Origin of the sequence: Agrobacterium sp. DSM 25558 (assembly GCF_900100825.1) — a bacterium.
Classification (GTDB): Bacteria; Pseudomonadota; Alphaproteobacteria; order Rhizobiales; family Rhizobiaceae; genus Agrobacterium.
The window spans coordinates 1-47687 of record NZ_FMUD01000038.1; the positions used below are offsets into that span (position 1 = coordinate 1).

General features: G+C 56.1%; 53 protein-coding genes and 2 tRNA genes. 34 read left to right on the forward strand and 21 right to left on the reverse strand.

What is annotated here, in order from left to right:
* Positions 1-1165: 1165 nt before the first annotated feature.
* From DSM25558_RS23235 to DSM25558_RS23255, 5 genes are all read right to left on the reverse strand, one after another.
* Positions 1166-1726, reverse strand: coding sequence for a hypothetical protein (locus DSM25558_RS23235; protein WP_077107043.1), 561 nt, complete (start codon positions 1724-1726; stop codon positions 1166-1168).
* A gap of 75 nt (positions 1727-1801) precedes the next feature.
* Positions 1802-2116, reverse strand: coding sequence for a hypothetical protein (locus DSM25558_RS23240; protein ID WP_077107044.1), 315 nt, complete (start codon positions 2114-2116; stop codon positions 1802-1804).
* Positions 2113-2571, reverse strand: a complete 459-nt coding sequence (locus DSM25558_RS23245) for a hypothetical protein (protein ID WP_077107045.1) — start codon at positions 2569-2571, stop codon at positions 2113-2115. Before DSM25558_RS23245 ends, DSM25558_RS23240 begins: the two co-directional genes overlap by 4 nt.
* Positions 2568-3050 carry a hypothetical protein gene (locus tag DSM25558_RS23250; RefSeq protein ID WP_077107046.1) on the reverse strand — a complete coding sequence of 161 codons (483 nt, stop codon included), beginning with the start codon at positions 3048-3050 and terminating at the stop codon, positions 2568-2570. The genes DSM25558_RS23245 and DSM25558_RS23250 overlap by 4 nt, the downstream gene beginning before the upstream one ends.
* Before the next feature lie 178 nt (positions 3051-3228).
* Positions 3229-3435, reverse strand: a complete 207-nt coding sequence (locus DSM25558_RS23255; RefSeq protein WP_077107047.1) for a helix-turn-helix transcriptional regulator — start codon at positions 3433-3435, stop codon at positions 3229-3231.
* A 463-nt stretch (positions 3436-3898) separates the two neighbouring features.
* Between DSM25558_RS23255 and xerC the strand changes: the two genes are divergently transcribed.
* A complete protein-coding gene (xerC, locus tag DSM25558_RS23260; RefSeq protein WP_077107048.1) occupies positions 3899-4906 on the forward strand; it encodes a site-specific integrase in 1008 nt (335 codons plus the stop codon).
* Positions 4907-5013: 107 nt separating this feature from the next.
* Here the strand turns inward: xerC and DSM25558_RS23265 are convergent, their stop codons facing one another.
* From DSM25558_RS23265 to DSM25558_RS23280, 4 genes are all read right to left on the reverse strand, one after another.
* A complete protein-coding gene (locus DSM25558_RS23265; RefSeq protein ID WP_077107049.1) occupies positions 5014-5322 on the reverse strand; it encodes a hypothetical protein in 309 nt (102 codons plus the stop codon).
* 168 nt (positions 5323-5490) lie between these two features.
* Positions 5491-5694, reverse strand: coding sequence for a helix-turn-helix transcriptional regulator (locus DSM25558_RS23270; RefSeq protein ID WP_077107050.1), 204 nt, complete (start codon positions 5692-5694; stop codon positions 5491-5493).
* A gap of 849 nt (positions 5695-6543) precedes the next feature.
* Positions 6544-6619 (reverse strand) — tRNA-Thr (locus DSM25558_RS23275).
* A gap of 99 nt (positions 6620-6718) precedes the next feature.
* Complete coding sequence (locus DSM25558_RS23280; RefSeq protein ID WP_077107051.1) at positions 6719-7072, reverse strand: nuclear transport factor 2 family protein; 354 nt, start codon at positions 7070-7072, stop codon at positions 6719-6721.
* Positions 7073-7419: 347 nt separating this feature from the next.
* Here DSM25558_RS23280 and DSM25558_RS23285 point away from each other — a divergent pair, with 347 nt between their 5' ends.
* Positions 7420-8022, forward strand: coding sequence for a J domain-containing protein (locus DSM25558_RS23285; RefSeq protein WP_077107052.1), 603 nt, complete (start codon positions 7420-7422; stop codon positions 8020-8022).
* Between the two features lie 10 nt (positions 8023-8032).
* Here the strand turns inward: DSM25558_RS23285 and DSM25558_RS23290 are convergent, their stop codons facing one another.
* From DSM25558_RS23290 to hemB, 4 genes are all read right to left on the reverse strand, one after another.
* Positions 8033-8620, reverse strand: coding sequence for a DUF922 domain-containing Zn-dependent protease (locus DSM25558_RS23290; protein ID WP_077107088.1), 588 nt, complete (start codon positions 8618-8620; stop codon positions 8033-8035).
* Positions 8621-8659: 39 nt separating this feature from the next.
* Positions 8660-9442: an arginyltransferase gene (locus DSM25558_RS23295; protein WP_077107053.1), complete on the reverse strand. Its 783-nt coding sequence runs from the start codon at positions 9440-9442 to the stop codon at positions 8660-8662.
* A 126-nt stretch (positions 9443-9568) separates the two neighbouring features.
* Positions 9569-10027 carry an RDD family protein gene (locus DSM25558_RS23300; protein WP_077107054.1) on the reverse strand — a complete coding sequence of 153 codons (459 nt, stop codon included), beginning with the start codon at positions 10025-10027 and terminating at the stop codon, positions 9569-9571.
* Between the two features lie 65 nt (positions 10028-10092).
* Entirely contained in the window at positions 10093-11106 is a 1014-nt protein-coding gene (gene hemB / locus DSM25558_RS23305; RefSeq protein WP_077107055.1) for a porphobilinogen synthase, read from the reverse strand.
* 366 nt (positions 11107-11472) lie between these two features.
* Between hemB and DSM25558_RS23315 the strand changes: the two genes are divergently transcribed.
* From DSM25558_RS23315 to DSM25558_RS23345, 7 genes are all read left to right on the forward strand, one after another.
* On the forward strand, positions 11473-11910 hold the full coding sequence (locus DSM25558_RS23315) for a DUF6163 family protein (protein ID WP_077107090.1): 438 nt from the start codon (positions 11473-11475) through the stop codon (positions 11908-11910).
* Positions 11911-12143: 233 nt separating this feature from the next.
* On the forward strand, positions 12144-12653 hold the full coding sequence (gene ldtR / locus DSM25558_RS23320; RefSeq protein ID WP_173645921.1) for a transcriptional regulator LdtR: 510 nt from the start codon (positions 12144-12146) through the stop codon (positions 12651-12653).
* A 312-nt stretch (positions 12654-12965) separates the two neighbouring features.
* Complete coding sequence (locus DSM25558_RS23325; RefSeq protein ID WP_077107056.1) at positions 12966-14297, forward strand: L,D-transpeptidase family protein; 1332 nt, start codon at positions 12966-12968, stop codon at positions 14295-14297.
* Between the two features lie 191 nt (positions 14298-14488).
* Positions 14489-15778 (forward strand): serine hydroxymethyltransferase, encoded by a 1290-nt coding sequence (glyA, locus tag DSM25558_RS23330; protein ID WP_077107057.1) that lies wholly within the window; start codon positions 14489-14491, stop codon positions 15776-15778.
* Between the two features lie 13 nt (positions 15779-15791).
* A complete protein-coding gene (gene nrdR / locus DSM25558_RS23335) occupies positions 15792-16271 on the forward strand; it encodes a transcriptional regulator NrdR (RefSeq protein ID WP_077107058.1) in 480 nt (159 codons plus the stop codon).
* 2 nt (positions 16272-16273) lie between these two features.
* A complete protein-coding gene (gene ribD, locus DSM25558_RS23340) occupies positions 16274-17596 on the forward strand; it encodes a bifunctional diaminohydroxyphosphoribosylaminopyrimidine deaminase/5-amino-6-(5-phosphoribosylamino)uracil reductase RibD (RefSeq protein WP_077107059.1) in 1323 nt (440 codons plus the stop codon).
* Positions 17596-18213 (forward strand): riboflavin synthase, encoded by a 618-nt coding sequence (locus tag DSM25558_RS23345; protein ID WP_077107060.1) that lies wholly within the window; start codon positions 17596-17598, stop codon positions 18211-18213. The genes ribD and DSM25558_RS23345 overlap by 1 nt, the downstream gene beginning before the upstream one ends.
* On the opposite strand, the gene DSM25558_RS23350 is transcribed toward DSM25558_RS23345, so the two are convergent.
* Positions 18179-18712: a GNAT family N-acetyltransferase gene (locus DSM25558_RS23350; RefSeq protein ID WP_077107061.1), complete on the reverse strand. Its 534-nt coding sequence runs from the start codon at positions 18710-18712 to the stop codon at positions 18179-18181. The two genes, DSM25558_RS23345 and DSM25558_RS23350, sit on opposite strands and share 35 nt — an antisense overlap.
* A 186-nt stretch (positions 18713-18898) precedes the next feature.
* Here DSM25558_RS23350 and ribH point away from each other — a divergent pair, with 186 nt between their 5' ends.
* From ribH to DSM25558_RS23365, 3 genes are all read left to right on the forward strand, one after another.
* Complete coding sequence (ribH, locus tag DSM25558_RS23355; protein ID WP_067645454.1) at positions 18899-19345, forward strand: 6,7-dimethyl-8-ribityllumazine synthase; 447 nt, start codon at positions 18899-18901, stop codon at positions 19343-19345.
* 4 nt (positions 19346-19349) lie between these two features.
* A complete protein-coding gene (gene nusB / locus DSM25558_RS23360) occupies positions 19350-19847 on the forward strand; it encodes a transcription antitermination factor NusB (protein WP_077107062.1) in 498 nt (165 codons plus the stop codon).
* 552 nt (positions 19848-20399) lie between these two features.
* Positions 20400-22538: a sodium-translocating pyrophosphatase gene (locus DSM25558_RS23365; protein WP_077107063.1), complete on the forward strand. Its 2139-nt coding sequence runs from the start codon at positions 20400-20402 to the stop codon at positions 22536-22538.
* A gap of 68 nt (positions 22539-22606) precedes the next feature.
* On the opposite strand, the gene DSM25558_RS23370 is transcribed toward DSM25558_RS23365, so the two are convergent.
* Positions 22607-23146, reverse strand: a complete 540-nt coding sequence (locus DSM25558_RS23370; RefSeq protein WP_077107064.1) for an outer membrane protein assembly factor BamE — start codon at positions 23144-23146, stop codon at positions 22607-22609.
* Positions 23147-23419: 273 nt separating this feature from the next.
* Here DSM25558_RS23370 and DSM25558_RS23375 point away from each other — a divergent pair, with 273 nt between their 5' ends.
* The 10 genes from DSM25558_RS23375 (at position 23420) to DSM25558_RS23420 (ending at position 29878) form a co-directional block, all read left to right on the forward strand.
* Positions 23420-23959, forward strand: a complete 540-nt coding sequence (locus tag DSM25558_RS23375; protein ID WP_077107065.1) for a ubiquinol-cytochrome C chaperone family protein — start codon at positions 23420-23422, stop codon at positions 23957-23959.
* A 7-nt stretch (positions 23960-23966) separates the two neighbouring features.
* On the forward strand, positions 23967-24530 hold the full coding sequence (locus DSM25558_RS23380; RefSeq protein ID WP_077107066.1) for a YceD family protein: 564 nt from the start codon (positions 23967-23969) through the stop codon (positions 24528-24530).
* 96 nt (positions 24531-24626) lie between these two features.
* Entirely contained in the window at positions 24627-25688 is a 1062-nt protein-coding gene (gene plsX, locus DSM25558_RS23385) for a phosphate acyltransferase PlsX (protein WP_077107067.1), read from the forward strand.
* Between the two features lie 3 nt (positions 25689-25691).
* Positions 25692-26663 (forward strand): beta-ketoacyl-ACP synthase III, encoded by a 972-nt coding sequence (locus DSM25558_RS23390; RefSeq protein WP_077107068.1) that lies wholly within the window; start codon positions 25692-25694, stop codon positions 26661-26663.
* 144 nt (positions 26664-26807) lie between these two features.
* A complete protein-coding gene (locus DSM25558_RS23395; protein WP_077107069.1) occupies positions 26808-27146 on the forward strand; it encodes an integration host factor subunit alpha in 339 nt (112 codons plus the stop codon).
* Positions 27147-27311: 165 nt separating this feature from the next.
* Positions 27312-27851, forward strand: coding sequence for a MerR family transcriptional regulator (locus DSM25558_RS23400; protein WP_077107070.1), 540 nt, complete (start codon positions 27312-27314; stop codon positions 27849-27851).
* 110 nt (positions 27852-27961) lie between these two features.
* Positions 27962-28669, forward strand: coding sequence for a nuclease (locus DSM25558_RS23405; RefSeq protein WP_077107071.1), 708 nt, complete (start codon positions 27962-27964; stop codon positions 28667-28669).
* Positions 28670-28735: 66 nt separating this feature from the next.
* Positions 28736-28821, forward strand: a tRNA-Leu gene (locus DSM25558_RS23410).
* Positions 28822-28948: 127 nt separating this feature from the next.
* Complete coding sequence (locus DSM25558_RS23415) at positions 28949-29464, forward strand: T6SS effector amidase Tae4 family protein (protein ID WP_077107072.1); 516 nt, start codon at positions 28949-28951, stop codon at positions 29462-29464.
* Positions 29465-29878 carry a hypothetical protein gene (locus DSM25558_RS23420; RefSeq protein WP_077107073.1) on the forward strand — a complete coding sequence of 138 codons (414 nt, stop codon included), beginning with the start codon at positions 29465-29467 and terminating at the stop codon, positions 29876-29878.
* Positions 29879-29900: 22 nt separating this feature from the next.
* Here DSM25558_RS23420 and DSM25558_RS23425 read toward each other — a convergent pair whose 3' ends face one another.
* Positions 29901-31361 (reverse strand): TrkH family potassium uptake protein, encoded by a 1461-nt coding sequence (locus tag DSM25558_RS23425; protein WP_077107074.1) that lies wholly within the window; start codon positions 31359-31361, stop codon positions 29901-29903.
* Between the two features lie 89 nt (positions 31362-31450).
* On the opposite strand from DSM25558_RS23425, the gene ilvA reads away from it, so the two are divergent.
* Entirely contained in the window at positions 31451-32725 is a 1275-nt protein-coding gene (ilvA, locus tag DSM25558_RS23430; protein ID WP_077107091.1) for a threonine ammonia-lyase, read from the forward strand.
* Positions 32726-32755: 30 nt separating this feature from the next.
* Positions 32756-33064 carry an HlyU family transcriptional regulator gene (locus DSM25558_RS23435; protein ID WP_077107075.1) on the forward strand — a complete coding sequence of 103 codons (309 nt, stop codon included), beginning with the start codon at positions 32756-32758 and terminating at the stop codon, positions 33062-33064.
* 75 nt (positions 33065-33139) lie between these two features.
* Here DSM25558_RS23435 and DSM25558_RS23440 read toward each other — a convergent pair whose 3' ends face one another.
* On the reverse strand, positions 33140-33754 hold the full coding sequence (locus tag DSM25558_RS23440; RefSeq protein ID WP_077107076.1) for an FMN-dependent NADH-azoreductase: 615 nt from the start codon (positions 33752-33754) through the stop codon (positions 33140-33142).
* 135 nt (positions 33755-33889) lie between these two features.
* Here DSM25558_RS23440 and DSM25558_RS23445 point away from each other — a divergent pair, with 135 nt between their 5' ends.
* Positions 33890-34858 carry a LysR family transcriptional regulator gene (locus tag DSM25558_RS23445; RefSeq protein ID WP_077107077.1) on the forward strand — a complete coding sequence of 323 codons (969 nt, stop codon included), beginning with the start codon at positions 33890-33892 and terminating at the stop codon, positions 34856-34858.
* 172 nt (positions 34859-35030) lie between these two features.
* A complete protein-coding gene (ilvD, locus tag DSM25558_RS23450) occupies positions 35031-36866 on the forward strand; it encodes a dihydroxy-acid dehydratase (RefSeq protein ID WP_077107078.1) in 1836 nt (611 codons plus the stop codon).
* A 65-nt stretch (positions 36867-36931) separates the two neighbouring features.
* Here ilvD and DSM25558_RS23455 read toward each other — a convergent pair whose 3' ends face one another.
* Positions 36932-37405, reverse strand: coding sequence for a GNAT family N-acetyltransferase (locus DSM25558_RS23455; RefSeq protein ID WP_077107079.1), 474 nt, complete (start codon positions 37403-37405; stop codon positions 36932-36934).
* Positions 37406-37741: 336 nt separating this feature from the next.
* On the opposite strand from DSM25558_RS23455, the gene DSM25558_RS23460 reads away from it, so the two are divergent.
* The 3 genes from DSM25558_RS23460 (at position 37742) to DSM25558_RS23470 (ending at position 40477) form a co-directional block, all read left to right on the forward strand.
* Entirely contained in the window at positions 37742-38533 is a 792-nt protein-coding gene (locus DSM25558_RS23460) for a glycosyltransferase family 2 protein (RefSeq protein ID WP_159442521.1), read from the forward strand.
* A 127-nt stretch (positions 38534-38660) separates the two neighbouring features.
* Positions 38661-39338, forward strand: coding sequence for an SDR family oxidoreductase (locus DSM25558_RS23465; protein ID WP_077107081.1), 678 nt, complete (start codon positions 38661-38663; stop codon positions 39336-39338).
* A gap of 146 nt (positions 39339-39484) precedes the next feature.
* Positions 39485-40477 carry a serine hydrolase domain-containing protein gene (locus DSM25558_RS23470; RefSeq protein ID WP_077107082.1) on the forward strand — a complete coding sequence of 331 codons (993 nt, stop codon included), beginning with the start codon at positions 39485-39487 and terminating at the stop codon, positions 40475-40477.
* On the opposite strand, the gene DSM25558_RS23475 is transcribed toward DSM25558_RS23470, so the two are convergent.
* Complete coding sequence (locus tag DSM25558_RS23475) at positions 40474-40827, reverse strand: lysozyme inhibitor LprI family protein (protein ID WP_077107083.1); 354 nt, start codon at positions 40825-40827, stop codon at positions 40474-40476. The genes DSM25558_RS23470 and DSM25558_RS23475 overlap by 4 nt on opposite strands.
* A 165-nt stretch (positions 40828-40992) precedes the next feature.
* Here DSM25558_RS23475 and DSM25558_RS23480 point away from each other — a divergent pair, with 165 nt between their 5' ends.
* Complete coding sequence (locus DSM25558_RS23480) at positions 40993-42399, forward strand: DegQ family serine endoprotease (RefSeq protein WP_077107084.1); 1407 nt, start codon at positions 40993-40995, stop codon at positions 42397-42399.
* The gene (locus tag DSM25558_RS23485; protein ID WP_077107085.1) at positions 42396-43712 is read left to right on the forward strand and encodes a replication-associated recombination protein A; all 1317 of its coding nucleotides are present in this window, start codon (positions 42396-42398) and stop codon (positions 43710-43712) included. Before DSM25558_RS23480 ends, DSM25558_RS23485 begins: the two co-directional genes overlap by 4 nt.
* A 17-nt stretch (positions 43713-43729) precedes the next feature.
* On the opposite strand, the gene DSM25558_RS23490 is transcribed toward DSM25558_RS23485, so the two are convergent.
* Positions 43730-44053, reverse strand: a complete 324-nt coding sequence (locus DSM25558_RS23490) for a DUF1883 domain-containing protein (RefSeq protein ID WP_077107092.1) — start codon at positions 44051-44053, stop codon at positions 43730-43732.
* A 243-nt stretch (positions 44054-44296) separates the two neighbouring features.
* On the opposite strand from DSM25558_RS23490, the gene DSM25558_RS23495 reads away from it, so the two are divergent.
* The 3 genes from DSM25558_RS23495 to DSM25558_RS23505 all read left to right on the forward strand — a co-directional run bounded on the left by DSM25558_RS23495 (position 44297) and on the right by DSM25558_RS23505 (position 47299).
* Complete coding sequence (locus DSM25558_RS23495; protein ID WP_077107086.1) at positions 44297-45490, forward strand: extensin-like domain-containing protein; 1194 nt, start codon at positions 44297-44299, stop codon at positions 45488-45490.
* Between the two features lie 124 nt (positions 45491-45614).
* The gene (locus DSM25558_RS23500) at positions 45615-46541 is read left to right on the forward strand and encodes an ABC transporter ATP-binding protein (protein WP_077107093.1); all 927 of its coding nucleotides are present in this window, start codon (positions 45615-45617) and stop codon (positions 46539-46541) included.
* Positions 46538-47299, forward strand: coding sequence for an ABC transporter permease (locus DSM25558_RS23505; RefSeq protein ID WP_077107087.1), 762 nt, complete (start codon positions 46538-46540; stop codon positions 47297-47299). The genes DSM25558_RS23500 and DSM25558_RS23505 overlap by 4 nt, the downstream gene beginning before the upstream one ends.
* A 120-nt stretch (positions 47300-47419) precedes the next feature.
* Here DSM25558_RS23505 and DSM25558_RS23510 read toward each other — a convergent pair.
* The coding region (locus tag DSM25558_RS23510) for a transposase (RefSeq protein WP_143240227.1) at positions 47420-47687 on the reverse strand (268 nt) is incomplete at its 5' end.

The following is a 47687-nucleotide window of genomic DNA, read 5'->3' on the forward strand; positions in this document are numbered from 1 at the left end:
GGGGAGGTCTCATATGTGGGGGTCCTTAGTCTCGGGAACCGGTGAAGGGGGCTTGTGCGCAGGTTTGCATATTCAGGCCTAGGGGCAAAAGCTCACTGCATGGGCAAATGCTCACTTCCATTATTATGGAATATAGTTCCATTATTTGGAACTCGATCATTGGGTTGCATCCCGTTCTTAATGCAACGCATGAAATCCTTAAGCGAAATAAATCTGGAAATCAATTTGACGCAAAATTAGCGGTCTGAAAATCGATGAAATGGGCCATGTCTTACATTAGCATCCTAGCAAATTGCCATATGTTGCCCGTGACGCGCGTTAGCCCCATGAAAGGAAGTGGAACCGCTCCAAATGGCCTAAATAACGCTCATGGGCTTGCCTGTCGATGGGACGCCCTATTCCGGCCCGGATGAAGCCCGTAAGTGCCAAGGATCGCGGGAAATGGCTTTGAATTGGTGAGCCGGTGCCGTGCCATCGTGTTGAAATCAGGCTCCACGGCCTCAACGGCCATGGCTGCGCGGCTGCGCCTTGCTAGCTGCCCGCATCCTTACTTGCCATGGGTCGGGATTTGTCGGGATTGGTTTCGCATTTCGATCATGGAAAGCCTTAGCCGGTTGGGATTGAGAGAGGGCGGGCAGCGACAAGCGCCAGCGCGTCAGCCATGGCCGCAAGGCCGTGGGCAGTCTCCACTCGGTAAACATCGATCCGATTTCCGATTTGCGATCCTGAAAAAAGCGACTTCCGAAAAATACTAGACCTTATTGTGAGGGGTAGGGCCAAAAACCGGCCTTCCTGCCACGTCAGGCGCGAAACAAGGGCAGAATGATAAACCATAGCCAAATTGCGCAAAACGCGCTGTGCGGGCCTCTGAGGTGCCTTTACGCCAATCCCTGTCTTGAGCGTCCGGGCCGATATGAGCCGGAATAAGCTCATTTCCAGAAACGGCCATACAAGCCCGGTAAAAGGCATTTGCAAAATTCGGCTAGGTCGGTTCGGGAAAGGTGCTGTTTTCAAGTCTTGCCCCTACAGGTGAGGCGCGCAGGCGGTATTTAAGACGATTATTAGGGCCTTCGTTCGTTTAGCGCCTATTCTCATCTTTCTATTTAGAGGTTGCCCGCCGCGATACTGGATCACGGCAGGCGGTTTTTAGTCGCTGGCCTGCGGATTACTTCGCGTGGGCCTTTGCAAGGGTTTGCATGTAAGCATTAATCGCGGCGTTGTCGTTGTCGGCAGCGGCTTTTGCAGCTTCAAAGCTCGGATAAACCTTATAGTCATCCGTTCCAAGCTTCGAAATTGAGAGCATTAAGCTTGGAATGTTTTCCCCGGCGAGCGTCTCACTTCGGTTATCAAGTGCGACTTTGTTACCGATAACATCGCCAATTTCGAAGACAATCGACATGTACTTGAACGGGATATCCGACGAGCTTTCAAACGGTGATCGCACTACAACGTGGCGCTTAGCCTGCGCGCCCGATTCCGCAAATGGCTCGACGGGGTTTGTGAAGGCATCCAAAGCTTTTTGACGTGCATGTGAAGCCGCGCTTTCCAACGCTTTGATTTCGCGCACAAGCGATTGAGATTTCGCACTAGCGGATTGCAAAGGTCTGGACTGCGAAGGCTTGGTCTTACCCTTTCGGCGTAAATCCCGAATGATTGACTCCTTTTTCATCTTCTGAAAACGGCTTTCCATGACGGCCAAGCGGAGTGGTGAAAGAAAATCCTGCATTTTTTTGTCTCCTTTTAATTCGCGCTGGCCGGGATTGGCTCTTGCGCTGGTAAATTGTAGTTGGTGGGTTGCCCGTTATGATTGCAAGGCTTGGACTTTGAATCCGTGCATCTTGGCGTATTCCCATGCCCCTTGCGGCGTTTCGCAAATCATGTGTTTGGGGGTGCCGCTTGCGTCGGTATAGCCATCCCAAACAGGCAGGTTTTCATGCGGGGCGTCGGGATCGTGAAAATCTGCGGTCGTGACGATCTGGCTAACCGGATCGATTGCGACGACTCTCACGAAACGGGCAGTCTTTCGCCCGAATTCGTTTTTCAGGACGGCTAGCGTCAACTCTGAATTACTGGATACTACCGCCTTCGTGTTGAACTGGATTTGATTATTGCTCATGCCGTTTGTTGCTCCTTGATCTGTTGCGCGTGGGCCAATTTATTGCCTTTGCGGTTTGGGGTTTGAGTCAGCTGCATTTCAGTGACCCGGCTTTCAATTTGCGGCCACTCCGCCATGTAACGGCGAGTGTGGTAATCCTTGTTTGTCAGTGTGTCTCCATGTGGTGACAAGGTGTTGCGCGCCACGGCGTAAAGGAACCTATGCCCCTTCATTCGGGAGCACTCCTTAACGGTTAGGTTGAACATTTTTTCATCCACAACCTTGCCCTGCCACATCATCAATTCTCGCCAAGCATTGATAAATTCCACATCGCTTTCGTCGCCCATGAATAAGCTGCATACCTCTTTAATCGCGGCGTACCGGCCCTTCTTGACTTTCGTGCATCTAGCGTTGTCAATTTCAATCGGCCCGCATTCCAAGCCGTATTGCGTCACTTTCCAAATGTCCCCGGTCAATATCTGCCCTCCAATTCCTTTGGCCCTAGATACATTCTAAGAACCGCTTTCGTTTCATCCGCGACGTGCCTGTGATTTCGGCGCTTGCGGCGTTTCGCAAATGCTTGGTGAGGATCGTCAGGCCCTAGCGGCGAGGTGATGGACTCAATCACGCTGTAAACGTATTTGTGAGCCTTCATGTTTGCCGACACCTTGAGAGTTGCGTGAAAAACATCCTCATCAACCCAACCTTGCGTTTCTGCGGTCCATCGCCGGAATGCCGAAATGAAGGCCATGTCTTCGTTATCGCCAAGCCATCGCCGGGTGTATTCCACAATTGTGTAATAGCGCCCGTTGTGCATCTGGGTTAGGTCGCAGGCCGGGATCGTCTCGCCATCGCGCTCAATACCGGACGGCGTCACTTTCCAAGGTTCTGCGGGCCTCAATTCTTGGCGCTTCCTGTCTTCGGTCCGGGGCCATACTTGTTGCCGCCTGTCCATGGTTCTGGCTTCCGGGCTAGCATCGCGACGATAGCTTTCGAGGCTGCAACGGTGTTTGCGAAGTTCATTTTCTCCTCCTTTGTCGGCGGGTAGACGTGTTTAAGGGCATAGCTTTCCGTTGCGCTTCCAAGTAGGTGCGCCGGTCATTGCTGATTTTGGAAATTGGTGCCGTGCTGGCTTAGTGAGCGGTGCCGGTTGCGGCTTGCTCTAGTCCTGCAATCCAGTCGGCCAAGGCGGCACGGCGGATGGCGAGGGTTGCGCCGATTTTCAGGACCGGCAGTTTGCCTTGTTCGGCAAGGGCGTAAATGCGGCGCGAGGAAAGGCCGGTTGCGGCTGCAATCTGTTTCGCGCCGACGATCATTTCAGTCTGTAGGGCCTGCGTCATTCGTGTTTCTCCTTTTCGTAATGGTTGCGCTCATGGGCGAATCCTTCGTTGTTCGGACGTGCGTTTGCCCTGCTAGGACAATGCCGCGATATGGGGATATCGATGTAGGGGGGTCGTGGTTGGCCTAGGCCTAGCAGGCGGAAGGTTTTGGGCTAGCCCGTTTTCCTTCCGTAAACACCCTTTACCTCCGCTTACTGTCCATAGTCAATCCTTCCATAGCGATTTTGTGCAAAATTATTCCGGTTTGGAGTCCAAAATGGAATTTCATACTTGCAACCCGTCGCCATCGCAGTGCAACTGGAAAGCCTTTCCGGGGTGTAAAGCCCATGTTTTCCAGAGAGGGCAGGCAGCTAGCAAGCCCTCCGGGCGCGCAGTGAGCGAAGCGAAATAGCAGTTGACGGGCAGGGCAATCATTAAATAGGCATGTACCGAATTGTATTTACGTCAAAGAGGGCAAGCACGAATGGCGAGCATTGGCAAACGGTCGTGGGAAACGGCTGGCGGCGAGAAACGCGAAGCTTGGCGGCTGTCATATACCGATAGCGCGGGCAAACGCCACAAGGAGCAATTCGCCACTAGGGCAGAGGCGGAGGCGCGCTTAAAGGCGGTCGACGATCTGGATTCATCTGGCCAGCTAGTGCCGGACGCGCAATCCAAAACCGTGGCGGACGCTATCAAGCTTTATAGTGACGCGCTGGACGCACGGGAAACAGAAGGCGCAGCTTCGCGCATGTATGTGAGCAACACGAAACGTCAGCTTGAAATGCACGTCATACCGGCCCTTGGCGATATCAAGCTAGCGGCGGCAACGGCTGGCGTGTTTCAAGCCCATGCGGACAAGCTTAAGGCGGACGGGCTGAGTGCTGAGCTAGTGCGCAAAGTCATATCCGGGGTGTCGCGCTGTATGGACTATGCAAGGCGCAATGACATGGTAGCGGCAAACACTGCCAAGGGAACGAAGATCGCAGCCAAGAGCCGGAATGACCACGGCAAGGTGACTCCGCCATCCAAGGCCGATTATGACGCCCTGATAGCTGCGGCGGACAGAATGCCCACGGTGCGTTCCAAGCAACCACAAGCCATTGCCTTGCGCGTCCGGTTCGCGGCTAAGACGGGTTTGCTGGCTTCTGAGCAATGGGCTCTACAATGGAGGCACGTTGATTTTGATGGCGCTAGAATCAGCGTTGTGCAGTCTGTGGACGCATTCGGTAAGATAGACGTTACGAGGACGGCGGCGGGAGCAAGAAACGTTCCCATGGACCGCTCTACGGTCGCTGATTTGAAGGCGTGGCGAGAGGAAACGCTTTACCCCGGCGACGATGATTTTGTTTTCCCGGATGCGCGGGGCGGCTTCACTCGACACACCAATTTCGACAAGCGTATATGGACCCCGTTAAAGAAGCTGGCGGGCGTCTCTATGGCTTGGCACGGCTTGCGGCAATTCGCGGCAACGGAGAAGATCGACGGCTAACACGGTCATGCCTGCCAGCGTGTTGCGTTCCATGCCCTAGATACGAAAAAAGCCCCTGCGCAGGCCATGGAGGCATAGGCAGGGGCTTTGATGTTGTCGGCGGGTGCCTAGTGTGGAAGCTTGATAACGCTTTCCGGTAGTGCACCATGGATCGTTCCGCCGCCTAGCGTGGAGCGAATTTCCCTGATTGCTACGTGATAGTTTGGCACGATCCGTCCGCGCTGGTCAAAGGTCGACAGGGGAGGGATTCCCGGCATCCAGTTCAATTGCAATTCGCCATCGGGACGGCGGAACGCCTCAAGCTTGTGGCCCGTGGAAAACAGAAATTCCATGCGTTCTTCGGACTGCTTAAACGGCTTTGAGTTTCCATGTGCATAAGCTCGTTCCGGGGTTGTGTGCGTGTTGATATCCTTCATTTTGATTGTACTCCTTTTCGTTGATTTCATTCAAATTCGATGCCGTTCCAAAGTGGGCAGGCAGTTACCGCGCTGTCAGGTCCGGGGTGAGGCGTACCACTACAGCCAGACCTAGGAGGCCCCCGGCTAGCGAACGAGCCACATGGATCATGAGCAGTTCAAGCAAGGTCATTCGGCTTTTCGTCCGGCAATTCGCGCCTCTATCCATGCCTCAACCTCTTCTCTGACATAAGCAACGCGCTTATCGCTGACCCGGACCGGATTAGGGAATCGGCCCTGCGTAGCCATGTTTGCGAGGTGCACGGTTGAAAGTGTCGTCATGGTCGCGGCTTCCTTCGGTGAGACAAGGCGCGGCTTATCAGTTTCTCCCATTAGGTTTCCTTTCGTTGTTTGATCGTCTGTCATCCAAATAGGGCAATCCGCCTTGAACGGTCAACAAATAAAATGCAAGTTTTGCAAAATACGCAAATTATAAAAACTCCAACGGTTAGAAATGGAGACTGCCAACCAAGGCGCTGGCTTAGATTCCACCTTGAAACGTGCAGGATATGGCCAATAAGCGAAAGGGAGGCAGATTGGTGAGCAAGGCAAATGCAATCCTGCTTGCCTGCGGGATCGACAAGGCGCGGATTTTCACGCCCTTACGAGCGAGCAAGTCAATCGCCTGTTAGATGAGGCCGGAAAGGTCAAGTACAGGCGTCCAGCCCGCTCTAACGGCTCGCGTGCGCGTTCTTATATTCATTCGTGGAAAGGCAGGCGGGCAAGTCCTGAGAGCCGGGAAAATACCTTGAGCGCCACGCATAACCATCATGAGCCCTTGGCATAACAGCCGGGGGCTTTTTCGTTCCGGGAATATCAACAGCGAGAGCGCGGGCAGCAGCAAGCGAAGCGCGCAGCCATCGGCGCAGCCGGTGGAACCTGATTGACTGTCATGGATCGTATTGACCGGCTAGCGCCGATCCTGCGCGGCTGCGCCTTGCTAGCTGCCCGACTGCCATAGGCAGAAACCGGGATGGCAAAGGCGTGACAGGGATGATTCGATTCCCAAGTCACGCCATGTTGCGCCATGTCGCCATGTTGCATCTGTGTTGCATGGAGCCGCCGTTAAGCCCCTGTAAAGCAGGGAAAAGCCCTGTAAACCAAGGGAAAGCGAAAATCAGCGATGCAACATGAAATATCGGGGGAGGCTAAGAAAATCACTAAGGATTTCAAAGAGTTAACTGGTGCCCCCGACAAGGTTCGAACTCGTGACCCCCTGATTACAAATCAGGTGCTCTACCAACTGAGCTACAAGGGCAATCCAGTGCGTGTGGAATTAGCAGATTCTTTTCCGGTGTAAAGTGGAAATTTCATCTGCGGCTCGAAAATTATGTGATTTTTGGGTGGGCGCTGTGATTTAGGCCCGGACGTAGTAGAGCTTGTGGATGATGGTCCAGTTGTTGTCGCGTTCGAGCAGGGTGAGATATTCGGAAAAACCCAGACCGGCGAAGCGGGTGGTGAGTTTGACGGAGGCGGTGTCGCCGGTTTTGTCTATTCCGAGGATTTCGAATTCCTGTTGCTGTTCCTGTAGGCCCTGATCGGCGGAGCGGATCTGGTGGATGAAATCCTCGAGCGATAGCCATTCGGTTGCGCCTTCGTAGTTACCCACGATAAATGCGCGCGGATCGAACACCTCCCGCAACAGGCTGGCATCGGCGTAGGTCATTCCCTGCACGTAATCTGAGACGGTTTGGGCAATCGTTTCGGACATTGAACTCCTCCCTCCAGAAGTGCCTTCTAAAGTACACGGCTTTTCATCAATACGCTATAACCCCTTGAAACCAGCGTATAACCCGGCCTTGAAGACCGTTTGGCAAACTGGGAATCGATCGTTCTCCACATATTTGTGATGCGCAGGTTGGCGCTCGCCATGTGCTGGACAAATTTGCGGGTGATGGCGAGTTGCGGTTGGAGATGGTGAGGCGTGATTGTCGTTTTGCGTTCAAAACCGCGACAGAGGGGTGCCTTGGGCGCGCAAAATTTCGTATGATCCCGTGGCGGCCACTGTTCTGATTTGCGGGCAGGGCTGTTTTCGAGAATGCGGGTACAGGTGTTTCGGTGATCGATCCTTATGTTTTGCTGGGTGTGGAGCGCAATGCGGATGAGGCGGCAATCAAGTCCGCCTATCGCAAGGTGGCCAAGAGCACCCACCCTGACAGCGGCGGTGATGCCGAGCAATTTGCAAAGTTGCAATTGGCCTATGACCTCCTGAAAGACCCCGTGCGTCGCCGTGTGTTTGACGACACAGGCTATGACCCGCAACTGGCTGATGCCAAGGACCTCAAGGGTTTGCTGATGCTGGAAACGCTGGTCAACGAATTCATTCTGGATGAGCGGGAGCCTGGCAGCTTCGATCCCGTGGCTGCCATGCGCCGCAAGCTGACCGATGATATTCTGAAAAGCCGCTTTCATATTCTGGAACTGGAGCGCCACCGCGCCCGGGTGCGCAAGCACATGGATCGCCTTGGCCGCAAGCCTGAGACGGATGTGCTGGGTTCCATGCTGCGCTCCCGCAGCCAGTCCATTGCCGATGCCATTCGCAATGCCGAGACGCAGATCGAAGTGATCGAGCAGGCCTATACGATGCTTGAGGGGTATTCCTACGAACTGGAGATCGCCATTCTGGCGGAGCCTGTGCTGAAAGGTGAGGCGGCCGAATAATCGGTGCGCCTCAAGGGCCGTTCACCAGCGCCAGAATGAGTTGATGAACTGCGCCGCCATTCGATAATTCGTCCCGGTCGAAATCGCGGCCACGCTGGCGCTGTTCGTTGGAAAGCTCGCCTAAACGCTGCTGCAGAACGGTGCGGACTTTCTGGCACTTCGGATCATCCTCTGCACGCAGGCCGACGCTGTAAGCCTCGATCTTTTTCACCATATCGAGAATATGCTGGCCATGCACACGCTCGTGCTTTTCCACGCCCGAGATGAAGCTTTGCCAGCTGGCGGCGACATCTGGCGGCAGCTTTGCCGGTGCTTTCGGCCACGTATAGATGATGGTGAGGTTCGGGCGTGCTGTTGCCAGCACGCATGCGCCATCCGGCTGCGGGCGATAATCGCGCCGCCAGGTCAGCTTGAACGTGGTGTGGGCCACGGCTTGGACGCCTGCCTGCGGGCCGCGCTCGCCGATGGACTGGTAAAGTCCAAAGCCGGTATTGCCACTGATCGCGTAGGTCTTGATCTGCTCGCTGGGTGTCCAGCCACCGGTCTGCGCATTCGCGGTCTGTGCCAAAAGAGCAAGGAGAGTGCCTGTGACGAGGATGGTTGTGAGAAATCTAGGCACGCGTTTTCCTGCTTGTCTTCATGTCATGTCAGCTTGCACCGGCTCCGGTGGTTCTGGCTGGTAGAGTTCCCAACCACGTGGGGTCAGGTGCTCTTGCGGATGGTATCTGACCTTATAGCCCATCTTGTCCGAACCGTTGACCCAATAGCCGAGATAGACATGCGGCAGGCCAAGCGTGCGGGTGCGGGCAACGTGGTCGAGAATGAGGAACGTGCCAAGCGACCGTTTTTCATAGTCCGGGTTGAAGAACGAGTAGACCATGGACAGCCCGTCGCTCATCGTATCCGTTAGCGCGACGGCGATGAGTTCGCCACGTTTGCTGTCGTCTATGCCGGCACCGGGTTCGCGCTTGCGATATTCGATGATGCGGGTGCTGACGTGGGTATCCTCCACCATCACGGCATAATCCAGCGCCGACATATCCGACATGCCGCCCGACTGGTGGCGCCGGTCCAGATACCGGCGGAAGAGGGAGAACTGCTCGGTTGACGGTTCGGATTGATGGACGGTTGCCACGAGATCGCTGTTGATGCTCATGACGCGGCGCATGGATTTCGTTGGCGTAAAACGGTCTGCCAGAATGCGGACGGACACGCAGGCGCGGCACGTCTCGCAGGCTGGACGATAAGCAATGTTTTGCGAACGACGAAAGCCACCCTGGGTGAGAAGATCGTTCATTTCCGTCGCGCGCGGACCGACAAGATGCGTGAAAACCTTCCGCTCCAGCTGACCGGGCAGATAAGGACAGGTGGCCGGTGCTGTCAGGTAAAATTGCGGAGAAGGCGTCGCCTGCGTGTTCATCGAACCCTGATCGCTCCCTTCGCCAGTCAAGCCTTTCTACCAGAATGGCAAAAAGACATGAAACGTCAACTGGCTGATGTGGGACGCACGTCGAATTGAAGCCGCCAGAGGCGGCTTTTAAGAATTTTAGGTTGTTCTAACGATAACGGTTCCCAAAAGGAAGTCGTGCAGCAGTCGCGAGCGTTCTGTGAAGAGGCCAGCCAGCAGAATAAACGGCGTCAGAATGGAGTTGATGATCCAGAATAGCGCGATGTGCACGGTGGACAGCAGAAAATCGATACGCTGCCCATTTGTCCGCGCCATGGCAATGCCTGCGGCGCGCATGCCCGGCGTCGCCTGTGCGGAACTGCCCAGCGTCATGCCGAAATAGAGGATCGCCACGATGAAGAACATCGCCGGGAACAGCACGAAGCCAAGACCCAGCGTGAGGACGCCGAGAAAGAAGATGATGACCGCCGCTGGAATGCACAGCAGCAGGACGATCATGTAGTCGATGATGAAAGCAAAGACGCGACGGCTCAGCACGCCGCTATAGGCGCGCCAGTCTTCGGTCGGGACATATGTCGTGTTCGGGTCGAGGCTCATCGACGGTTTCTCCTGTTCGCAAAATCATATGGTGTCGAAACCGTGCAATGCAATGATCTGCCTGTTCAACCCTTGGCGAGTTTTTTTGCGGCCTCGATCGCGAAGTAGGTCAAAATGCCGTCGCAACCGGCGCGCTTGAAGCAGAGCAGCGTTTCCATCATTACCCGTTCGCCATCGATCCAGCCGTTGAGGGCGGCGGCCTTGATCTGCGTGTATTCACCGGACACCTGATAGGCGAAGGTCGGCAGACCGAAGGCCTCCTTCAAGCGCCAACAGATATCGAGATAGGGCAGGCCAGGCTTGACCATCAGCATATCTGCGCCTTCTTCCACATCGAGGGCAGCATCGCGCACCGCTTCCATGCCATTGGCGGGGCTGATGTAGTAGCTGTTCTTGTCGCCCTTCAGCAGACCGCTGGTGCAGATCGCATCGCGATACGGGCCGTAATAGCCGGAGGCGAACTTCGTCGCATAGGACATGATGCCGACATTCTGGTGGCCGCTCGCGTCCAGACCACGACGGATGGCACCGATACGCCCATCCATCATCTCGGATGGTGAAATGATATCGGAGCCAGCATCCGCCTGCATGATGGCAGCTCTTACGACCTGATCCACCGTCTCGTCATTGATGATTTCATCGCCGCGCAAGATACCGTCATGACCGTGGCTGGTGAAGGGGTCTAGAGCGACATCTGTAATGATGCCGATGTTCGGCACCGCTTTCTTGAAGGCCGCTGTCGCCTGATTGATGAGGTTGTTGGCCTCCAGAACCTGAGAGCCGGTCTCGTCACGCATACCAAGTTCGATGTTGGGAAAGGTGGTGATGGCGGGAATGCCGAGATCGGCTGCTTCCTTCACGGCTTCGACCGCCTTGTCCACACTCATGCGGTTGACGCCGGGCATGGACGGGATCGGCTCCAGAATATTCGTTCCCGGCACGATGAACACCGGCCAAATGAAATCATCCACCGTCAGCAGGTTTTCGCGCACCAGCCGGCGCGTCCAGTCCGCCTTGCGGTTTCTGCGCATGCGGCGGTGGCCGGTAATGTGATCCACGAGATGTGTCTTGTCGTTCATTATCAGTCCTTCCGTAGCGGGTAATGTCCACGCGTATGACGCGCGGCACGGCCGTTTTTAGATGCCGACGCATTCTCTTCCTCATTCCTGTGCTTGTCACAGGAATCCAGCCAGTCCAAGTCCTTGGGCTGAGAAGACTCGCTCCGCCGCGCAGACGCGCGACGACTGGATTCCTGTGACAAGCACAGGAATGAGGGCAAGGGGAAATGTCGACGTCTAAAAACGGCCCTTGTCGTGTATTGTGCTGCCCATAACACAATGTATCGCACATGCGAATGCGGCAGATCGTTGCGGGTTTTTGACAGTGCTTCTGCCGCAGAGCAATATCCGCTGGTCGCTTCCGCAACAGGTCAGTATCTTGCCGCCATGGAACCTGATTCTCTGCCACATCCGAAAATGCCGCTCAGCGAAATTCTCTACCTCATTTTTCTGAGGTTGGTGGCGCTGTCGTGCTTCTGGTTCAGTCTGCAATATTGGGCGATGCTGACGGGCTATTCGCTGAACGGGCAGGCGCGCTTCGATATGCTCAATATGCAATGGCGCGTGGCGGGCACCAGTCTCGCCGTTGTTTTTCCTGTCGCAGCGCTGGGGTTGTGGCTTGGCGTATCCTGGGGCGCGGTGATGTGGGTCATCGGTGCGGGTACCCAGATTGCCATGTACCGGGTGTGGCCGGATATTTTCGGACACAACACCGTCGTGCCCGTTATGCACGGCATCGTATCAACTGTTTATATACTATTCCAGGTCGCTTTTTGGCTGGATGCCCGCCAAAATGACGAGCGCTCAAGAATTGATTTACCATAAAATTAAAGCTATTCAGGCCCGATTTTTCTCATTTTTTTGACGTAAGTCATTGAAATATATAGGGGTGATTTGGCCGATTTTGGATTTGATACAAGCTTCATCAAAAGCCGAACATGCAAGTAACGTTTCATTAATCGTGCATTTTAAGTAGAATTTTATGCGCATTGCTTAGATTTGGTCTCAAGGCGGGAAACAAACAAACACCGCCAAACAAAAACAGTGAGGCAGTCATGATCAATAGCAAAGCAAAGCCACAGGCCATCGTTTCCGACGCTCAGGACGAAACCATCCGCTCTCTCTACATGGAATCGCTTCACCTGGTTGAGCGTCTCCACCGCCGCCTTCTCGATGTCATCAAGGACGAGTTCGACCGTCAGGGTCGCGATGATGTCAACGCAGTTCAGGCGCTCCTGCTTTTCAACATCGGCACTTCCGAACTGACTGCTGGCGAACTCCGCTCGCGTGGTTACTACCTCGGCTCCAACGTTTCCTACAACGTCAAGAAGCTGGTAGACCTCGGCTTCATCAACCACCAGCGCTCCCGCATCGACCGCCGCTCGGTTCGCATCAGCTTGACCGAAAAAGGCCAGGACATCGCAGAAACCGTTGCAGGCCTCTATGAGCGCCACATCGGCTCCATCGAAAAAGTCGGCGGCATCGGCACCGGCGAGTTCGCCGAAATGAACAAGATGCTCCAGCGCCTGGACCGTTTCTGGAACGACAGCATCGCTTACCGCCTGTAATCGCTGGCTAAATCATTCTTCGAGCAAAGCCGGATGCGGGGCGCATCCGGCTTGTTGCATTTTTGTGCGGCGTTTCCTTAAAATCACACGCTGACACAGCTTCGTGAGGCACCGTCAGGTGACACGAATTGGCCATATTGGTATGGGACCGCCACAAGCGAAGGAGCCGGCGGTTTCTCCTGTGTTCGCGTCATGCGTCATCCTAAAGTTCGCATCGAGTCAATCCTGCCGGCAGGCGCGTTTATACGTGTTTGTTAACGATGTTGTTTTAGGCATTGTTTAAGATGCCTGATAAATTGGCTGGTAGGTAAAATGACAAAGAAAATCGTCCCCGAAGTTGTTTCACGGCGCGCCATGTTGCGCTCTGCCGTTTCCCTCGGCGCTGTGGCTCTCGCCGCGCCCGCCTTGGCGCAGGATGCGTTCAACGATCTGATCGGATCGTCGCGCCGTGGTAACTGGGACGATCAGTTCGATGCGAACTCGTCGCGAGCCGCGGCTGGTGTTGCTTCCAACACGCCGGTTCTCAGCCCGGAATCACCTGCCTTCGTTCAGCAGGCGGTGATGCAGTATCAGCAGATCGTTTCGAACGGCGGTTGGCCTGCCGTTCCTGGAAGCCAGCAGAAGCTTCAGATCGGCGTCAGTGACCCGTCCGTTCAGGCCTTGCGTCAGCGTCTGATGATCTCCGGCGATCTGCCACGCGAAGCCGGTATTTCCAGCGCATTCGATTCCTATGTCGATGGTGCATTGAAGCGTTTTCAGGCGCGTCACGGCCTTCCGGCTGACGGCGTCATCGGCGAATATACGTTGAAGGCACTGAATGTTTCGGCGCAGATCCGCTTGGGGCAGCTTCAGACGAACCTCGTTCGCGTCAACACGATGTCTGGCGACCTCGGTCCACGTCACGTCATGGTCAATATTCCAGCTGCCTCCATCGAAGCGGTCGAGAACAACCGCGTCGTGCTGCGCAACACGGCCGTTGTGGGCCGCGACAGCCGCCCGACCCACATCATCAACTCCAAGATTTACGAGATCATTCTCAACCCTTACTGGACTGCGCCGCGCTCGATCATCGAAAAGGATATCGTTCCTTTGATGCAGAAGGACCCGACCTATCTGGAGCGCAACAACATCCGTCTTCTGGATGGCAAGGGCCAGGAAGTGTCTCCGACAACCATCGACTGGAATGCGGCGAAGGCTCCGAACCTGATGTTCCGTCAGGACCCAGGCAAGAACAACGCCATGTCCTCGACAAAAATCAACTTCCACAACCCGAACAACGAATACATGCACGATACGCCGCAGCAGGGCCTGTTCAACAAGCTGATGCGTTTCGAATCGTCCGGCTGTGTTCGCGTGCAGAACGTTCGCGATCTGACATCATGGATGCTGCGTGACACGCCCGGCTGGTCACGACAGGAAATCGAGCGCGTCATCGCCAGCCGCGTCAACACGCCGATCAAGCTTGCGCAGGAAATTCCGGTATATTTCGTCTACATCACAGCATGGTCGACACGCGATGGCGTCGTACAGTTCCGCGACGACATCTACAGCAAGGACGGCAACGCCGAACTGGCGCTCAACACCACCAATACCCAGGAACAGCCGTCGGGTTCTATCGACGACGACCTCTTGCCACGTAACTGATCCATCGCTCTAGATGTTATAAAAGCCGCGTTTCTTGAAGCGCGGCTTTTGTTTTTGGTGGAATGGCAAAGCAAAAAATAGAATTTTTCCGCCTAAGTCGCAGTTTGACGAGCAAATCTCGCAGGCTATCTTGCTCTTGAAAGGGCAGGGCGTTAAGACGCCATCGCATTACTGTTTAAGGAGCTTTCATCATGACGAATACAGATGCCTTCTTCTCCAGTCCGCTCGCCGACGTCGATCCAGATATCTTTGGCGCGATCGAGAAGGAGCTCGGTCGTCAACGCCACGAGATCGAACTGATCGCCTCGGAAAACATCGTTTCCCGCGCCGTGCTTGAAGCGCAGGGTTCGATCATGACCAACAAATATGCCGAGGGATATCCGGGCAAGCGCTATTACGGCGGATGCCAGTTTGTGGATATTGCCGAAGAGCTGGCCATCGAGCGCGCCAAGAAGCTGTTCGGCGTCAACTTCGCCAACGTTCAGCCGAATTCCGGTAGCCAAATGAATCAGGCCGTGTTCCTGGCGCTGTTGCAGCCGGGCGATACCTTCATGGGTCTCGACCTGAATTCGGGCGGTCACCTGACGCATGGTTCGCCGGTCAACATGTCCGGTAAATGGTTCAACGTCGTGTCCTATGGCGTTCGTGAAGGCGATAACCTGCTGGATATGGACGAAGTCGAGCGCAAGGCCAAGGAAACCAAGCCGAAGCTCATCATCGCCGGTGGCACCGCCTATTCCCGCATCTGGGACTGGAAGCGTTTCCGCGAAATCGCAGATTCGGTCGGCGCGTACCTGATGGTTGATATGGCCCACATCGCTGGCCTCGTGGCCGGTGGTCAGCACCCATCGCCGTTCCCGCATTGCCATGTTGCAACGACAACGACCCACAAGTCGCTGCGCGGCCCACGCGGCGGCGTCATTCTGACGAACGACGAAGATCTGGCGAAGAAGTTCAATTCGGCTGTTTTCCCTGGCTTGCAGGGTGGCCCACTGATGCACATCATCGCTGCCAAGGCGGTTGCCTTTGGTGAAGCATTGAAGCCTGAGTTCAAGGATTACGCGGCACAGATCGTGAAGAACGCCAAGGCATTGGCGGAAACGTTGATCGAAGGCGGTCTGGATGTCGTTTCCGGCGGTACCGACAACCACCTGATGCTGGTCGATCTTCGCAAGAAGAACGCCACCGGCAAGCGGGCGGAAGCAGCGCTCGGTCGCGCCTACATTACCTGCAACAAGAACGGCATTCCGTTCGACCCTGAAAAGCCGTTCGTCACCTCCGGCGTGCGCCTCGGCACACCTGCCGGTACGACACGCGGCTTCAAGGAAGCGGAATTCCGCGAAATTGGCAAGCTCATCGTCGAGACGCTGGATGGCCTCAAAGCCGCCAATTCGGATGAAGGCAATGCCAGCGTCGAAGCAGGTGTTCGTGAAAAGGTCGTCACTTTGACGGACCGTTTCCCGATGTACCCGTACCTCTAAGGAAGGATCGCAGATGCGCTGCCCTTTTTGCGGCTCGGAAGATACGCAGGTCAAGGACTCGCGTCCGGCGGAGGATAACACGTCCATCCGCCGGCGGCGCATCTGCCCGGATTGCGGCGGTCGCTTCACGACTTATGAACGCGTGCAGTTGCGCGAGTTGATGGTCATCAAGAAGAGCGGCCGCAAGCTGCCCTTCGATCGCGAAAAGCTGGTGCGGTCCTTCGAGATCGCACTGCGAAAGCGCCCTGTGGACCGAGATCGCATCGAGCGTGCGGTCTCCGGCATCGCACGTCGTCTGGAAAGCTCGGGCGAGACGGAAATTCCATCCGAAGAAATCGGCTTGCAGGTGCTGGAAGCGCTGAAAAGTCTCGATGACGTGGCCTTCGTGCGTTATGCTTCAGTCTATCGCGATTTCAGCCATGCGGAAGATTTCGAAAACGTCATTGCCGAGATCAACGCCAAGATCGCCCGCGATACGGACGCCGGGAAGTAATCATGACGACCCGCGCCGATGATGAACGATTCATGGCACGGGCAATCGAGGTTTCCCGCCGCCATACAGGCCTCACCGATACCAACCCCTCCGTCGGTTGCGTTCTCGTCAAGGATGGCGAGATCCTCGCCGAAGCCGTGACCGCGATTGGCGGGCGCCCGCATGCGGAGCGTCAGGCGCTGGAATTGGCGGGTGCGGCGGCGAGGGGTGCGACTGCCTATGTAACCCTCGAGCCATGCTCCCATTTCGGCATAACACCGCCCTGCGCCAACGCGCTGGTGGATTTTGGCGTGGCGCGTGTTGTGGTCGCCGTCGATGACCCGGATGAACGGGTTTCCGGGCGCGGTTATCAGATTTTACGGGATGCCGGGATTGCGGTCGAGACCGGTTTGCTGAGAGCCAAGGGCGAGCGTGTGCTGGCCGGATATCTCACACGAAAGGTGAAGAACCGGCCGCATGTGATTTTGAAGCTTGCTGTTTCCTCGGATGGCATGATTGGTCGGGTTGGGGAAGGGCAGGTGGCGATTACCGGCCCGGAGTCCCGCCATGCCGTGCATGAGTTGCGCGCAAGCTGTGATGCTATTCTTGTTGGGATTGGGACGGCGGTTGCTGACGATCCGGAATTGACGGTGCGCATTCCGGGGCTGGAGTATCGCTCGCCGGTTCGGATTGTGCTGGATCGGCGGTTGGAGTTGCCGGTGGAGTCGAAGCTGGTGCGGACGGCTGGGGATGTGGGTGTGGTGGTGGCGCAGTTGGCGTCGAGTGCGGAGCTACCCCCCTCTGCCCTGCCGGGCATCTCCCCCTCAAGGGGGGAGATCGACTCGTGGTTGGCCGGTCGCTCCAATCTGGAACCTTCTTCTGAGGCATCGATCACGGATGCGTCTTTGGCGTTTGACGCCAACGGCGAGATGTCCGGCAAGGTAAGCGCCCAGCCGATCTCCCCCCTTGAGGGGGAGATGCCCGGCAGGGCAGAGGGGGGTAGCCCCACCCACAAGCATTCCGAACTCGAAGCCACCCAAAAACGCCAACAACTCGAAACGGCTGGCGTCGAAGTCCTCACCACCCCAACCCTCCAGTCCCTCCTCACCATTCTCGCCAACCGCGGAATGTCGGAACTTCTGGTCGAAGGTGGCGCTCACGTCGCAAAATCCTTCCTTGAAGCTGGCCTCGTTGATCGTATTCTGCTGTTCGAAAGCCCCATTATCATCGGTGCAGGTGGGCTTGAAAGCCCGCTTACACGTGACGATATCCCACAGGAATTTACAATTGTCGGCGAGACCGCTTATGGGCCGGATCGCTGTTTTGAATTTGAAAGGCCGCTTTGATGTTTACCGGAATTGTCACCGACGTTGGAACCGTGTCCGAGCTGGAGACTCTGCCGGAAGGCGTGCGACTGCGTGTGGCGACCGCTTATGATCCGAAGACCATCGATATCGGCGCATCGATTTCCCACGGCGGCGTGTGCCTGACGGTGACGAAGCTTCCCGAACAGGGCAGCAACGAGCGCTGGTTCGAAGTCGAGGCCTGGGAAGAGGCGCTTCGCCTGACCACCATTGCCAGCTGGACCAAGGATACCCGCGTCAATCTGGAGCGCGCGCTGAAAATCGGCGACGAACTCGGCGGCCATATCGTGTCCGGCCACGTGGATGACAAGGCCGAAATTCTGTCGGTGGAATCTGAAGGCGAGGCCGTGCGCATCCGCCTTCGTGCGCCGGAGCATCTTGCGAAGTTCGTGGCACCAAAGGGATCCATCGCGCTGGACGGTACCTCGCTAACCGTCAATGCCGTCAATGGCACGGATTTCGACGTCCTGCTCATCCGCCACACACTCTCCGTCACCACATGGGGTGACCGTCAGCCGGGCGATTTCGTGAATTTCGAAGTCGATACCATGGCGCGCTATGCCGCTAGGCTGGCGGAGTTTCCGTCCGGGAAAGAATGACGATGTCGCCGTTGTAGTCCGTGCGAGCGAGTTCGACAAAGCCGAGTTTGGCGGCCAGCTTCAGCGAAGGACCGTTTTCCGGGTGGATGATGGAAGTCATACGCATGTCTGGAAAGTTGACCTTCGCCCATTGGATCAACGCGCTGACGGCCTCAAATGCGTAGCCCTTGCCATGGACATCCGGAAAGAACACCCATCCGGTTTCCAATGTTCCTTCCACGGAGGGGGTGATCTCACGACGTGCCTCGTGAAAGCCTGCTTCACCAATAAACCGGCCACTCTCCTTGTCTTCAACTGCCATGAAACCAAATCCGAGATGATGCCAGTGTCCGGCGGAGCGCAGCAATTTGCTCCAGCTTTGCTCGCGGGTCTGAGGTATCCCGCCTATGTAGCGCACGACGCCCGGGTCCGCCCATAGCGTTGCGTAATCGGCGAAATCATTGACGTGATGTGATCTGAGGAGAAGACGAGGGGTTTCGATGACGGGGATGCTGTGCAAGCTATGCTCCTGCGGTTATCGCGCAAAAATAAACATATTTTTCTTGCGATCAAACTGCGAAATTTTGCGATAGTGTTCGGGACATCGGACCTGCCATGCGTGAAAAATGCTTGCTAAAGCACGCAAGCCATGGTTTGACCGCGCCAAAAGCCGGGATGATCCGGCGCAGATTTTCAGGAAATCCCCATGTCCAAACCTCACCTTCTCATCGTGGAAGCACGATTTTATGACGATATGGCTGATGCTCTTCTCGATGGCGCAAAGTTTGCGCTTGATGAAGCTGGCGCGACCTATGACATCATCACCGTTCCCGGCGCGCTGGAAATTCCGCCTGCCATCGCCATGGCACTGGATGGTGCGGATGATGAAGGCACGGAATATGATGGCTTCGTCGCGCTTGGCATGGTTATCCGTGGCGAGACCTACCATTTCGATATCGTTTCCAACGAATCCTCGCGCGCGCTGATGGATCTTGCCGTCAGTGAATCGCTGGCCATCGGCAATGGCATCATGACCGTCGAGAACGAAGATCAGGCCTGGGCGCGTGTTCGCCGTTCCGATAAGGACAAGGGTGGTTTTGCGGCCCGTGCGGCACTGACCATGATCGAACTGAAAAAGAAACTGGGTGGCTGAGAGCATGAGCAATACTGAGAACGGCTCCGAGCCTCGCCCACCGTCTACAAAGCCGGTCAACCAGCGCGGCGCTGCACGCCTTGCTGCGGTTCAGGCGCTTTACCAGATGGATGTCGGCGGCACCGGTGTGATGGAAGTCGTCGCCGAATATGAGGCGCATCGCCTTGGCCAGGAAGTGGATGGCGAGACCTATCTGAAGGCTGATCCGTCCTGGTTCCGCTCCATCGTTTCTGGCGTCGTGCGTGACCAGACCAAGATCGACCCGCTGGTGCGCTCGGCCCTTCAGGAGGACTGGCCGCTGTCGCGTCTGGATACCACCGTTCGGGCAATCCTGCGTGCCGGTACCTTCGAAATCCTGGAACGCAAAGACGTTCCGGTCGCCGTTATCGTGACGGAATATGTCGAAATCGCCCGTGCGTTTTTCGAACATGACGAGCCGAAGCTCGTCAATGCAGTGTTGGACCGCATTGCCAAGCAGGTGCGCGGCGAGGCGAAGCGCTAACAAACATTCGAGGAAGACATAAGCGCCGTTTCTGTTCCGGGACTGAAGACCAACGGACCGAAGCCTAGCGCAATGTCTTCCTGCTTGCCGTAGCGCAGGCCATTATGGGCTCCGCCGCACTTGATCGGCGCGCTGGCCGATCATTGGCTTCTCGGTGCGGATAAATCGCTGGCTACGGCACCGTCTGCCGACTTCTCACCAAACTATGTCCTTGATTCTTGCATGCGGCGTGGTCTCCGCAACTGGCGATATCCGTCAGGATTTGCTGGCACCGGTTGCCTTCGCCGGCAGGTGCCTTTTGCTTCTGCTTTCCTTTTGTCGAAACAGAAGGCCGTTCAAAAACCGGTCTGAATCAGAGCGATAAGCCATTCGTTGCGAATCTTCGGACTTGACGCGGCGGGTTTCACCAACGCAATCTCCGCACGCAGACCATTTTTCCTTGGGAGGGGAACAAATGGTCCACCTTGGCGTCAGGGCTCTACACCCTGCGCCCCGCATGGTTTCGCCCGCCGGGGAGGGAGTGAGAACCCGGCACACAGGAGGTAAGTGCGAATGACCGTCATTGCATTGGTAATTTTATGCGGTGTCTTGTCCGTGGTATACGCGGTCTGGGCAACGAAAAGCGTTCTCGATGCCGATCAAGGCAGTGAACGCATGCAGGAAATAGCAGGCTATATCAGGGAGGGCGCGCAGGCGTATCTCGCCCGTCAATATCTTACCATCGCAATCGTCGGTATCATCGTCGCAGTCGCGGTCTGGTTCTTTCTCTCGTCGGAAGCGGCTATCGGGTTCGTCATCGGCGCGGTTTTATCCGGTGCCGCCGGCTTTGTCGGCATGCACGTCTCGGTGCGGGCAAATCTGCGCACGGCGCAGGCGGCATCCCACAGTCTGGCTGCGGGTCTCGACATCGCCTTCAAGTCCGGTGCCATTACCGGCATGCTGGTGGCGGGTCTCGCGCTTTTGGGCGTATCCATCTATTACCTCGTGCTGACGGCGGGCCTTGGCCATCCGGTCGGGTCTCGCGTCGTCATCGATGCGCTGGTGTCCCTCGGCTTCGGTGCCTCGCTGATCTCGATCTTCGCCCGTCTTGGCGGCGGTATCTTCACCAAGGGGGCCGATGTCGGCGGTGATCTCGTCGGCAAGGTGGAAGCGGGTATTCCCGAAGACGATCCACGCAACCCCGCCACCATTGCCGACAATGTCGGTGATAATGTTGGTGATTGCGCAGGCATGGCAGCGGACCTGTTCGAAACCTATGCCGTCTCCGTCGTGGCCACCATGGTTCTCGCGGCCATCTTCTTTGCCGGTGCGCCGATCCTTGAAAGCGTCATGCTCTATCCGCTGGCAATTTGCGGCGTGTGCATCCTGACCTCGATTGCCGGAACTTTCTTCGTCAAGCTTGGCACCAACAACTCGATTATGGGCGCGCTCTATAAAGGCCTGATCGCCACCGGCGTGCTTTCCATTGCCGGTCTTGCGGTGGCAACATCGCTCACCATCGGCTGGGGCTCCATCGGCATTGTCGCCGGTATGGATATCACCGGCACCAACCTGTTTCTGTGCGGTATCGTCGGTCTGGTCGTCACCGCCTTTATCGTCGTGATTACGGAATATTACACCGGCACCAACAAGCGTCCGGTCAATTCCATCGCGCAGGCTTCCGTCACGGGCCACGGCACCAACGTCATCCAGGGCCTGGCCGTGTCGCTGGAATCAACAGCACTTCCGGCCATCGTCATCGTAGGGGGCATCATCTCGACCTATCAGCTCGCGGGCCTGTTCGGCACCGGCATTGCGGTCACCGCGATGATCGGTATTGCGGGCATGATCGTTGCCCTCGATGCGTTCGGTCCAGTCACGGATAATGCCGGTGGCATTGCGGAAATGGCGGGTCTCGACCCGGATGTGCGCAAGGCAACGGATGCGCTGGATGCTGTCGGAAACACCACCAAGGCCGTGACCAAAGGCTATGCCATTGGTTCGGCAGGCCTTGGCGCGCTGGTGTTGTTTGCCGCCTATTCCAACGACCTCTCCTATTTCGCGGCCAATGGCGATCTCTATCCTTACTTCAAGGATATCGGCGAAATCTCCTTTAGCCTTTCCAACCCCTACGTGGTTGCCGGATTGCTGTTTGGCGGCATGATTCCGTACCTCTTCGGCGGCATCGCCATGACAGCGGTTGGCAAGGCCGCAGGGTCCATCGTGGAAGAGGTGCGCCGTCAGTTCCGCGAAAAGCCTGGCATCATGCAGGGTACGGAAAAGCCGGATTACGGCAGGGCCGTGGATATTTTGACTAAGGCAGCCATCCGGGAAATGGTAATTCCCTCGCTGCTGCCTGTTCTGGCCCCCATCGTCGTCTATTTCGGGGTGTTGCTGATGTCCGGCTCCAAGGCCTCGGCCTTCGCTGCGCTCGGTGCGTCTCTGCTCGGCGTCATCATCAACGGTCTCTTCGTTGCCATTTCCATGACCTCAGGTGGTGGCGCATGGGACAATGCCAAGAAAAGCTTCGAGGATGGCTTCATCGACAAGGATGGCGTCACGCATCTCAAGGGTTCAGAAGCGCATAAGGCGTCGGTGACTGGTGATACGGTTGGTGATCCCTACAAGGATACGGCTGGCCCTGCGGTCAATCCGGCGATCAAGATCACCAACATCGTGGCGTTGCTGCTGTTGGCTGTTCTGGCTCATTAAAACCTGAAACAAAAAAAAGCCCGCGAGATGATCATCTCGCGGGATTTTTGCATTTTCTCTTCTTGGGATCAGAAGCCGCTGCCATTGTTGCCGCTCTGGCCCAGAATGCTCTTGGCAATACCGGCACCCGCCGTGCCGCCGGAAAGCAGCTGCTGCAGGAAGGTGAGGTCCTTGCCGCCTGTCGGTGTGGTGCGCGAAATGGTGTCGAACACCTTGCCGTCTTGCAGCGTGTAGTTTGCCTTTTGAGAAACGACGCCGTTCTTGTCGAAATAGATCGCCAGAATGTTCTGCTCAACCAGTTGCGGCTTCATGAAGGCAGCTCTACGCACGCGCTTCTGGGAAATGTAATAGAACACCTCGTTGCCGAAGGTCGCGGTGGTGGAGGGCGTACCCATGGTCAGCAGAACCTGTTCGCGGCTGGAACCGACCGGGATCAGCTGGAGGGACTGCTCGTCCGCAACGTAGCCATTATGGAAAACATCGGTGGTGCTGGAGCAGGCCGACAGGAGGCTGGATGCGATGACGATCGCAACGGCGGTCTTGCTCAGAAACGTGGTCTGCTGTCCTGAATTCTGCTTGCTCACCTGCGTTTCCCCGACTGCGATCATGAATGGCACCTTCCGGCATTGCGTGTTGTAGCGCTTGTGTACACACGATTATGTCAATCCGGGGACAGGAATTCCCCGTTTCATCAAGCAATGCAACAGGTTTTCGAAAATCACGTCTCTTGCGACGCTTCTCTACGACTGTTTCAGCCAGACGATGAACGTGACCTCAACGGCATTGCAATTCTTGGATGCTTCGGTAAACCAGCTTTCGCAATCATGCAACAAGCGCGACGGGCGAGACGCCATTTCGCCGATCAATATTCGGGAATTTCGATGGTGTTCGGTCTTTTCAAAAAGAAAAACAACAATCGTCCCATTGTTGACAGGCAATATCACACGCTCACCACTGCCGCGCGCCACCCGGATTTCTATCTGCACCTTGGTGTGCCGGATACAGTCATGGGCCGTTTCGAGATGCTTGCCATCATCATGATTCTCTACTTCCGTCGCACAAAGTCCTCCGCCACCAGCGGGCAGGAGATTGCGCAGGAGATCGTGGATGCGTTCTTCCAGGACCTCGATCATTCCATGCGCGAGCTTGGTATCGGGGACCAGGGCGTGCCCAAGCGGATAAAGAAATTCGCTGGCATGTTCTATGGACGCCTTGAATCCTACGCTGCGGCGCTGGACGCTTCGGATGCGCAGGCCCTTGCGGCAGCCCTTGCACGCAATATATACCCGCAGGCAGAAGCGTCCGCGCCTGATATGCGCGGACTTGCCAATTGGATGATGGCGGCCGCCCATGCCTTGTCTGCGCAGTCGGAAGACCTTGTCGCGACAGGATATGTCACGTTGCCCGTCCCCGAGTTATGAGGTTTCCATGAGTTCGCAACATCCGGCCAACGACGACGTACCTTTTTCCTATCCTGTGAAGGTAGGTCATATTTCCGCCAATCCCGTCAGGATTGGTCTCACCGCCAGCCCGGAAGAACTGATTGGGCTGGCAAAACTGTGGGATGTCGTGTCGGTCGAGTCTCTGAAAAGCGAATTGCAGGTGACGCGCTGGAAAAGAGATGGATTGAAAATTACCGGTGATGTGCGTGTTGCTCTGACCCAGGCTTGTGTTGTCACACTGGAGCCGGTTTCGAGTGTTATCGATGAAAAGATTGATCAGATTTTCGTGCCAGAGGGTTCCAAACTGGCGCGCATGATGCCGGACGAAAAAGGCGAAATCGTTCTGGACCCGGAGGGTCCTGATATTCCCGACCAGTTCAGCGGTGATACGATCGATGTCGGTGTCGTCGTCGCGGAGTTCGCAGCGCTTGCCATCGAACCTTATCCGCGCAAGCCCGATGTGGATTTTGCAGGGTACGGCGAAGAGAAGCTTGTGGAAGAAAAAAAGCCGTCGCCTTTTGCGGCGTTGAAGGACTGGAAAAAAGACTGAATCCGGTTAGCACCAATAATTCGGTTGTAAGAGAGCGCGGAAACGGTATTTTCGCGCAAAATTCCACCGCACGGCGGTTAGAAGGATCAGGGACGCGTGATCAGAATTGCAATTGACGTCATGGGCGGGGATTTTGGCCCTGATGTTGCCATACCCGGCGCTGCCAAGGCGCTGGAGCGGCATAACGATGTGGTTTTCCTGCTTTATGGGCAGAAGGCCAGATGTGAGCCCATTCTGGCGCAATTTCCGAAGCTTCGGGAAAAGGCACAATTTTTCGACTGCGAAGTATCCGTTGCGATGGATGAAAAGCCGAGCCAGGCGCTGCGCCGTGGCCGCTATATCTCTAGCATGTGGCGCGCGCTTGAAGCCGTAAAGGTTGGCGAAGCCGATGTTGCGGTTTCCGCAGGCAACACCGGCGCTCTCATGGCCATGGCAAAATTCTGCCTGCGCACCATGGCGCGTGTCGAGCGGCCTGCCATCGCCGGTATCTGGCCGACTACAAAGGGCGAAAGCATCGTTCTCGATGTGGGTGCCACGATCGGTGCCGATTCCCAGCAACTCCTCGACTTCGCCATCATGGGCGGGGCCATGGCTCGTGCGTTGTTCGATATCGACCGCCCGACGGTCGGCCTTCTGAACGTCGGCACCGAAGAGGTAAAGGGACAGGAAGAGGTTCGCGAAGCGGGTCGTCTCATTCGTGAAGCGGGTCTTGGCACTATCGACTACCGCGGATTCGTCGAAGGCAACGATATCGGCAAGGGTACGGTCGATGTCGTCGTGACCGAAGGCTTTACCGGCAACATTGCGTTGAAGACGGCGGAAGGCACAGCCCGGCAGATCAATACGCTGCTGCGTGAAGCGATTTCTCGCAGCTTTATTGCCAAAATCGGCTATATTCTGGCGAAAAGCGCATTTGATGTGCTGCGTGAGAAGATGGACCCGCGCAAGGTCAATGGCGGAGTGTTTCTGGGTCTGAACGGCATCGTCATCAAAAGCCACGGCAGCACGGATGCCATGGGCTTCGCGTCCGCAGTCGATGTTGGATATGACATGGCCCATAATGGCCTGACAGCCAAAATAGAAAATGATTTGAAAGCTTACCACGCAAGACGTCTTCCGCCTCCGGCACCTGAAGCGATCGTGGTTGATGAGGAATAGAAGATGATCCGCTCAATTATACGGGGTTACGGTGCAGCGCTGCCAAAGCGCGTCATGACGAACCAGGACATTGAAGCGATCGTAGAGACCACCGATGAGTGGATCGTGCAGCGCACCGGCATCAAGCAGCGCTACATCGCGGGTGAGGGGGAAACGACCTCTTCGCTTGGCGAGTTGGCAGCGCGCGCGGCTCTTGAAAATGCTGGCATCAAGCCTGAAGACATCGATCTCATCATCGTGGCGACATCAACGCCGGATAATACCTTCCCGGCAACGGCTGTGAATATCCAGAACCGTCTTGGCATTACAGGCGGCTTTGCATTCGACGTGCAGGCTGTCTGTTCAGGCTTCGTTTATGCCATGGCAACCGCCGACCTTTATATTCGTGGCGGCATGGCCAAGCGGGTTTTGGTCATCGGCGCAGAAACGTTCTCGCGTATTCTCGACTGGACCGATCGCACGACCTGCGTTTTGTTCGGTGATGGTGCCGGTGCTGTTGTTCTTGAAGCCGGCGAGGGCGAGGGCAAGACCTCCGATCGTGGCATTCTGACATCCAATCTGCGTTCCGACGGTTCGCACAAGGACAAGCTTTACGTTGACGGTGGCCCATCCACGACAGGCACCGTCGGCCATCTGCGCATGGAAGGCCGTGAGGTGTTCAAGCACGCCGTTGGCATGATCACTGATGTTATCGAGGCTGCATTCGAGGCGACCTGTACGACCGCTGACGATCTTGACTGGCTGGTGCCGCATCAGGCAAACCGTCGTATTATCGACGGTTCTGCGAAAAAACTCGGCATTCCGAGCGAAAAGGTTGTGATCACGGTGGATCAGCATGGCAACACGTCTGCCGCTTCCATTCCGCTTGCACTGGCTGTTGCCGCTGCCGATGGCCGCATCAAAAAGGGCGATCTGGTGATGCTGGAAGCCATGGGCGGCGGTTTCACATGGGGTGCTGTTCTGCTGCGCTGGTAAAATTTGCTTTATGATGCCCGGTAAGCCATTGCCACTATTAATGGAAATCCCTAAACGATTCTGGAAACTTTGCTTGACCGGTTGAGGCAAGGGCAATAATCTCTGCCCGGTTCAGCATAATAAAAGAGAGCGGTGCGGGGAAATATGGCCGGGAAAACAGTGACACGTGCGGATCTAGCCGAGTCTGTGTTTCGAAAAGTGGGGTTGTCCCGGACTGAATCCGCCGAACTGGTTGAAACCGTCATCGACGAGATTTGCAACGCGATCACGCGCGGAGAGGTGGTAAAGCTCTCCTCCTTCGCGACATTTCAGATTCGTGAAAAGAACGAGCGTATCGGTCGCAATCCCAAGACCGGCGAAGAGGTACCTATTTCTCCCCGCCGCGTCATGACCTTCAAGGCATCCAACGTTTTGAAGCAGCGCATTCTCAAAGCCCATTCGGCGCGCAAGGCGAAACAGAAAAGCCAGAAAGCCGGCTCCTGAGCCGCATTCTTTTCCGCAGTCGAGGTGCTTTTTACACGCTGCGATTCCTTTCTTCCTGTGAAGATAGTTGAATTTCAACCGCCAAGCTGTTGAAACAAAGGCGATTCGCATCATACCTTGTTGCGTGTTTTGGATTCTGCCTTTGGTCTGAATGGGAGTTGAACTTTGGATAAGAGCCCCGACGCCTTTCGAACGATCAGCGAAGTGGCGGATGATCTGGACCTGCCGCAACACGTTCTGCGTTTCTGGGAAACACGCTTTCCGCAGATCAAGCCAATGAAGCGCGGCGGTGGCCGTCGCTATTATCGCCCTGACGATGTCGATCTTTTGAAGGGTATTCGCCACCTTCTGTACGACCACGGTTATACGATCAAGGGCGTGCAAAAGCTGCTCAAGACCAATGGTAACCGCTTCGTCTCCGCCATCGCATCAGGCGATATGGCGACGATGGAAGCCATCATGGCCGCCAGCGGTGAGAAGGATACACCTGAGCCGCGCGTCGCCGCTTCAGAAGAGGATGAAGTCGTTGGCCGCCCCAAGGCCCGGCCCAGTGGCCGTTTCTTCGGCTTTGGTGGCAATGGTTCAGACGACACGCCGGAGATATCCCTCGGCAAATCCAGCATCAACAAGGACGACCGTGCACTCCTGCAGGAAGCCCTGTTCGATCTTTTGGAATGCAAACGACTGCTGGATCAGGTCCGCTGACGATCATAAAGTTTGGGGATAACCCAAATTTTTAAGCGGCATTTATGTCAAATGCCAACCTTTCGGAAACTCCTTGGGCCGATAATGCGGCCCGGACAAGGAGTTATCCCGTGAGCAAGAGAAAACCTTCAAGTCGTCGTCGTAGTTCGGCCAAGTCTGGCGGTTCTGGTCTGTGGTCGTGGTTGTTGCTGTTCGGCGTCGCCGTCGGAGGCATTCAGGTCTATGAGCATCGCGACAGTCTGATGCCGAAATTGAAAGACACGGTTGCCGCCGTATCGAAGCCCGCCGCGCCGCAACCAAGGTCGCGTGAGGTTGCCGCTGAAAGGCCAAAACCGTCAGCTACACAAACCGTAGCGCTTCCGGCAAGTGGCGCACCCGTGCCGCCTCGCTCCATCGCGATGCCCAACGGCGCAGCGACGATGTCGACTCAGGCATCAACCACTGCCCTGCCATCATCCCGCCCGCCGGTGGAAAACGTATCGCTGGGTGCAAAGCCCGGAACGTTCGCTTTCTGCGGTCGATCGGGCCTCAACAATTGCGTCGCCGATGGCAACACATTCTGGTTCAAAGGCGAGAAAATGAAACTCGCCGGTATCGCCGTTCCGCAAACGGATCAGGCCCGATGCCTGGAAGAGCGCCAGAAGGGCTTTGCCGCCAAGGTTCGCCTGCGCGATATGCTGAACGGCGGCAATTTCCAGGTCGCCTCCATGGGAGGTGCCTCGACACTATCGAGATCCGGCGTCTCTTTCGCAGATCAGTTGGTGCGCGAAGGTCTAGCGCTGCCAGCGGGCAGGGGAAATCAATCCTGGTGCGGGTAATTTCGACTTCGCACCACACCTGCCCGTTGACCACAGCCGCTTGCGCTGTGTAGATAAAAACCGCAAGCGGACGTGGCGGAATCGGTATACGCAGCAGACTTAAAATCTGCCGACCTCTGGTCTTGCGGGTTCAAGTCCCGCCGTCCGCACCAGCGCTCATAATCTGTCCGGTAAACTGATGATTTTGGCGCTGTGCAGAATAATCGCTACGATTGCATATAAATTGCCACATTTCAAAAATATTCAACCTGAGTGATTATTTACTCAGGAGATTAAACTTTGCCGAAGCCTAAGTTTGCCGACCTTTGGAAAAGTTTCCCAGACCACCAGCAGTACAAGACGATGTTCGATCTCTATATGATGCTCGGAGGTGCTGCTCAGAAAAATATTCACGCACCGGGTTTCGGCGCAAATGGAAACGCATGTGCGAGCAGAATGAGCGTGGCACTCAGTCTTTCTGGCCATAAAATCGACGCTGGCATTGCCCAGACAGCGCGGGCGAGGACCTTGGGAACAGATAAGGGATACCGCATCATTTACGGTGTTGCGGACTTGAGAAGCTATCTTATGATAGCTTTCGGGCAGCCGCAAACAGACAATGTTTCTCCGTACAACGATGCCTTTGGCGGGAAAAAGGGTATTGTGGCGTTCAATGTAAGAGGTTGGACCGGTGCCGTAGGCCATATCGCCTTATGGAATGGCTCAGCGTTTCGGGAGCCCACATCTGATGACTACTCGCAATTTTCCGATGGTCCTGCTGCCACGGTTAAAGGCGAATTTTGGGAGATGCCTTGAATGACACGTAGTTTCATCACAGGAGCCCGGCTCTTTCTAGCGTGTGGATTCATATCCGCTGTCTCCGGCATCGCGCGCGCCGACGCCCGCTCTCAACTACAGCAAGACGTAGAAGGATATGCCGTCGCCACGTGTCTAGCCGCCCAGAATTCGGATTATTTAAAGGACCAGGGAGATGGCTGGGCAAGCATCATTGTTCAGCGCGGGTATGGAGATGTTGAAGACTGGCAGCCCCTGATCGACGCTGTGAACTCAGCGCTTAAGGATGGATCAGTGGCGGTTATAAAGGGTGACGGCACATCATCTAAGCAGATGCCGGTCTTTTATTGTGCAGAGATCATCGATCAGCCGAAGGTGCGTAGCGCAGTCGACGCTACCATGGAGAAGATGAAAGCAGCCTATGAAGGCAGATGACAATTGCCGATGTTTGGATTGCTCAGGCCTTCCAGAACAACGGCATCAATAGCACCAGCACTGTCAATATCTCTAGACGCCCGAGCAGCATCATCAGCGACAGCAGGTATAGTGCAGGGTCGCTGATGGTGGAGAAGTTGCCGGCGGGGCCGATGATGGGGCCGACGCCGGGGCCGACATTGGCGAGCGAAGTGGCGACGGCGGAGGTTGCCGTCAGGAAATCGTAGCCCATTGCACTCATGACCATGCTGCCGCCGATCCACAGGGCGATGAAACAGCTCAGAAACAGGAAGACGTTGCGGATGGTTTCGGCGTCCACGACCTGGGCACCATAGCGCACGGAATAGACTGCGTCCGGGTAGAGCAGCTTTTTCAGACCGGTTTTCACGACATTATAGACGATGACGAAGCGGTAGGCCTTGATGCCGCCGGCTGTCGAGCCGGAACAGCCGCCCATGAAGGTGGCGAAGAAGGCGACGACCACGACGAAGGGCCCCCACAGCGTGTAGTCATCGCTGGCGAAGCCGCCTGTCGACAGGATCGACGTCATGTTGAAGAAAGAGTGGCTAAGCGCGATGTAGAGCGGCACGCCATTGGTTATGTGGTGATAGATGCCGACGGCCAGCGATATTGCGCAAAGATAGCCGATGAAGACCCGGATCTGTGGATCATACAGAATGTCCATGCGACCGCGCAGAGCCAGCAGGATCATGACGGAAAAGGGCAGACTTCCCAGGATGAGGAAGAAGGTCGCAATCCAGAGCAGCGCGACATTGTCCCCGAAGAAGGCAAAAGACGCATCGTGGGTGGAGAACCCGCCGGTTGCCACTGTGGACATGGCGTGGTTCAGCGCATCGAAATGCGTCATGCCTGCGAAATCGAAGGCGATGGTGCAGGCCAGCGTCATGACAACGTAAATGCCGACAAAGGCCTTGGTGAAGCTGGCCAGCCGCGCAAATGGCCGGTCATTGGCGGTATCTGACGATTCCATGCGAAAGAACGTCATGCCGCCGACGCGCAACAGCGGCAGGATGAACAGGCCGAGTGCGACGATACCGATACCGCCCAGCCAGCACAGCAGCGAGCGCCAGATGAGAATGCCCTGCGGTGCCTTGTCCAGCCCATAAATGGCGGTGGAGCCGGTGGTGGTGATGGCGGATACGGATTCGAACATGGCCTGCCCGAAACTCAGGTTCAGTTCCGAGAGATAAAGCGGTACGGCACCGATCAGCGAGAAAACCAGCCACAATACGTTGACCAGCAGGAAGCCGAACCGCTTGTTGAAGGTCGGCATGGGTGCGCGGGTGGCAAAGGCGCAGGCAAGCGCCAGTCCGCCGCACATGAAGCCCGAGGCGGCAAACACGCCCCAGTCATTGTTGCCATAATAAAGATCGGCCATGGCTGGAATGAACATCGCCGTCGCCATGTATAGCCCGAAGACCGACGCGATATAGAGGACTGCGCGCAGAAGGTTGCTATTCAATAAATGGAACCTTGATCGAGTGAAGCGTACCGAAGTTGCGCAAAGAGTCTTTGTGTCAGGCGTTTTCCTATGGCATAGCGGGTGCCATCGTGAAATTCAATGGATTGAAAATCGTGGATAAATTGCTTGTAGAGGCCGCACGGCGGGAAGTTCGGGAATTGTTTCCCGAAACGCCGTTGCAGTTGAATGAACATCTGAGCCGCCGGTATGGAGCCGAGATTTGGCTGAAGCGTGAAGACCTCACGCCTGTTCGTTCGTACAAGATTAGAGGCGCGTTCAACTTTCTGCGTAAAGCCGTTGCTACCACGGGCAAGGACAAGATTTTCGTTTGCGCATCTGCTGGCAACCACGCGCAGGGGTTTGCCTTCGCATGCCGTCATTTCGGTGTACACGGTGTGGTGTTCATGCCGGTGACGACGCCGCAGCAGAAGATCGACAAGACCCGCATCTTTGGCGGCGAGTTCATCAAGATCAAGCTAATTGGCGATATTTTCGACCAGTGCTATGCCGCTGCCCGCGCTTACGTGGAAGAGACCGACGCCTATATGGTGCCGCCCTTCGACCATAAGGACATCATCGAGGGACAGGCGACCGTGGCCGCCGAGATCGTGGACCAGTTGCCGGACAGCAAGGCACCGGATCTGCTGGTGATGCCCGTTGGCGGTGGTGGTCTTTCAGCCGGCCTCACGGGATTTTTCGCGGACAAGGTTGCGAGCAGCAACTTCATTTTCTGTGAGCCTGTTGGTGCGCCGAGCCTGAAGACGAGCCTTGCAGAGGGCAGGGCTGTCACCTTGACTAAGGTCGATAATTTTGTCGATGGTGCCGCCGTGGCGCGCATTGGCGATCTGAACTTCGAGGCGCTGAAGCATTTTCCACCGGAGCAGGTCGAGCTTATCGCCGAAAACGCCATCTGCGTGACCATCATCGATATGCTCAATCTCGAAGGCGTGGTGCTGGAGCCTGCCGGTGCGCTATCGATTGCGGCGCTTGAGAAGATGGGTCGTGAACGACTGGAGGGCAAGCGTGTCGTTTGCATCGTCTCCGGCGGCAATTTCGACTTCGACCGGTTGCCGGATGTGAAGGAACGCGCCATGCGTTATGCGGGCGTGAAGAAATACTTCATTCTGCGCCTGCCGCAGCGCCCCGGCGCATTGCGCGATTTCCTCAATCTTTTGGGACCCGATGATGACGTCGCGCGTTTCGAATATCTGAAGAAGTCAGCCCGTAACTTTGGCTCCATCCTTATCGGCATCGAAACCACGGAACCTGAGAATTTCAGCGGCCTGTTCGAGCGCTTCGAGGCGGCTGGCCTGGGTTACGAGGACATAACCGAAAACGAAATCCTCGCCAATCTGATCATCTGATTTCGGACAAGACAACAGGAAGGTAAAACAATGGCCTCATTCTTCTCGAAACTCTTTTCCGGCTTCGGTTCCGCATCGGATGATGCGCCGAAGAAGGCCGAAACATCGGAAGCGCATCCCTACAAGGATTGTGTGATTTACGCGACGCCTCTGAAAGAGGGCAACCAGTACCGTCTGGCCGGTCGCATCGAGAAAAAGGTGGGCGAGGAAACGCTTGCGCATGAATTTGTGCGTGCAGATGTTTTCACCAGCCTTGATGATGCGGTGGAATGCACGGTCCGCAAGGCCAAGCTGATCATCGACCAGAGCGGCGCTTCGCTGTTCACCGACAAAAAATAACGGCCGCGAGTTGATCGCAGCCGTTACGGTAATTCTGACAAGCGGCGTGGTGACACGCCGCTTTTTTAATTGGGATTAGGCAGCTTTGGCCAGCTCTTCAACCTTGGCGGTTGCGGAAGCGATTGCCTTTTCGGCAGCTTCAGGACCGAATGCGAGACCTTCGACGCGGATGACTTCGATATCTGTGAGGCCGATGAAGCCCAGAACCGTCTTGAGATATGGAATGGCGTGGTCCAAGGCTGCTGCCGGGCCTTCGGAATAAACGCCAGCCGACGACAGAACGATGTAGACCTTCTTGCCGGTTGCGAGGCCGACCGGGCCGGATTCGGTGTATTTGAAGGTCAGGCCAGCGCGAGCAATGTTATCGATCCAGGACTTCAGGCCGGAATAGATGTTGAAGTTGATCATACCCGTGCCGATGACGATCGTGTCGGCTTCCAGCAATTCGGCAACGCGCTTGTCGGAATATTCTGCGGCTGCGGCTTCCTGCGCATCGCGCTGATCGGCAGACTTGCGGATGGCAGATGTCGTGACCTGATCCAGATGCGGGATTGGGTTCTGGCCGAGATCGAGATGCGTGATCGTGCCGTTCGTCTGTGCCTGAAGCTTGGCAGCGAGATCGCCAGCGAATTTGTTCGACAGGGATTCTTCAGCGCGTGGGCTCGATGTAAGGAGGAGAATCTTCGACATTTGAAATATCCTTGTTTCAATTTTAGGCGTTCAAGCGGGCAGAGTGTCCCGATGGTTGCCGCTTATATCATTCAATGTTGTCATCTAGAAAACTGTGATAATCTGGAAGTGACCTATCGATGAAGTGGATGGACCATGGAAGCTAACCCCACACTGGACCAGTTGCAGGTGTTTTTGAGTGTTGCCGAAACCGGCAGTTTTTCTGCTGCCTCAAGGGCTTTGAACCGGGCGCAATCGGTTGTCAGCTACACGATTGCTAATCTCGAAGCGCAGCTGGAAGTCACGTTGTTCGAGCGAAACGGTGTTCGCCAGCCCAAGCTGACAGCAGACGGTGCAGCCATGCTGGAGCATGCGCGGCGCATCGTTGCTGGGCTTCAGGATATGCGCGCCCGGGCGAAAGGGTTGAAGCAGGGGCTTGAGGCGGAGGTTAATCTTGCCATCAGCACCATGGTGCCTGCCGAGGCGGTGGTTGCCGTCCTGCGCGATTTTCGGGTCCATTTTCCCACCGTTTCTCTCAATCTAAATGTGGGGGAACTCGGCATGGTCATGGATATGGTGCTGAACCGCAAGGCGGGCATCGGCATTGGTGGTGCCATATTCCACCAGGATGATGGTCTTGTTATCGATAAGGTCGGCCATTCCTTCATGGTGCCTGTGGCCGCCGCCGACCATCCGCTTGCTTTGCTAGATCGGCCCTTGACGCTCGCGGATGTCCGCGAAGAGGTGCAGCTTGTTGTGACAGACGCATCAGGCCTGACCAAAGGTCGGGATTTCAACGTCCTATCCTACAAGAAATGGCGCGTCAGCGACATCGCGACCAAATATCAGCTCATCAAGGGCGGGCTTGGTTGGGGTGGCCTTCCGGCATCCGTTGTACGCAACGATATTATCAACGGCGTTCTGAAAGCGCTGAAATTGGATGCTTATGAGGGCGGGGAGTATGCGCTTTATGCCCTGCGTAAATCTGACACGCCGGCTGGCCCAGCAGCACAGTGGTTGATAGATTCGTTTCATCAATGCTTGTCCCAATGCCCGAACCACAAAAATTTCCTGGCGGATTTCGCACCGAGCCAGGAACCCATGCTGAGGGATGCGGCAGAGTAAGCCGAAGCAGCGAAAGGACGAGAAGCCGTACCGTACCGAGCCGTACTGTTTCGCCGCAAGGTGACAGTGACAGGCAACCGGCTTTCGAGTAGAAAGTTCTCAAAAGCGAAGGTGTGAGCAGACTGCACTGCGGAAACGCGCCTTCATATCGAACACATCGAGGAATAAGCACATGCCAGTTTATCGCTCCAGAACGACAACCCACGGTCGCAACATGGCCGGTGCGCGTGGCCTTTGGCGCGCGACCGGCATGAAGGACGGCGATTTTGGCAAGCCGATCATCGCTGTCGTTAACTCGTTCACGCAGTTCGTGCCGGGCCACGTCCACCTGAAGGATCTCGGTCAGCTCGTGGCGCGTGAAATCGAAGCTGCTGGCGGCGTTGCCAAGGAATTCAACACGATTGCCGTTGATGACGGCATCGCCATGGGTCACGATGGCATGCTTTATTCGCTGCCATCACGCGAAATCATTGCCGACTCGGTCGAGTACATGGTTAATGCGCACTGCGCCGATGCCATGGTCTGCATTTCCAACTGCGACAAGATCACGCCGGGCATGCTGAATGCTGCCATGCGCCTCAACATTCCCGTTGTTTTCGTATCCGGTGGACCGATGGAAGCGGGCAAGGCCGTGCTGCACGGCAAAACCGTCGCGCTCGACCTCGTGGATGCCATGGTCGCCGCTGCCGACGACAAGATGACAGACGAAGAAGTCGACACAATCGAGCGTGCGGCATGTCCGACTTGCGGTTCGTGCTCCGGCATGTTCACGGCCAATTCAATGAACTGTTTGACAGAAGCGCTTGGCTTGGCTTTGCCCGGCAATGGTTCGACGCTCGCCACGCACTCGGATCGCAAGCGCTTGTTCGTCGAGGCCGGTCATCTGATTGTCGATCTGGCCCGCCGCCATTACGAGCAGGATGACTACACCGTCCTGCCGCGCTCCATTGCGACAAAGGCCGCCTTCGAAAACGCCATTGCGCTGGATATCGCCATGGGTGGTTCCACCAACACGGTTCTGCACATTCTGGCCGCTGCCCATGAGGGCGAGGTTGATTTCACCATGGAAGACATCGACCGCATGTCGCGTCGGGTGCCGTGCCTTTCCAAGGTCGCGCCTGCCAAGCAGGACGTGCACATGGAAGACGTTCACCGCGCAGGCGGCATCATGCGTATTCTGGGCGAACTGGAACGTGGTGGTCTTCTCAATACGGATTGCTACACCGTTCACGAGGCAACGCTTGGTGATGCCATCAACCGTTGGGACATCACCCGCACCAACAGCGAAAGCGTGCGCCAGTTCTTCAAGGCTGCTCCCGGCGGCGTCCCGACGCAGGTGGCTTTTAGCCAGTCCTCACGCTGGGATGAGCTGGACACCGACAGTGAAAACGGCGTTATCCGCTCAGTCGAAAAGCCGTTCTCCAAGGATGGCGGTCTGGCCGTGCTTTACGGAAACATCGCGCTGGACGGCTGCATAGTTAAAACTGCCGGTGTGGATGAATCCATCCTGAAATTCAATGGTGTTGCCGTGGTTTATGAAAGCCAGGACGCAGCCGTGAAGGGCATTCTGTCCAACGAAGTCAAGGCTGGGGATGTCGTCGTTATCCGCTACGAAGGCCCCAAAGGCGGCCCAGGTATGCAGGAAATGCTATATCCGACCAGCTACCTGAAATCCAAGGGTCTCGGCAAAGCCTGTGCGCTGATCACCGACGGCCGCTTCTCCGGCGGCACTTCGGGCCTCTCCATTGGCCATGCTTCTCCGGAAGCAGCCCAAGGTGGTGCTATCGGCCTCGTGCGTCAAGGTGATGCCATTGAGATCGACATCCCGAACCGGACGATCAACCTCAAGGTTCCAGATGCCGAACTCGCAGCCCGCCGTGCGGAGCAGGATCAGCTGGGCTGGAAGCCAGCCGAACAGCGCAAGCGCAATGTAACGACGGCGCTGAAGGCTTATGCGGCTTTTGCATCGAGCGCGGATAAGGGTGCGGTTCGGATTTTGCCTGAATAGGCTTCCATTGGACGTCATCCTCGGGTCAAGCCCGAGGAGACGTTGGAAGGGCCGTTATACCTTCTTCACCCAAGGTTTTTTAACTCATAACGGCGCAGCGCAACCATATTGTTGCGCTGCTTGCAGAATGACTGCGTCCGTCCGACATCCCTAAATCCAAGCTTATCCATCAAATGACAGGATACCCTGTTGTCGCTGATAGGGTTGGCGTGAAGCACAGTCATTTTCATGTGCGTAAAGGCGTGGTCGATGACGAGACGACTGGCTTCGTCGCCGTAACCTTTGCCCCACGCACTTCGGCCCAGCCACAGGCCGAACTCCCCGGCCAGCCCGATGAGACCCAGCAACTTGCCGTTATCAATTGCCCAGACTGGCAGATTGTTTTTCCGAAAGCGCAATATCCGGTTTCGGGCATCATGGACGGTAAAGGGATATGACGTCCGAAGGAGATTGCGTAGCACCAGCGGATCGTTGGTGATCCGTGCCAGAGCAGGTGCATCCGTTATCTCGAACGGTCGGAGAATGAGACGGTTTGACATCAACCGAGGCACTTGTCTGTCTGGTGATCGCATGCGGCTCAAGATGCGCAATTTCGGCGCTCGTGCCAACTACGTTTGTGATCTCGGAACCGTGTTCTCTCCCGCAAGTTGGCCGGGCGTTGAGAAAACGAGAATGTGTAGACAGATGAAACGCGCAATCGTGACCAGCGGTGCCGGGTTGATCGGGACCGGGATTATGGAAACTCTGCTCTTCGATATCAAGGGTAGCGAGCTCTCCAAGCGCACGTTTTATCTCCGCCCCGGGTCATCCATGAAAGTAAGCCTTGAGCAAGTTTTAGTTGTTCTATGAAGAGGACTTTAGCTCTGGGGCCACGCATGAAAATCAAGCACTATATCGTTACGTATAAAAATGATCCTATGCTTGCACAGGCAATCGAAAGCATATTTCGAACCGATACGGATCATGAACGGCAGGTTTTTGTCATCGCTAACCATTCGGCAGATCGATATGAGGGGCCTCATCCTGTCGTCTTTCTACGAAATGAAACCAGACCTGATTTTTCAACTGGTCATCTTTCACGCAACTGGAATCAAGCACTCATTGCGGGATTTGTTGACCTACGAAATCCATCTTCAGATTTGTTAATACTGAGCCAGAACGATTGTATCTTCGCTCCAGATTATCTCGAACCGCTTGTTGCGAACCACGAAAAATACGATCTCGTGACATATGGCGCTGGCGATAGTTGTATCAGCTACAGTGCTGCTGCAGTCCGACGTATCGGGTTGTGGGACGAGCGGTTCTGCAACATTGGTTACCAAGAGGCCGACTATTTCCTAAGGGCAGCGAAATATCACGGCCCTCGTGTCTCCATCAATGATGGTTATCACGGACGGTTGTATAACGCGCTGGACACGGTCGAAAATGTCATCACTTCAACGCCAAGTGGATTTGAAAGAAATGATGCGTCCCATATCGAATCGTCCCAGTATCACAGACAGAGTCGTAACTTTTTTGCAGCTAAGTGGGGCGTGGACTATAAGCCACAATTTTGGGGGGCGGATTTTCTCAAGGCTGAGATTAAATTGAACGGGCCAATTTTTTACCCCTATTTTGAGAACGCAATCGAAACATTGCAAGAGCAGAAATATCTAGCTTTCTTCTAAGCCATTTAGATGATCCCCATTCACGTTAAGCCCTGACCTCGTATAGCTGTCAGATTGAGCTTGTTTTGATGTGGGAACAACGAGCCAATGCGCCGCGTTCGCCTCCCCAAGTACAGGAGACTTAGGCATGAAACGCGCAATCGTGACCGGTGGTGCCGGTTTGATCGGGACCGGGATTATCAAAACTCTGCTGGAGGATGGCTGGACGGTGGCATCCTTCGATATCAAAGAGAGTAAGACGAAAGCGCGGCACATTCACTGCGACGTTGGCGATGAGGCATCTGTTGCGGAGGCATTCACGCAGCTTGGTTGGGACGGGCTTGAGCTTCTTGTCAACAATGCCGGTATTGCCGGGCCGAACAACGGCCCGATCCATAAGCTGTCGCTGGCCGACTGGCGCAAGGTGACGGATAGCCATTTGACTGGGGCTTTTTTGATGACGCGCTCCGCGGTGCCGCTGATGGGTGAGGGTGCCAGCATCGTCAACATGGTCTCCACCCGGGCCTTCATGTCGGAGCCGGAAACGGAGGCCTATGCGGCGTCCAAGGGCGGGTTGGTTGCGCTGACGCATGCGCTGGCTGTTAGCCTTGGACCAAAAATTCGGGTGAATGCGATTGCGCCGGGCTGGATCACCAATGATACGGATTTGCGCAAAGAAGATCATGAGCAGCATCCGGTCGGCCGGGTGGGACGGCCAAAGGATATCGCGGATGCCGTCGTTTACCTTAGCCGCGTGGGCTTCATGACCGGGCAAGTTCTGGTGCTTGATGGCGGTATGACGAAGAAGATGATTTACGAGGAATAGCCATTCGAAACTGATTCAACGGGTTAGCAAACTGATTCAACAAAGCTTTTGAAACCGTTGTTCGCGCGCGCTTTGTCACCGCTGGGTGAAGTCACAAACGAGTGAGAGGCCTTCTGCCTCTTTCGAAAGGCACTAAGTAAGGCACCATGAAACGCCGCACAGCACTTGCCCTCATCGCCTCACTCCCACTCGCATCAGTCGTTCGCGCGCAAACGCGCGATGGCGTGCCGAAGCTGCTCGAAGATGCCGACGCGCTGGATAGCTTGAAGACAGTCATCGTCAGTATCGATGGCAAGGACGTCGCCAGCCGCGCCTATCATGGTGCTTCGCTGAATGGTTCGACCAATATCAAGTCCGCTTCGAAATCCATCGTGTCCGCCTTGGTGGGTATAGCGATAGACCGGAAGATATTGGAAGGTGTCGATCAGCCGATATCTTCCTTGCTTCGGACAGACTTTCCAGCAAAACCCGATCCGCGTATTGAACGTGTCACAATTGGCAATCTGCTGTCCATGCAATCCGGTCTGGAGCGCATGTCCGGCCCCAATTACGGGCGCTGGGTTTCCAGTCGAAACTGGGTGCGCATGGCGCTCGGTTCTGGTTTTGCGGGAGAGCCGGGTGGCGGCATGCTTTATTCCACCGGGTCCACGCACTTGCTGTCGGCTATTCTGACCAAGGCGTCGGGCAAGTCTACACTCGCTCTGGCGCGTGACTGGTTTTCCCCACTCAACGGCTTTTCCATCGGCTCATGGGAGCGTGACCCGCAGGGCATTTATCTCGGTGGAAACCAGATGGCGATGACGGCGCGGTCTTTGCTGGCGTTTGGCGAGATCTATCGTCGCGGTGGCGTTACGCCGGATGGGGAGCGAATTGTCTCTCAGAGCTGGATTGACCAATCCTGGGTCCAGCGCACCAATTCCGTCTTCAACGGCGATGGTTACGGCTATTGCTGGTTCATCAAGGAGATGGCGGGAGAGATGGTGTATTACGCCTGGGGCTATGGCGGGCAGATGCTTTACATCGTGCCTTCGAAGAAACTGTCTGTGGTGATGACATCGCGCGAGGATGCGCCATCAGCCCGCACCGGGTATCGGGACCAGTTGCACGGGCTGATGGGCGGAATCATTTCAGCGGTTTAAAGCGGTCTGTTGATGTTGAGAAAGGCTTCGCTGAGCTTCTTCATGCGCTCATCATAGGCGGTGGTCAGGCAGGCGACATCTGCTGCGCATGTCTGGCGGTGTTTCAGCCATTCACTCTGCTGGGTCTTCAACTCATCGCGTGCGCCCATTGCCATCAATTGCGTGACGATGTCGAATGTCGTGGCCATGCGCACGTCCTGGTCGTTTAGCGCACGGTTTTCGCAAATCGTTTTTTCGTCGGCGGCAAGATCTGTCTTTGTGCAATCGAAGCTGGCAGCACCGACGGGTGAGCCATGGGAATATGAGGCGACGACAATAAGAGCAGCAAGAATATGTTTCTTGAAATGCATGTGGATCTCTTTTCCATAAACGGTCTTATAAGCCGTCTAAAGCAGGAAACAGGGTAACTTGTTCCATCCCGCAGTTTAAGGCGTGTTCCGTCATGATCTCGCCGCCCTTTGATTTATAGGCTCAAGCGTTATAACTCCATCATATTGATGAGGATGAGGAATCACATGCCAAGCATGTTGAACTATTTAACCACCGGCTTTCTTGCAACGATGCTTGCTCTGCCAGTTCCCGTGCAGGCGCAAGACAACAAGACCGTACCTGCCAGCACGGCGGAAATGCAGCTGTCCTTTGCGCCGCTGGTCAAGCGCACAGCGGGGGCCGTGGTCAACGTTTACGCCGAACGGCTCGTTCAAAAGCGGGCTTCACCCTTTGCGGGCGATCCCTTCTTCGAACAGTTTTTCGGGCAGCAATCGCCAAACCGCACGGAAAAGCAGTCGTCGCTCGGCTCCGGCGTTATCGCCACCGCAAGCGGGCTGGTGGTAACGAACAACCACGTCATCGATGGTGCAGACGATATCAAGGTTGCGCTGGCCGATGGGCGTGAGTTTCCCTCCAAGGTTCTGCTGAAAGATGACCGTCTGGATCTCGCGGTTCTGCAGATCGACGCCAAGGAAGAGTTCCCTGTTCTGGCGCTCGGCAATTCCGATGCGACCGAGGTGGGTGATCTCGTCCTTGCCATCGGCAACCCATTCGGCGTTGGACAGACGGTCACGAGCGGTATCGTGTCGGCACTGGCGCGCAACCAGGTCACCCAGGGCGATTTCGGGTTTTTCATCCAGACGGATGCCTCCATCAACCCCGGTAACTCCGGTGGCGCGCTGATGAACATGGCGGGTGAACTGATCGGCATCAACACGGCCATCTTCTCACGTGGTGGCGGTTCCAACGGTATCGGTTTTGCCATTCCGGCCAATCTGGTGCGGGTGTTTCTGGCTGCTGCCGAAAAGGGTGAAACGAGCTTCCAGCGTCCCTACGTCGGCGCGACTTTCGATCCGGTCACATCGGAAGTGGCCGAGGCACTGGGCCTCAAGCGAGCTCGCGGCGCGCTCGTCGTTGGCGTGGTCAAGGATGGGCCAGCCGAAAAGGCGGGCATCGAGCCGGGGCAGGTGGTGACGGCGGTCAATGGTATCTCGGTGGAACACCCGGACGCGCTGGGCTACCGCCTCACCACGGCTGGCATCGGTAAGTCCGCGACCATTACCCTGATCGACAAGGGCAAGGAGAAAAACGTCACCATCGCGCTTGATACGGCACCTGAGACAGCGCCGCGTGATGAACGCTTGCTGGAAGGACGCAATCCCTTTGCGGGCGCGACTGTTGCCAATCTTTCGCCGAAGCTCGCCGACGAGTTGCGGATGCCGACCAGCACAACAGGTGTTGTCATCATGGATGTGAAGCGCAATTCTCCGGCCGCCCGCGTTGGTTTCCAGCCAAAGGACATCATCGTCTCGCTGAATGGTACGGATATGACATCCACAGCGAATGTCGAAAAAGCGCTGGAAGACAATCCCGGCTTCTGGCGTCTTGAGATCATCCGTGATGGTCAGCGCATCCGGCAATTCTTGCGATGAGCGGCGATCTCTTTGCCCCACAGATTCCAGCGGAGGTCGCCAACCGGCGGCCTTTGGCGGACAGGTTGCGCCCGACCACGCTTGCCGAGGTCACGGGCCAGCCGCATCTGACGGGTGAAGAGGGCGTTCTGCGCCGTATGATCGAAAGCGGCTCACTGGGATCGATGATTTTCTGGGGCCCGCCGGGCACCGGTAAGACTACGGTTGCACGTCTTCTTTCCGGCGAGGCTGGGCTGGCTTTCGAGCAGATATCCGCCATCTTTTCCGGCGTTGCCGACCTCAAGAAGGTTTTCGAAGGCGCGCGCACCCGCCGCATGAACGGACGGCAAACCTTGCTGTTCGTGGACGAAATCCACCGCTTCAACCGCGCCCAGCAGGACAGTTTCCTGCCTGTCATGGAAGACGGTACGATCATTCTCGTGGGCGCGACGACGGAAAATCCGTCCTTCGAACTCAACGCCGCTCTTTTGTCGCGCGCGCGGGTGCTGACGTTCAAGTCGCATGATGAGGAAAGCCTTGCCGAGCTTCTGACGCGCGCCGAAAGCGTCGAGGAAAAGCCGTTGCCGCTGACCGATGACGCACGCGCCTCGCTGATCCGTATGGCGGACGGTGACGGGCGTGCTGTGCTGACTTTGGCGGAAGAGGTTTGGCGTGCTGTCCGCAAGGACGAGGTGTTCGATACGGAAGGCCTTACGCATATCGTCCAGCGTCGCGCGCCTGTTTATGACAAGGCGCAGGACGGGCACTACAATCTCATCTCCGCGCTGCATAAGTCTGTGCGCGGCTCCGATCCGGATGCTGCGCTCTACTATCTGGCGCGTATGATGGATGCTGGCGAAGATCCGCTTTACCTTGGGCGACGACTGGTGCGGATGGCGGTTGAAGATATCGGGCTTGCCGACCCGCAGGCGCTGGTCATCTGTAACGCCGCCAAGGACGCTTATGATTATCTCGGCTCGCCCGAAGGTGAGTTGGCTTTGGCGCAAGCCTGCGTCTATCTGGCGACCGCACCCAAATCCAACGCCGTCTACACAGCGTTCAAAGCAGCGATGCGGGCGGCCAAGGAAAACGGCTCGCTGCTGCCACCCAAGCATATTCTCAATGCGCCGACGAAGCTGATGAAGAGCGAAGCCTATGGCGATGGCTATCGTTACGACCACGATGAGCCGGATGCTTTTTCAGGGCAGGATTATTTCCCGGAGAAAATGGGCCGCACGACGTTTTACGATCCGCCGGATCGCGGCTTCGAGCGAGATATCCGCAAACGGTTGGATTGGTGGGCGAAGCTGCGCCGCGAACGGAACGGCAAATAGCCCGTCGTATAACGATCTTATGCGCTCGCTTGCGAGGCTTCGCGATTGAGCGGTACGGCACGCGGTGGCAGCATTTTCACGGCTGATTCTGCAAGGGTGTTATGCCCCTCACAATCCACGATGAGATGCCAGTGCGACGTCTCGGGGATTGTTACGCGGATCGGCGACTTCTTGGCCACGCCACCCAGATATTTGAAGTCCAGCATTTCCGTGAATCGCTGATAGTTGCCCGACGTCATCAACCGGACATTGTTGACGGCATTCAACGATACTTCGATGATCGCGCCTGCGCGCAATTCTCTCAGATCGTAATGGGTAAAGCGGAAGCCTGGCTTGGCCATGATGAGCCCCGTAATCGTTAGCTGCGTCTCATAACGATACGCCAGGATGATGAACGCTTCGTTAGCGCGGACTGCATTCATCCCTTTGTCGAATGCCTGGCGACTTCGACCTGTCCGGCTTTTGCGCGGCAAACCCTTACCCGTGAGTTTCTCTGCGCCCGTAAAAAGGGTTCGTTTACCAAATTTCTTTAAGATTTGATTCTATTGCCGCGCTTTGCGGCCGCTGAAGGCACGGGTTCTGGTATGGCGTATGTTTCCCTTCCGCGTCGTTTTGTGACGTTGCTGACGATTTCCACGGTGATCGCGTCCTGTTCGGCTGAGGGGTTGGTGCCGCCTGCCGAAGTCGATGGATCGACGCGCGTTAGTTCCATACGCTCATCCAATCAGCAGACTTACAGCGCACCACCTGCCGGTGTTGCTTCAAACCAGCCAGCGAACGATTATGCACCGCTGTCGCAACCCATGCCGGAGCACACGCCGTCTCGTGATCCGCTATTGCAGGCAGGGCCAGGTGAGCAATATTCGACACTGGATGCACAACAACAGCGGCTGGGTGGTGCATCACCACCGATGTCAAGCCAGATGGCCGAGGGTGAGGGCGGTGTCAACATGGATGACGGCTTGGGTGTTGCCCCGGTACGCGGTCTGGCCGAAGAGCAGGACATGGAAGTCTCCGGAGGCCAGCCCAGCCAGACCATGCAGGGCGAGATGGACAGCCAGGTGCCGATGTCTCCCGCACCGCGCCGACAGTCTGCCAGCCAATCGCGCCTCATTCCGCCGCCCGGCGAGGGGCAACGTCAGCGTCAGCCTGTTCAGGATGTTGCGATGCTGATGCCTGACAATCCAACGCAGGAACGCCGTATGTCATCGCCGCCGGGCATGATGCCGCAATCGGAAGTGTCGTGCCGCTCCGAACTGCGCAGGCTTGGCGTGGCGTTCCGCGATGTTGCGAGCATTGCCGATGGCCCGACCTGCGGTATCGATTACCCTATCGAACTATCGGGCCTTGCCAGCGGTGTCGCAATCCGCCCAGCGGTGAAGTTGAATTGCCAGGTGACGCTGGCCTTTGCCAAATGGGTGAAATTCGAACTCGTGCCATCGTCGCGCTTCCGCTATCTCTCCGGCGTCGAGCGCATCACGCCGATGGGTGGTTATTCCTGCCGCAAGATGAATTCGCGCTCCAGCAATCCATGGTCTGAACATGCGCGCGGCAATGCCATCGATATCGGCACAATCACGCTGAAGAACGGTAAGGAAATCGACGTGCGTTCCAAGAGCTTTTTCGCATTCCGCGAGAAAGGTCTTCTGAAGGCGGTGCGCAGTGACAGCTGCAAATATTTCTCCACCGTTCTGGGGCCGGGCAGCGATCCAAACCACTGGAACCACTTCCACTTCGATCTGCGCACCCGCAAATCCGGCTATCGCCATTGTAGCTGAGATTGGTCTACTCATAACGGACCCGCATGTAGAATGATCTTCCTGCGGGGATGGCTTTTAAGCAATCTTGAACCTATATGCTGTCCAGCAAGATTGTGTTGAAAGATTTCTTATGAACTCCCCCATAAAGCCAATCGTTTCCATCCAGAACCTGACCAAAGCCTATGCCAATGGCTTTCAGGCTCTCAAAGGCGTTACACTCGACATTCAGCAGGGCGAAATCCTGGCGCTTCTCGGGCCGAACGGCGCGGGTAAGACCACGCTGATTTCCATCGTCTGCGGGCTGGTCAATCCCAGCGGCGGAAAGGTGCTGGTCGGCGGCCATGATGTGGTCAGCGAGTTTCGCAAAACCCGCGAACTCATCGGCCTCGTACCGCAGGAATTGACGACGGATCAGTTCGAAACGGTCTGGAATACGGTATCTTTCTCCCGCGGTCTGCATGGGCAGAAGAAGAACCCGGAGCTGGTCGAGCGCATTCTGAAATCCCTGTCGCTTTTCAGCAAGAAGGACAACATGCTGCGCGAGCTCTCCGGCGGCATGAAGCGGCGTGTGCTGATTGCCAAGGCGCTGGCGCATGAGCCGAAAATCCTGTTTTTGGATGAGCCGACGGCGGGCGTCGATGTCGCCTTGCGTCGGGACATGTGGAGGGTGGTTGAGGACCTGCGCGCAACCGGCGTCACCATCATTCTCACCACCCACTATATCGAAGAAGCCGAAGAGATTGCCGACCGCGTCGGCGTCATCAATGGCGGTGAGCTTTTGCTGGTGGAAGACAAGACTGCACTGATGCAGAAGCTTGGCCGCAAACAGCTTTCGCTCGAACTGACGGAGCCGGTGAAGGTTCTGCCGGACAGTCTTTCGCAATACCAGCTTTCCCTGTCCGAAGACGGTACCTGCCTGACCTACGAATATGAGGGCAATGGCGAGCAAAGCCGTATTGCGGATGTCTTGGCAGCGCTTTCTGCCGCTGGCATTCACTTCAAGGATATTTCAACGCGGCAGAGTTCTCTCGAAGACATTTTCGTGGCGCTGGTGGGAGGTCAAAAATGAACTTCGAGGCAATCAAGTCCATCTATCTGTTCGAAATGGCCCGCACCCGCCGCACGCTTCTGCAAAGCGTCGTGTCGCCGGTTATTTCAACCTCGCTCTATTTCATCGTGTTCGGCACCGCCATTGGGTCACGCATCCAGGAAGTGGACGGCATTTCCTACGGCGCGTTTATCACGCCCGGTCTCATCATGCTGACTTTGTTGACGCAATGTATCAGCAACGGTGCTTTTGGAATCTATTTCCCCAAATTCACCGGTACGATCTACGAAATTCTGTCAGCGCCCGTGGCGATGTCTGAGATCGTCATCGGTTATGTCGGAGCCGCCGCCACAAAGGGGCTGATGATCGGCACGATCATCCTCGTTACCGCGTCCTTCTTCGTGGATATATCGATCGCGCATCCGTTCATGATGCTGCTGTTTTTTGTACTGACGGCAATCAGCTTCAGCCTGTTCGGCTTCATCATCGGCATATGGGCTTCGAATTTCGAACAGCTCAATCTCATTCCCATGCTGGTCGTTCCACCGCTGACCTTCCTCGGTGGCAGCTTCTATTCCATCAACATGCTGCCACCATTTTGGCAGACCGTCAGCCACTTCAATCCGGTGCTGTATCTCATCAGCGGATTCCGGTGGAGTTTTTACGAGATTTCGGACGTCAATCCTCTGCTCAGCCTGGCGATGGTCACCTTGTTCCTGGCGGTGTGCCTTGGCGTGGTGAGCTGGATGTTCAAGACGGGTTATAAGCTGAGAAACTGATTATTTTTGCTCCGTCATCCCGCACTTGATGCGGGATCCAGTCAGCCCAAGCCTTGGGCTGAAAAGACTTTCGCGCGCAGACGCGCGTCGCTGGACCCCGCATCAAGCAACCGTGGACGATCAAGTAAAAGCAGGGTCTGTTTTTGCGATTGCGTTGAGGATGGTTATGAGCTTTCGGATTGTTGCGACGATGGCGATCTTAAAGGTTTTTCCGTTGCTGCGCAGGCGCTGGTAGAAAGTGCCGAGAATGGGATCCTTGATCTTGATTGCGCTCAGCGCGGCCATGTAGGCAATGTCGCGCAGATGCTTGCGTCCTCCAGAGCATTTGCCTCTGCGGTTCGAACTGCCGGATTGGCGCGCATGGGGAGCAACGCCCAGAAGGGCTGCA

Excerpts from the sequence above, each read along its gene's own strand:
- DSM25558_RS23235 (WP_077107043.1), bottom strand. The coding sequence starts at position 1,726 with ATGCAGGATTTTCTTTCACCACTCCGCTTGGCCGTCATGGAAAGCCGT.
- DSM25558_RS23240 (WP_077107044.1), bottom strand. The coding sequence starts at position 2,116 with ATGAGCAATAATCAAATCCAGTTCAACACGAAGGCGGTAGTATCCAGT.
- DSM25558_RS23250 (WP_077107046.1), bottom strand. The coding sequence starts at position 3,050 with ATGGACAGGCGGCAACAAGTATGGCCCCGGACCGAAGACAGGAAGCGC.
- DSM25558_RS23255 (WP_077107047.1), bottom strand. The coding sequence starts at position 3,435 with ATGACGCAGGCCCTACAGACTGAAATGATCGTCGGCGCGAAACAGATT.
- xerC (WP_077107048.1), top strand. The coding sequence starts at position 3,899 with ATGGCGAGCATTGGCAAACGGTCGTGGGAAACGGCTGGCGGCGAGAAA.
- DSM25558_RS23265 (WP_077107049.1), bottom strand. The coding sequence starts at position 5,322 with ATGAAGGATATCAACACGCACACAACCCCGGAACGAGCTTATGCACAT.
- DSM25558_RS23270 (WP_077107050.1), bottom strand. The coding sequence starts at position 5,694 with ATGGGAGAAACTGATAAGCCGCGCCTTGTCTCACCGAAGGAAGCCGCG.
- DSM25558_RS23280 (WP_077107051.1), bottom strand. The coding sequence starts at position 7,072 with ATGTCCGAAACGATTGCCCAAACCGTCTCAGATTACGTGCAGGGAATG.
- DSM25558_RS23295 (WP_077107053.1), bottom strand. The coding sequence starts at position 9,442 with ATGAACACGCAGGCGACGCCTTCTCCGCAATTTTACCTGACAGCACCG.
- DSM25558_RS23300 (WP_077107054.1), bottom strand. The coding sequence starts at position 10,027 with ATGAGCCTCGACCCGAACACGACATATGTCCCGACCGAAGACTGGCGC.
- hemB (WP_077107055.1), bottom strand. The coding sequence starts at position 11,106 with ATGAACGACAAGACACATCTCGTGGATCACATTACCGGCCACCGCCGC.
- DSM25558_RS23315 (WP_077107090.1), top strand. The coding sequence starts at position 11,473 with ATGGAACCTGATTCTCTGCCACATCCGAAAATGCCGCTCAGCGAAATT.
- DSM25558_RS23325 (WP_077107056.1), top strand. The coding sequence starts at position 12,966 with ATGACAAAGAAAATCGTCCCCGAAGTTGTTTCACGGCGCGCCATGTTG.
- glyA (WP_077107057.1), top strand. The coding sequence starts at position 14,489 with ATGACGAATACAGATGCCTTCTTCTCCAGTCCGCTCGCCGACGTCGAT.
- nrdR (WP_077107058.1), top strand. The coding sequence starts at position 15,792 with ATGCGCTGCCCTTTTTGCGGCTCGGAAGATACGCAGGTCAAGGACTCG.
- ribD (WP_077107059.1), top strand. The coding sequence starts at position 16,274 with ATGACGACCCGCGCCGATGATGAACGATTCATGGCACGGGCAATCGAG.
- DSM25558_RS23345 (WP_077107060.1), top strand. The coding sequence starts at position 17,596 with ATGTTTACCGGAATTGTCACCGACGTTGGAACCGTGTCCGAGCTGGAG.
- ribH (WP_067645454.1), top strand. The coding sequence starts at position 18,899 with ATGTCCAAACCTCACCTTCTCATCGTGGAAGCACGATTTTATGACGAT.
- nusB (WP_077107062.1), top strand. The coding sequence starts at position 19,350 with ATGAGCAATACTGAGAACGGCTCCGAGCCTCGCCCACCGTCTACAAAG.
- DSM25558_RS23365 (WP_077107063.1), top strand. The coding sequence starts at position 20,400 with ATGACCGTCATTGCATTGGTAATTTTATGCGGTGTCTTGTCCGTGGTA.
- DSM25558_RS23370 (WP_077107064.1), bottom strand. The coding sequence starts at position 23,146 with ATGATCGCAGTCGGGGAAACGCAGGTGAGCAAGCAGAATTCAGGACAG.
- DSM25558_RS23375 (WP_077107065.1), top strand. The coding sequence starts at position 23,420 with ATGGTGTTCGGTCTTTTCAAAAAGAAAAACAACAATCGTCCCATTGTT.
- DSM25558_RS23380 (WP_077107066.1), top strand. The coding sequence starts at position 23,967 with ATGAGTTCGCAACATCCGGCCAACGACGACGTACCTTTTTCCTATCCT.
- DSM25558_RS23390 (WP_077107068.1), top strand. The coding sequence starts at position 25,692 with ATGATCCGCTCAATTATACGGGGTTACGGTGCAGCGCTGCCAAAGCGC.
- DSM25558_RS23395 (WP_077107069.1), top strand. The coding sequence starts at position 26,808 with ATGGCCGGGAAAACAGTGACACGTGCGGATCTAGCCGAGTCTGTGTTT.
- DSM25558_RS23420 (WP_077107073.1), top strand. The coding sequence starts at position 29,465 with ATGACACGTAGTTTCATCACAGGAGCCCGGCTCTTTCTAGCGTGTGGA.
- DSM25558_RS23435 (WP_077107075.1), top strand. The coding sequence starts at position 32,756 with ATGGCCTCATTCTTCTCGAAACTCTTTTCCGGCTTCGGTTCCGCATCG.
- DSM25558_RS23440 (WP_077107076.1), bottom strand. The coding sequence starts at position 33,754 with ATGTCGAAGATTCTCCTCCTTACATCGAGCCCACGCGCTGAAGAATCC.
- DSM25558_RS23445 (WP_077107077.1), top strand. The coding sequence starts at position 33,890 with ATGGAAGCTAACCCCACACTGGACCAGTTGCAGGTGTTTTTGAGTGTT.
- ilvD (WP_077107078.1), top strand. The coding sequence starts at position 35,031 with ATGCCAGTTTATCGCTCCAGAACGACAACCCACGGTCGCAACATGGCC.
- DSM25558_RS23455 (WP_077107079.1), bottom strand. The coding sequence starts at position 37,405 with ATGTCAAACCGTCTCATTCTCCGACCGTTCGAGATAACGGATGCACCT.
- DSM25558_RS23460 (WP_159442521.1), top strand. The coding sequence starts at position 37,742 with ATGAAAATCAAGCACTATATCGTTACGTATAAAAATGATCCTATGCTT.
- DSM25558_RS23465 (WP_077107081.1), top strand. The coding sequence starts at position 38,661 with ATGAAACGCGCAATCGTGACCGGTGGTGCCGGTTTGATCGGGACCGGG.
- DSM25558_RS23470 (WP_077107082.1), top strand. The coding sequence starts at position 39,485 with ATGAAACGCCGCACAGCACTTGCCCTCATCGCCTCACTCCCACTCGCA.
- DSM25558_RS23475 (WP_077107083.1), bottom strand. The coding sequence starts at position 40,827 with ATGCATTTCAAGAAACATATTCTTGCTGCTCTTATTGTCGTCGCCTCA.
- DSM25558_RS23480 (WP_077107084.1), top strand. The coding sequence starts at position 40,993 with ATGCCAAGCATGTTGAACTATTTAACCACCGGCTTTCTTGCAACGATG.
- DSM25558_RS23485 (WP_077107085.1), top strand. The coding sequence starts at position 42,396 with ATGAGCGGCGATCTCTTTGCCCCACAGATTCCAGCGGAGGTCGCCAAC.
- DSM25558_RS23490 (WP_077107092.1), bottom strand. The coding sequence starts at position 44,053 with ATGGCCAAGCCAGGCTTCCGCTTTACCCATTACGATCTGAGAGAATTG.
- DSM25558_RS23495 (WP_077107086.1), top strand. The coding sequence starts at position 44,297 with ATGGCGTATGTTTCCCTTCCGCGTCGTTTTGTGACGTTGCTGACGATT.
- DSM25558_RS23505 (WP_077107087.1), top strand. The coding sequence starts at position 46,538 with ATGAACTTCGAGGCAATCAAGTCCATCTATCTGTTCGAAATGGCCCGC.